This is a genomic window from Escherichia sp. WS1118 (genome assembly GCF_046487695.1).
Lineage (GTDB): Bacteria > Pseudomonadota > Gammaproteobacteria > Enterobacterales > Enterobacteriaceae > Escherichia > Escherichia coli.
The window spans coordinates 172,236-229,906 of record NZ_JBJQIZ010000003.1 but is presented as its reverse complement, the minus strand read 5'-3'; the positions used below and the strand labels follow the sequence as shown (position 1 = coordinate 229,906).

Below are 57,671 nucleotides of genomic sequence, written 5' to 3'. Positions count from 1 at the left end.
ATTGGTCAGGCCACGGAAGGTGGCAGCCAGCAACGCACCGATAACCCCCAGCGGAACGACTAGCATAACGGAGAACGGAATCGACCAGCTCTCGTACAGCGCAGCCAGACACAGGAACACGACAATCAACGAAATCGCGTACAGTGAAGGTGCCTGGTTGCCGGAGAGACGTTCCTGATAGGACATTCCCGTCCAGTCATAGCCAACACCGGTAGGCAGTTTGCTCGCCAGTTGTTCCATCAGCTCCATTGCTTCACCGGTACTTTTACCCGGTGCCGCCTGGCCTAAGATTTCCATAGATGGCAGGCCGTTGTAACGTTCCAGACGCGGCGAACCGTACTCCCAACGAGAAGAGGAGAACGCCGAGAACGGCACCATCTGACCATCAGCAGCACGAACATACCAGTCGCCGATATCATCCGGCAGCATACGGTATTTCGCTTCTGACATGACGTAAACTTTCTTCACACGACCGCGGTCGATAAAGTCGTTCACATAGCTACCGCCCCATGCAGCGCCCAGAGTGGTGTTAATGTCGTTGATAGAAACACCCAGCGCCTGCGCTTTTTCCTGGTCGATATCAATCTTAAACTGCGGGGTATCTTCCAGACCGTTTGGACGTACACTGGTCAACATATCAGGGTGCTTCGCTGCTTCTGCAAGCAACTGGTTACGCGCCTGAGTCAGTTTTTCGTGACCAAGGCCAGCCTGGTCAATCAGCTCAAAGTCAAAGCCGGTTGCGGTACCCAGTTCCACGATTGCGGGCAGGTTAAAGGCGAAAACCATCGCATCTTTGATTTGCGAGAAAGCACGTGTTGCACGCATGGTAATCGCTTCAACTTTGTTTTCTTCGCCCGGACGATCGGCCCAGTCCTTCAAGGAAACGAACGCAATACCGGTATTCTGACCACGTCCCGCAAAGCCGAAGCCGTTAACGGCGAACACCGACTCAACGTTGTTCTTTTCTTTGGTCAGATAGTAATTCGTTACCTCATTGAGCACTTTCTGCGTACGTTCCTGCGTTGCACCTGCTGGCAGCTGAACCATGGTCATAAATACGCCCTGGTCCTCATCTGGCAAGAAGGAGCTTGGCAGACGCACGAACAGATAGGCCATACCGACCACGATGATCAGATACAGCACCAGGTAACGCCCCGTACTGCGCAGAATACCGCCTACGCTGTCGGTGTAGTGGTGCGTGCTCTTCTCGAACATGCGGTTAAACCAGCCGAAGAAGCCTTTTTTACCTTCCCCGTGATCGCCTTTGGCAATCGGTTTCAGCATGGTGGCACAAAGAGCCGGAGTCAGGATCAACGCCACCAGTACCGACAGCGCCATTGCTGAAACAATGGTAATAGAGAACTGACGATAGATAGCACCAGTAGAACCGCCAAAGAAGGCCATCGGTACGAATACCGCCGACAGTACCATCGCGATACCGACCAGAGCGCCCTGAATCTGCCCCATCGACTTACGGGTGGCTTCTTTTGGCGGCAAACCTTCTTCCGCCATCACACGCTCAACGTTTTCTACCACAACGATGGCGTCATCCACCAACAGGCCGATGGCGAGCACCATCCCGAACATTGTTAGCGTGTTTATCGAGAAGCCAAAGGCGGCAAGGACGGCAAAGGTCCCGAGCAATACCACCGGTACGGCAATGGTCGGAATCAACGTCGCGCGGAAGTTCTGCAAGAACAGATACATTACCAGGAACACGAGGATGATCGCTTCGACCAGCGTTTTAACCACTTCGTGAATAGAGATTTTCACGAACGGTGTGGTGTCATACGGGTAAACAATTTTCAGACCCGACGGGAAGAACGGTTCCATCTTCGCCAGTTCAGCACGGATTGCCGCAGCGGTATCCAGCGCGTTCGCACCGGTCGCCAGCTTGATCCCCAGACCGGAAGCCGGTTGGCCGTTAAACTCTGCGATGATGTCGTAGTTCTCACCACCCAGCTCAATTTTCGCCACATCACGCAGCAGCACGCGGGAACCATCCTGATTCACTTTCAGCAGGATTTTGCCGAACTCTTCAGTAGAGGTCAGACGCGTCTGAGCAATAATAGAGGCGTTAAGCTGTTGGCCTTTCACCGGCGGCGTACCACCGAGCTGACCAGCTGCAACCTGGGCGTTCTGTGCTTTGATGGCGGTAATGACATCAACCGGCGTTAGCTGGAATTTGTTCAGTTCATTCGGGTTCATCCAGATACGCATCGCGTACTGTGAACCGAACAACTGAACGTCACCCACGCCCGACGTACGGCTGATGGCATCTTTCATATTCGCCGCCACGTAGTCGGAGATATCCTCCTGCGTCATGGTGCCATCGGTGTTGATAACGCCGACAACCATCAGGAAGCTGCTGGATGATTTCTCAACGCTCACCCCTTGCTGCTGTACTTCTTGTGGCAGCAACGGCATCGCCAACTGCAGTTTGTTCTGTACCTGAACCTGCGCGATATCCGCATCAGTACCAGACTCAAAGGTCAGGGTGATCTGCACGGTACCCGTGGAGTCACTGTTAGAGGACATGTACATCAGGTTATCGATACCGTTCATATTCTGTTCGATAACCTGTGTCACCGTGTCCTGCACTGTTTTCGCATCAGCGCCAGGGTAGGAGGCGGAGATCGTTACTGCCGGCGGTGCAATCGTAGGATATTGCGCCACCGGCAGTTTGAGGATCGCCAGCCCCCCTGCCAACATGATGATAATGGCGATCACCCACGCAAAAATCGGGCGATCGATAAAGAAATTAGGCATGTCTTAACGGCTCCTGTTTAAGTTAAGACTTGGACTGTTCAGGCTGAGCACCGCTTGCGGCTTGCTGGTTATTATCAGCGGTAACTTCTTGTGCTTTTACCTGGACACCAGGACGCACTTTCTGCAGCCCACTTATTACTACGCGATCGCCTGCTTTCAGACCTTCTGTCACCAGCCACTTATCGCCGATAGCCTGGCTTGCAACGATCGGACGGGTTTCCACTTTGTCATCCGCGCCAACCACCAGTACGGTGGCATCGCCACGCGGCGTACGGGTTACGCCCTGTTGCGGGACTAAAATAGCGTTTGGATTAAGCCCTTCTTCCAGACGTGCACGCACGAACATACCCGGCAGCAGAGTGTGATCCGGGTTCGGGAAGATAGCGCGTAGGGTGATAGACCCAGTGGTCTGATCAACGGTAACGTCAGAGAATTCCAGCGTACCGTCCTGCGGGAACTTAATGCCGTCACTGGTGATCAGCGACACTTTGGCTTTGCCGTTCTCTTGTTTCAGCGTGCCATTCGCCAGTTCCTGTTTCAGGCGCAGGAAGTCGTTGCTGGACTGGGTCACATCAACGTAGATCGGATCAAGTTGCTGCACGGTTGCCAGCGCAGTCGCCTGACCGTTCTGTACCAATGCGCCTTCCGTCACGTTTGACTTACCAATGCGACCACTAATCGGAGAGGTAACTTTGGTGTAAGCCAGATTGATTCGCGCAGTTTCAACGGCAGCTTTCGCCGCAGTTACCGCAGCATTCGCCTGTTGCGCATCAGCCAGAGCCTGATCGTACTCTTGCTTACTGATGTACTGAGTACCGAGCAATTTCTGATAACGATTCACCGTCAATTGCGCGATATTGGCTGCAGCCTGGGCTTTCGCCAGATCACCTTTCGCACTGTCGTATGCCGCCTGATAGGTCGCAGGATCAATCTGATAGAGAGAGACACCTGCTTCGATGTCGCTACCTTCTTTGAAATTACGCTTCAGGATAATCCCGCTAACTTGAGGACGAACTTCTGCGATCCGGTAGGCACTGGTGCGACCCGGAAGCTCGGTTGTGATCTGCAGAGGTTCAGTTTTGACTGTTACTACGCCAACGGCGGGCATCTGCTGGCCACCTTGTTGGGCCTGTTTGTCGTCACATCCTGTTAGGGCTAAGCTGCCTGAGAGCATCAGAACGACCGCCAGAGGCGTAAACCCTCTGTTTTTGTTCATATGTAAACCTCGAGTGTCCGATTTCAAATTGGTCAATGGTCAAAAGTTAATAAACCCATTGCTGCGTTTATATTATCGTCGTGCTATGGTACATACATTCACAAATGTATGTAAATCTAACGCCTGTAAATTCACGAACATATGGCACGAAAAACCAAACAAGAAGCGCAAGAAACGCGCCAACACATCCTCGATGTGGCTCTACGTCTTTTCTCACAGCAGGGGGTATCATCCACCTCGCTGGGTGAGATTGCAAAAGCAGCTGGCGTTACGCGCGGTGCAATCTACTGGCATTTTAAAGACAAGTCGGATTTGTTCAGTGAGATCTGGGAACTGTCAGAATCCAATATTGGTGAACTCGAGCTTGAGTATCAGGCAAAATTCCCTGGCGATCCACTCTCAGTATTAAGAGAGATATTAATTCATGTTCTTGAGTCCACGGTGACAGAAGAACGGCGTCGATTGTTGATGGAGATTATATTCCACAAATGCGAATTTGTCGGAGAAATGGCTGTTGTGCAACAGGCACAACGTAATCTCTGTCTGGAAAGTTATGACCGTATAGAACAAACGTTAAAACATTGTATTGAAGCGAAAATGTTGCCTGCGGATTTAATGACGCGTCGCGCAGCAATTATTATGCGCGGCTATATTTCCGGCCTGATGGAAAACTGGCTCTTTGCCCCGCAATCTTTTGATCTTAAAAAAGAAGCCCGCGATTACGTCGCCATCTTACTGGAGATGTATCTCCTGTGCCCCACGCTTCGTAACCCTGCCACTAACGAATAACCCTGAATCTGACTCCAGGAATTTTCCTGGACATTTTCGTCGTTGCTATTCTGGTTCACTGCGTCGTGATATTCTTGCGGTTTGACTTTTTCAGGTCGTTCTTCAGGTTCAGAAACCTTCATTCATCATGACTATGTTCCAGTATTACAAACGATCACGGCATTTTGTTTTTTCAGCATTTATTGCTTTTGTTTTTGTCTTGTTATGCCAGAACACGGCGTTTGCACGGGCGTCATCGAATGGTGATTTACCGACAAAAGCGGACCTGCAGGCACAACTTGACTCACTGAATAAACAAAAAGATCTTTCTGCTCAGGACAAACTGGTGCAGCAGGATCTGACAGATACATTAGCCACCCTCGATAAAATCGATCGCGTAAAAGAAGAGACAGTTCAGCTACGGCAAAAAGTCGCTGAAGCGCCGGAAAAAATGCGCCAGGCGACAGCGGCGTTAACAGCACTTAGTGATGTCGATAACGACGAAGAAACGCGCAAAATTCTGAGCACGCTTTCGTTGCGCCAGCTGGAAACTCGCGTTGCCCAGGCGCTGGACGATTTGCAAAACGCACAAAATGATCTGGCGTCTTATAACAGCCAACTGGTTTCGTTACAGACGCAGCCCGAACGCGTGCAAAATGCGATGTATAACGCTTCGCAGCAGCTGCAACAAATTCGCAGTCGTCTGGATGGGACTGATGTCGGCGAGACGGCCTTACGTCCCAGCCAGAAAGTGTTAATGCAGGCCCAGCAGGCTTTGCTGAATGCCGAGATTGACCAGCAGCGTAAAAGCCTGGAAGGGAACACTGTCTTGCAGGATACCTTGCAAAAGCAGCGTGATTACGTGACGGCGAACAGCGCCCGTCTGGAGCACCAGTTACAACTGTTGCAAGAAGCGGTAAACAGCAAGCGCCTGACTTTAACCGAGAAAACGGCGCAGGAAGCTGTCTCCCCGGATGAAGCCGCGCGTATTCAGGCTAATCCGCTGGTGAAGCAGGAACTGGAAATTAACCAGCAGTTAAGTCAGCGTCTGATTACCGCGACTGAAAACGGTAATCAGTTGATGCAGCAAAACATCAAAGTTAAAAACTGGCTGGAGCGTGCGCTGCAATCGGAACGCAATATTAAAGAGCAGATTGCCGTCCTGAAGGGCAGCCTGCTGTTGTCTCGTATTCTTTACCAGCAACAACAAACGCTGCCCTCGGCGGATGAACTGGAAAACATGACCAACCGCATCGCGGATTTGCGTCTCGAACAGTTTGAAGTCAACCAGCAGCGTGACGCGCTGTTCCAGAGCGATGCGTTCGTCAGCAAACTGGAAGAAGGTCACACCAATGAAGTTAACAGCGAAGTTCACGATGCGTTATTGCAAGTAGTTGATATGCGCCGTGAATTGCTGGATCAGCTTAACAAACAGTTGGGTAATCAGCTGATGATGGCCATTAACCTGCAAATTAACCAGCAGCAGTTAATGAGCGTATCGAAAAACCTGAAATCCATCCTGACGCAGCAAATTTTTTGGGTGAACAGTAACCGTCCGATGGACTGGGACTGGATTAAAGCGTTCCCGCAAACGCTGAAAGATGAATTTAAGTCGATGAAAATCACGGTGAACTGGGAAAAAGCCTGGCCCGCCGTATTCATCGCCTTCCTCGCTGGTTTGCCGCTGCTGTTGATTGCCGGGCTGATCCACTGGCGTCTGGGCTGGCTGAAAGCGTATCAACAAAAACTGGCTTCCGCTGTGGGTTCCCTGCGTAACGACAGCCAGCTCAACACACCAAAAGCGATTCTTATTGACCTAATCCGCGCACTGCCGGTGTGCCTGATTATTCTCGCTGTCGGCCTGATTCTGCTGACTATGCAGCTCAATATCAGCGAGTTATTGTGGTCGTTCAGCAAAAAACTGGCGATTTTCTGGCTGGTATTTGGCCTGTGCTGGAAAGTGCTGGAGAAAAATGGTGTTGCCGTGCGTCACTTTGGTATGCCGGAACAGCAGACCAGCCACTGGCGTCGGCAAATTGTCCGCATCAGCCTCGCGTTGCTGCCGATCCATTTCTGGTCTGTGGTGGCAGAACTCTCCCCGCTGCATCTGATGGATGATGTGCTGGGGCAGGCGATGATTTTCTTCAACCTGCTGCTGATTGCCTTCCTGGTGTGGCCGATGTGCCGCGAAAGCTGGCGTGATAAAGAGTCGCACACCATGCGACTGGTCACCATTACCGTGCTGTCGATTATCCCGATTGCGTTGATGGTGCTGACCGCCACGGGTTACTTCTACACCACGCTGCGCCTCTCCGGGCGTTGGATTGAAACCGTTTATTTGGTGATCATCTGGAACCTGCTGTACCAGACGGTATTGCGCGGCTTAAGCGTAGCGGCGCGGCGTATCGCCTGGCGTCGTGCACTGGCGCGTCGGCAGAATCTGGTGAAAGAGGGCGCAGAAGGTGCCGAACCGCCGGAAGAACCCACCATTGCGCTGGAGCAGGTTAACCAGCAGACGCTGCGTATTACCATGTTGCTGATGTTTGCGCTGTTCGGTGTCATGTTCTGGGCAATTTGGTCTGATTTGATCACCGTGTTCAGCTATCTCGACAGCATTACGCTCTGGCATTACAACGCTACTGAAGCTGGTGCTGCGGTGGTGAAAAACGTCACCATGGGCAGTCTGTTGTTTGCGATTATCGCCTCAATGGTGGCCTGGGCGTTGATTCGCAACCTGCCTGGTTTGCTGGAAGTGCTGGTGCTCTCGCGACTGAATATGCGCCAGGGCGCGTCGTATGCCATTACTACCATCCTTAACTACATCATTATTGCCGTTGGTGCGATGACGGTGTTCGGATCGCTGGGCGTCTCGTGGGATAAACTCCAGTGGCTGGCGGCAGCATTATCCGTAGGTCTTGGTTTTGGTTTACAAGAGATCTTCGGTAACTTCGTTTCCGGTTTGATCATTCTGTTCGAACGTCCGGTGCGCATAGGCGACACGGTAACCATTGGTAGCTTCTCGGGTACGGTCAGCAAGATCCGTATTCGTGCGACAACGATTACCGATTTCGATCGCAAAGAAGTGATTATCCCGAACAAAGCGTTTGTTACCGAGCGTCTGATCAACTGGTCGTTAACTGACACGACTACGCGTCTGGTGATCCGTCTCGGCGTAGCCTATGGCTCCGATCTGGAAAAAGTGCGTAAAGTGTTGCTGAAGGCGGCGACTGAGCACCCAAGGGTGATGCACGAACCAATGCCGGAAGTCTTCTTTACGGCATTTGGTGCCAGCACGTTGGATCATGAGCTGCGTCTGTATGTGCGTGAACTGCGTGACCGTAGCCGTACTGTCGATGAGCTGAACCGTACTATCGATCAGTTGTGCCGTGAAAACGACATCAACATTGCCTTTAACCAACTTGAAGTGCATCTGCACAACGAGAAGGGCGATGAAGTGACGGAAGTGAAACGCGACTACAAAGGCGACGATCCGACGCCAGCGGTAGGGTAATAACCAAAGGGGGCGACATTTAGTTGCCCCGAGATTACTAACAAAGTGCGCGTTGTTCATGCCGGATGCGGCGTGACCGCCTTATCCGGCCTACGAAACCGCAAGAATTCAATATATTGCAGGAGCGGTGTAGGCCTGATAAGCGTAGCGCATCAGGCAGTTTTGCGTTTGCCCACAATCTTAGGGGACATTTAGCGGCCCCATTTATTTCTCACTTTTCCGCCTCATCATCGCGCGTTAATTTCTTTTCATAATCGCGTTTTACAATATCCAGCGCGCGCAGCACGGTGCGGGCTGGGATCTGATTTTCTTCCAGTAGCACAATCAAATCGACGGCCAGTTTGACATCGTCAGGGGCATTTTCCAGTGACATACTCTCTCCATTGCTAGCGGGTTAAACGCGCTAACCTGTTTTCGATTTTTTCCAGCGCATGGCGGCAGCGTGCCAGGCGCGCTTCATAGGCTTCCACTTCACGATGCAGCGTCTGCTGTTCCACGAGATCGGTCGCTCGTGCCAGACGGGCTCTACGTTCGGCAACCATCTCACGTAGCCGCCGCTCAAAATCCTGATGCTGAATACGTTTACGCTGCCAGCGGGCAATTTTCGGTGGCGCACTGTCCCACTCGCGTAGCGACCAGGCTGTGGCTTCACGCGCTATAGCCTCCAGTTGCGCCGCCAGATGTTCCGCCAGCCAGGCGACTTGCGGCAGTTGCTGTTGCTCAACGGCATGACGAAGCGCAGCCAGATTATCGCCCGCCTCATCGAGACAAGCCTGCAGTGTTGTCGCACGGGTCTGAAAAAGGTGCCTGTCAAAACGGGCACTTAGCGTGGCAAATTGCGCTACCGGGGCACAACGCTGACGCAGCGTGGCGAGCTGTCCTTCCAGTTTTTCCAGTAGCAGGGTGGTTTTCACGATAAGACCTCAATGAAAATGATAATTGTTATGCTAAAGTAGCCACTCTGTAAGCTGACAACACTCAATATGCAACGAATCATTTTAATCATCATTGGCTGGCTGGCGGTAGTGCTGGGTACGCTGGGCGTGGTATTACCGGTATTACCGACGACGCCGTTTATCCTGCTGGCGGCCTGGTGCTTTGCCCGTTCTTCCCCGCGCTTTCACGCCTGGTTGCTGTACCGCTCATGGTTTGGCAGTTATCTACGTTTCTGGCAGAAACATCATGCGATGCCGCGCGGCGCAAAACCACGGGCGATTTTGCTTATTTTGATTACGTTTACGATTTCGCTGTGGTTCGTCCAGATGCCGTGGGTGCGCATCATGTTGCTGGTAATTCTCGCCTGTTTGCTTTTTTATATGTGGCGAATTCCGGTGATTGATGAAAAGCAAGAAAAGCACTGAAGCACAACAATCGCAGTTGCAATTATTGCGTACAGCCAGTACATTCTGGCGTTTTCGAGCACAGGCGCAGGCGGTCAAAGGTTAAACAACTGTTACTTTTGATACGTTCAAAACGCGCCGTGAGTACCACCGTAACAAGCAGGCATACACTTATGACCGCGACTGCACAGCAGCTTGAGTATCTCAAAAATAGCATCAAAAGCATTCAGGACTACCCAAAACCCGGCATTCTTTTCCGCGATGTCACCAGCTTACTGGAAGACCCGAAAGCTTACGCTCTCAGCATCGACTTGCTGGTTGAGCGTTACAAAAATGCGGGCATTACCAAAGTGGTCGGCACCGAAGCGCGTGGCTTCTTGTTTGGCGCTCCGGTAGCTCTGGGTCTGGGCGTTGGCTTTGTACCGGTCCGTAAACCGGGCAAACTGCCGCGTGAAACCATCAGTGAAACTTACGACCTGGAATACGGCACCGATCAGCTGGAAATCCACGTTGATGCCATCAAACCGGGCGACAAAGTTCTGGTGGTGGACGATCTGCTGGCAACCGGCGGCACTATCGAAGCGACCGTTAAACTGATCCGTCGTCTGGGTGGTGAAGTAGCTGACGCTGCGTTCATTATCAACCTGTTCGATCTCGGCGGCGAACAGCGTCTCGAAAAACAGGGCATTACCAGCTACAGCCTTGTCCCGTTCCCGGGCCATTAATTATCGTCAGTCTTGCGCTGCTCACGCTACGGGCAGCACAAGATGTGCATTCAGCCTCGCCGTTCTGACGGGGCTGTGTTAGCATTACCCCTTCGTGAATCCACCTTCCAGCGTTTCAGAGCCTGCCAATGAGTTATCAGGTCTTAGCCCGAAAATGGCGCCCACAAACCTTTGCTGACGTCGTCGGCCAGGAACATGTGCTGACCGCACTGGCGAACGGCTTGTCGTTAGGGCGTATTCATCATGCTTATCTTTTTTCCGGCACCCGTGGCGTCGGAAAAACCTCTATCGCCCGACTGTTGGCGAAGGGGCTAAACTGCGAAACCGGCATTACCGCGACGCCGTGCGGCGTGTGCGATAACTGTCGTGAAATCGAGCAGGGGCGCTTTGTCGATCTGATTGAAATCGACGCCGCCTCGCGCACTAAAGTCGAAGATACCCGCGACCTGCTGGATAACGTTCAGTACGCTCCGGCGCGTGGTCGTTTCAAAGTTTATCTCATCGACGAAGTGCATATGCTGTCGCGTCACAGCTTTAACGCACTGTTAAAAACCCTTGAAGAGCCGCCAGAGCACGTTAAGTTTTTGCTGGCGACGACCGATCCGCAGAAATTGCCGGTGACGATTTTGTCACGCTGTCTGCAATTTCATCTCAAGGCGCTGGATGTCGAGCAAATTCGCCATCAGCTTGAGCACATCCTCAACGAAGAACATATCGCTCACGAGCCGCGGGCGCTGCAATTGTTGGCACGCGCCGCTGAAGGCAGCCTGCGAGATGCCTTAAGTCTGACCGACCAGGCGATTGCCAGCGGTGACGGCCAGGTTTCAACCCAGGCGGTCAGTGCGATGCTGGGTACGCTTGACGACGATCAGGCGTTATCGCTGGTTGAAGCGATGGTCGAGGCCAACGGCGAGCGCGTAATGGCGCTAATTAATGAAGCTGCTGCCCGTGGTATCGAGTGGGAAGCGTTGCTGGTGGAAATGCTCGGTCTGTTGCATCGTATTGCGATGGTACAACTTTCGCCTGCTGCTCTTGGCAACGACATGGCCGCCATTGAGCTGCGGATGCGTGAACTGGCGCGCACCATACCGCCGACGGATATTCAGCTTTACTATCAGACGCTGTTGATTGGTCGCAAAGAATTACCGTATGCGCCAGACCGCCGTATGGGTGTTGAGATGACGCTGCTGCGCGCGCTGGCGTTCCATCCGCGTATGCCTCTGCCTGAGCCAGAAGTGCCACGCCAGTCCTTTGCGCCCGTCGCGCCAACGGCAGTAATGACGCCAACCCAGGTGCCGCCGCAACCGCAATCAGCGCCGCAGCAGGCACCGACTGTACCGCTCCCGGAAACCACCAGCCAGGTGCTGGCGGCGCGCCAGCAGTTGCAGCGCGTGCAGGGAGCAACCAAAGCAAAAAAGAGTGAACCGGCAGCCGCTACCCGCGCGCGGCCGGTGAATAACGCTGCGCTGGAAAGACTGGCTTCGGTCACCGATCGCGTTCAGGCGCGTCCGGTGCCATCGGCGCTGGAAAAAGCGCCAGCCAAAAAAGAAGCGTATCGCTGGAAGGCGACCACTCCAGTGATGCAGCAAAAAGAAGTGGTCGCCACGCCGAAGGCGCTGAAAAAAGCGCTGGAACATGAAAAAACGCCGGAACTGGCGGCGAAGCTGGCGGCAGAAGCCATTGAGCGCGACCCGTGGGCGGCTCAGGTGAGTCAACTTTCGCTACCAAAACTGGTCGAACAGGTGGCGTTAAATGCCTGGAAAGAGGAGAGCGACAACGCAGTATGTCTGCATTTGCGCTCCTCTCAGCGGCATTTGAACAACCGCGGCGCACAGCAAAAACTGGCTGAAGCGTTGAGCACGTTAAAAGGTTCAACGGTTGAACTGACTATCGTTGAAGATGATAATCCCGCGGTGCGTACGCCGCTGGAATGGCGTCAGGCGATATACGAAGAAAAACTTGCGCAGGCGCGCGAGTCCATTATTGCGGATAATAATATTCAGACCCTGCGTCGATTCTTCGATGCGGAGCTGGATGAAGAAAGTATCCGCCCCATTTGATCGTAAGCACAGCTTACGTTCGTCATCCTTAACGTGATTGAGAGAGAAACCTATGTTTGGTAAAGGCGGTCTGGGTAACCTGATGAAGCAAGCCCAGCAGATGCAAGAAAAAATGCAGAAAATGCAGGAAGAGATCGCGCAGCTGGAAGTCACCGGCGAATCTGGCGCAGGTCTGGTAAAAGTGACCATCAACGGTGCACACAACTGCCGTCGCGTAGAGATCGACCCGAGCCTGCTGGAAGACGACAAAGAGATGCTGGAAGACCTGGTGGCTGCAGCATTCAACGACGCAGCACGTCGTATTGAAGAAACGCAGAAAGAAAAAATGGCCTCTGTATCCTCCGGAATGCAGCTGCCGCCTGGCTTTAAGATGCCATTCTGATGCAAACCAGCCCGCTGTTAACACAGCTTATGGAAGCACTGCGCTGTCTGCCGGGCGTTGGCCCGAAGTCGGCGCAGCGTATGGCGTTCACGCTGCTTCAGCGCGATCGTAGCGGCGGGATGCGTCTGGCGCAGGCGCTCACCCGGGCGATGTCGGAAATCGGTCACTGCGCCGATTGCCGCACCTTCACCGAACAGGAAGTCTGTAACATCTGTTCGAATCCACGTCGTCAGGAAAACGGTCAAATCTGCGTGGTGGAGAGTCCGGCGGACATTTACGCCATTGAGCAGACGGGGCAGTTTTCAGGTCGTTATTTTGTGTTGATGGGACACCTGTCACCGCTGGACGGCATCGGTCCTGATGATATCGGGCTTGATCGTCTGGAACAGCGTCTGGCAGAGGAAAAAATCACTGAAGTGATCCTCGCCACCAACCCCACGGTTGAAGGTGAAGCTACCGCTAACTACATTGCCGAGCTTTGTGCGCAATATGACGTGGAAGCCAGCCGAATCGCTCATGGCGTACCGGTTGGCGGCGAACTGGAAATGGTCGATGGCACCACGCTGTCACACTCCCTTGCCGGGCGTCATAAGATTCGTTTTTAAGCAAACGAGAGCAGGATCACCTGCTCTCGCTTGAAATTATTCTCCCTTGTCCCCATCTCTCCCTCATCCTGTTTTTAACCTTAAAATGGCATTATTGAGGTAGACCTACATGAAAGGACAAGAAACTCGTGGTTTTCAGTCAGAAGTGAAACAGCTTCTGCACCTGATGATCCATTCTCTCTATTCCAATAAAGAAATCTTCCTGCGTGAGCTTATCTCTAACGCCTCCGATGCGGCGGACAAGCTGCGTTTCCGCGCGCTTTCTAACCCGGACCTGTACGAAGGTGATGGTGAACTACGCGTTCGTGTCTCTTTCGATAAAGACAAGCGCACGCTGACCATCTCCGATAACGGCGTGGGGATGACCCGCGACGAAGTGATTGACCATCTGGGGACTATCGCTAAATCCGGCACCAAATCATTCCTCGAATCCCTGGGTTCTGACCAGGCGAAAGACAGCCAGCTGATCGGTCAGTTTGGTGTTGGTTTCTACTCTGCGTTTATCGTGGCTGACAAAGTGACCGTGCGTACTCGCGCGGCAGGCGAAAAACCAGAAAACGGCGTCTTCTGGGAATCGGCTGGCGAAGGTGAATACACCGTTGCCGACATCACTAAAGAAGATCGTGGTACTGAAATCACCCTGCATCTGCGTGAAGGCGAAGACGAGTTCCTCGATGACTGGCGTGTGCGTTCCATCATCAGCAAATATTCCGACCATATCGCGCTGCCGGTAGAGATCGAAAAACGCGAAGAGAAAGACGGCGAAACCGTTATCTCCTGGGAGAAAATCAACAAAGCGCAGGCGCTGTGGACTCGTAACAAGTCGGAAATCACCGATGAAGAGTACAAAGAGTTCTACAAACACATCGCCCACGACTTTAACGAGCCGCTGACCTGGAGCCACAACCGCGTTGAAGGTAAGCAGGAGTACACCAGCCTGCTGTACATTCCGTCTCAGGCACCGTGGGATATGTGGAACCGCGATCATAAACACGGTCTGAAACTGTATGTTCAGCGTGTGTTCATCATGGACGACGCAGAACAGTTCATGCCGAACTATCTGCGCTTCGTGCGTGGTCTGATTGACTCCAGCGATCTGCCGCTGAACGTTTCCCGTGAAATCCTCCAGGACAGCACGGTAACGCGTAACCTGCGCAATGCGCTGACCAAGCGTGTGCTGCAAATGCTGGAAAAACTGGCGAAAGACGACGCGGAAAAATACCAGACCTTCTGGCAACAGTTTGGCCTGGTACTGAAAGAAGGTCCGGCGGAAGATTTCGCTAACCAGGAAGCGATCGCCAAACTGCTGCGTTTTGCTTCTACCCATACCGATTCTTCTGCGCAGACCGTGTCTCTGGAAGACTACGTTTCCCGCATGAAAGAAGGGCAGGAGAAAATCTACTATATCACCGCAGACAGTTACGCGGCAGCGAAGAGCAGCCCGCACCTGGAACTGCTGCGTAAGAAAGGCATCGAAGTTCTGCTGCTTTCCGACCGCATCGATGAGTGGATGATGAACTATCTGACTGAGTTCGACGGTAAACCGTTCCAGTCTGTGTCTAAAGTTGACGAGTCGCTGGAAAAACTGGCTGACGAAGTTGATGAGAGCGCGAAAGAAGCGGAGAAAGCACTGACTCCGTTCATCGACCGTGTGAAAGCCCTGCTCGGCGAGCGCGTGAAAGATGTCCGTCTGACTCACCGTCTGACCGATACGCCAGCGATCGTTTCGACCGACGCGGACGAAATGAGCACTCAGATGGCGAAACTGTTCGCTGCGGCGGGCCAGAAAGTGCCAGAAGTGAAATACATCTTCGAACTGAACCCGGATCACGTACTGGTGAAACGTGCGGCGGATACTGAAGATGAAGCGAAGTTCAGCGAGTGGGTAGAACTGCTGCTGGATCAGGCGCTGCTGGCAGAACGCGGCACGCTGGAAGATCCGAACCTGTTTATTCGTCGTATGAACCAGCTGCTGGTTTCCTGATGTCATGCCGGATGACCTTCGTGTCATCCGGCATTTTTCTTTTCTTCATCTGCACTTTCCGCAAATTATCTTGCCATTAACCGTTTCAGCCTCAGGTGCCTTTCTTGAGGCAATCGCCTGTTGGTGGTATCGTTTATCGCTTTTTCAAAAAATTCGACACATTTTAAGGGGATTTTCGCAATGCGTATCATTCTGCTTGGCGCTCCGGGCGCGGGGAAAGGGACTCAGGCTCAGTTCATCATGGAGAAATATGGTATTCCGCAAATCTCCACTGGCGATATGCTGCGTGCTGCGGTCAAATCTGGCTCCGAGCTGGGTAAACAAGCAAAAGACATTATGGATGCTGGCAAACTGGTCACCGACGAACTGGTGATCGCGCTGGTTAAAGAGCGCATTGCTCAGGAAGACTGCCGCAACGGTTTCCTGTTGGACGGCTTCCCGCGTACCATTCCGCAGGCAGACGCGATGAAAGAAGCGGGCATCAATGTTGATTACGTTCTGGAATTCGACGTACCGGACGAACTGATTGTTGACCGTATCGTAGGCCGCCGCGTTCACGCGCCGTCTGGTCGTGTTTATCACGTTAAATTCAATCCGCCGAAAGTAGAAGGCAAAGACGACGTTACCGGTGAAGAGCTGACTACCCGTAAAGACGATCAGGAAGAGACCGTACGTAAACGTCTGGTTGAATACCATCAGATGACTGCACCGCTGATCGGCTACTACTCCAAAGAAGCGGAAGCGGGTAACACCAAATACGCGAAAGTTGACGGCACCAAGCCGGTGGCTGAAGTTCGCGCAGCTCTGGAAAAAATTCTCGGCTAATCAAGCCGCCGCAGATCTGCTCTCGGGCAGGTCTGCTCATCCTCCTCAGGCAATACCTCTTACAGCAATTAGTTCTTCTTCTTCACTTTTCCGCTACAATTATCAACAAGTTGAATCGATAAGAGGCGGTAATGCGTCAAACTAAAACCGGTATCCTGCTGGCAAACCTGGGTACGCCTGATGCCCCCACACCTGAAGCGGTAAAACGCTATCTGAAACAATTTTTAAGCGACAGACGCGTGGTTGATACCTCACGGTTGTTATGGTGGCCGTTGCTGCGCGGCGTGATTTTGCCGCTGCGTTCGCCGCGTGTGGCGAAGCTGTATGCCTCTGTCTGGATGGAAGGTGGCTCGCCGCTGATGGTTTACAGCCGCCAGCAACAGCAGGCGCTGGCGCAACGTTTACCGGAGACGCCCGTGGCGCTGGGAATGAGCTACGGCTCGCCATCACTGGAAAGCGCCGTAGATGAACTTCTGGCAGAGCATGTAGATCATATTGTGGTGCTGCCGCTTTATCCGCAATACTCCTGTTCAACGGTCGGTGCGGTATGGGATGAATTGGCACGCATTCTGGCGCGCAAACGTAGCATTCCGGGGATATCGTTTATTCGTGATTACGCCGATAACCACGATTATATTAATGCACTGGCGAACAGCGTACGTGCTTCTTTTGCCAAACATGGCGAACCGGATCTGCTGTTGCTCTCTTATCATGGCATTCCCCAGCGTTATGCAGATGAAGGCGATGATTACCCGCAACGTTGCCGCACAACAACTCGCGAACTCGCTTCCGCACTGGAGATGGCACCGGAAAAAGTGATGATGACCTTTCAGTCGCGCTTTGGCCGGGAACCCTGGCTGATGCCTTATACCGACGAAACGCTGAAAATGCTCGGAGAAAAAGGCGTGGGTCATATTCAGGTGATGTGCCCGGGCTTTGCTGCGGATTGTCTGGAGACGCTGGAAGAGATTGCCGAGCAAAACCGTGAGGTCTTCCTCGGTGCGGGCGGGAAAAAATATGAATATATTCCGGCGCTTAATGCCACGCCGGAACATATCGAAATGATGGCTAATCTTGTTGCCGCGTATCGCTAAAGCTGAGCGGTAAAGAACTGAGCGCCGTCGCGAAGAGCCTCGTCGGCGGTTTTCATCATCCGTGAATAATGCAAAAAGGCGTGCAGCGTGCCTGGGTAGAGTTTGAACTCACAGGGCTGCTGATGCGCCGCTAACGTCTGGTAAAGCAGACGGCTGTCATCCAGCAGTGGATCGAACTCCGCCCCGGCAATAAAACAGGGCGGAACTTCGCGAGTGAGATCATTATTAAACAGGCAGTAATATGGCGACTCGCGGTCCGCGTCGTTGCTTAAATACGCCTCTTCATACATCTGCAAATCCTGTTGCGTTAAGCCATCCCAGACACCACCCAACAGACGACGAGTCACGGAATCCCGTAATCCGTAAAGCCCATACCACAGCAAAACGCCCGCAACTTTACCGCAATCGATCTGTTTATCGCGCAACCACAACGCACTGGCGAGCGCCAGCATGGCACCTGCGGAATCACCGGCAAAACCAATGCGGGACATATTGATTTGATAATCCTCCGCCTGCTGGTGGAAATAACAACAGGCAGCCACAATTTCCTCTATCGCTTGCGGAAAACGCGCTTCAGGTGAAAGGGTGTAATCAATGCCAATCACCGTACATTGGCTGTAGCTTGCCAGCAGGCGCATGATGCGATCGTGGGTATCGAGATTGCCGAGAATAAAACCGCCTCCATGCAAATAAAATAGCGTCGCCGGCCTATCTGGCTGCGGATAAAAGAGACGTGTTTTCACCTGCCCATATTTTGTTGGAACCCTGTAAGCTCTGGTTGCCATTTCTGGAGCGCCCACATTCCAGAATCGGCGCTCAAGCGTGTAATACTGTCGTTGCTCAGCAATCGTTCCCGTTGCAGGCCAGGGCGGTAAATCCGGCTGAAGAGTATTCACAACGGTCTTCATTTCAGCAGAGATAAGGTCCAGAACGGGTAATTTGTTTTCCGGCTTCATGCAAAAACTCCTTTCAAATTACGTCATTGTAAGGAACCACTGCCATGAAAATGCGATCCCGCCTGCTGATATTGAAACTGGCTGTGTCTCGCGCGCTCCCGTCAGATTGTGTTAACATTCGCCGCTCAGTTAACCACCCGTAAAAACAACCATGAAATTTCCCGGTAAACGTAAATCCAAACATTACTTCCCCGTAAACGCACGCGATCCGCTGCTTCAGCAATTCCAGCCAGAAAACGAAACCAGCGCCGCCTGGGTAGTGGGTATCGATCAAACGCTGGTCGATATTGAAGCGAAAGTGGATGATGAATTCATTGAGCGTTATGGATTAAGCGCCGGGCATTCATTGGTGATTGAGGATGACGTTGCCGAAGCGCTTTATCAGGAACTAAAACAGAAAAACCTGATTACCCATCAGTTTGCGGGTGGCACCATTGGTAACACCATGCACAACTACTCGGTGCTCGCGGACGACCGTTCGGTGCTGCTGGGCGTCATGTGCAGCAATATTGAAATTGGCAGCTATGCCTATCGTTACCTGTGTAACACCTCCAGCCGTACCGATCTTAACTATCTACAAGGCGTGGATGGCCCAATTGGTCGTTGCTTTACGCTGATTGGCGAGTCCGGGGAACGTACCTTTGCTATCAGCCCCGGCCACATGAACCAGCTGCGGGCTGAAAGTATTCCGGAAGATGTGATTGCCGGAGCCTCGGCTCTGGTTCTCACCTCTTATCTGGTGCGTTGCAAGCCGGGTGAACCCATGCCGGAAGCAACCATGAAAGCCATTGAGTACGCGAAGAAATATAACGTACCGGTGGTGCTGACGCTGGGCACCAAGTTTGTCATTGCCGAGAATCCACAGTGGTGGCAGCAATTCCTCAAAGACCACGTCTCTATCCTTGCGATGAACGAAGATGAAGCCGAAGCGTTGACCGGAGAAAGCGATCCGTTGTTGGCATCTGACAAGGCGCTGGACTGGGTAGATCTGGTGCTGTGCACCGCCGGGCCAATCGGCTTGTATATGGCAGGCTTTACCGAAGACGAAGCGAAACGTAAAACCCAGCATCCGCTGCTGCCGGGTGCTATAGCGGAATTTAATCAGTATGAGTTTAGCCGCGCCATGCGCCACAAGGATTGCCAGAATCCGCTGCGTGTCTATTCGCACATTGCGCCGTACATGGGCGGGCCGGAAAAAATCATGAACACTAATGGAGCAGGGGATGGCGCACTGGCAGCGTTGCTGCATGACATTACCGCCAACAGCTACCACCGTAGCAACGTACCAAACTCCAGCAAACATAAATTCACCTGGTTAACTTATTCATCGTTAGCGCAGGTGTGTAAATATGCTAACCGTGTGAGCTATCAGGTACTGAACCAGCATTCACCTCGTTTAACGCGCGGCTTGCCGGAGCGTGAAGACAGCCTGGAAGAGTCTTACTGGGATCGTTAAGTTATCGTCGGTTCGTAGGCCAGATAAGGCGTTCACGCCGCATCTGGCATTTTGCTTTCAATGCCTGATGCGACGCTGGCGCGTCTTATCAGGCCTACATATCCGCGCCTATTATCCGGCAACCACCGTTTACCTCGTCACCACCTCACCCGCCGGTGGCGTTTCCAGCAGTTCCAGCATAGTACGGGCAATTTCACGCTCACCCATCACTACCTGATTCGCACCACGTTCGGTGATATACGCCACTTCATCGTCATAATGGGCGCGGGCAATAATCTCAATATCCGGATTTTTCGCGCGGGCAGATGCCACAATCTCGCCCGCTTCATAGCCGTTGGGAATCGTCAGGATCAGCCATTTTGCACATTCCAGATGCGCCAGTTGCATAATTTCTTCGTTCGCCGCATTGCCCAATACTGCGCGGACCCCGCGCTCGCGCAGCTCATCAACACGGGTTCGTGACGTCTCAATCACCACCAGCGGAATATCAGAGGCGAGCAATTTCTCCCCCAGCAGGCTGCCTACACGACCGTAACCCACCAGTAGCGCATGGTTGCAAATATCCACTGGGATCTGCTTCTCTTCTTCGATTGCCTCTTCCAGCGTCTGCTCTTCCAGCGTTTCGGTCTTCGCCAGATATTTTTCCAGTAGTGCGAACAGTACCGGGTTGAGCATAATCGACAGGATCGCCCCTGCCAGTACCAGGTTTTGTCCGGCCTGTGGCAGTAAATTTAATGCCATTCCTAGTCCCGCCAGGATAAACGCGAACTCACCAATCTGCGCCAGGCTGGCGGCGATGGTTAACGCCGTGCGCTGGGAGTGACCAAACAAACGCACAAGGAACAGGGCCGCGACCGATTTACCAAACAGAATAATTGCCAGCGTCGCCAGTACTGCCAGCGGTTGCTGAATCAGAATTAACGGATCAAACAACATCCCGACGGAGACAAAAAACAGCACCGCAAACGCGTCGCGCAATGGCAGTGTATCGTGGGCGGCACGGTGACTCAGTTCAGACTCGTTCAGTACCATCCCGGCAAAGAACGCACCGAGTGCAAAGGAGACATCAAACAGCTCTACCGCACCAAAGGCAATCCCTAACGCCAGCGCTAGCACCGACAGGGTAAACAGCTCGCGGGAACCGGTTGCTGCGCTGCGTGCCATAATCCACGGCACCAGACGGCGACCTACCAACATCATAATGGCGATAAATGCGATCACCTTGCCGATGGTGATCCCCATATCGACTGCAAGAGTGGCAAAGCCCACATCGCCCTGTTCCATCATTCCTGCTACCGCGGGTAGCAATACCAGCGTCAGGACCATCACCAGGTCTTCCACAATCAACCAACCGATGGCGATTTGCCCACGCTGACTGTCAATTAATTGCCGTTCTTCAAGTGCGCGCAGTAACACCACGGTACTGGCGGTGGAAAGACATAAGCCGAACACGATACCGGTCATTAACGACCAGCCCAGCACGGCGGAGAGCGCCATACCCAGCAGCGTCGCCACGGCTATCTGGGCGATCGCGCCGGGAATGGCGATGGACTTTACCGCCATCAAATCCTTGAGCGAAAAATGCAAACCGACGCCGAACATCAGCAAAATAACGCCCAGTTCAGCCAGTTCCGGCGCAAGCTTGGTATCGGCAACAAAGCCCGGAGTGAATGGTCCTGCCAGCACACCCGCTAACAGATATCCCACCAGAGGAGAAATACGTAGTTTATTGGCCAGCATGCCGAGGATAAAGGCGAGCACAAGGCCGCCAACAATGGTGGTGATAAGCGGGGTGGCGTGATGCATTCCGTCTCCTTTTCCTGGTGGTTATTGTCCATTTTTGGCCGGGAAAACCAAAATTACAGGTAATAGTTTATGACAATTTCATTGATGATGTTTATGAATAATTGTTGAATTTTGCAGAAAAATGGAATTAGCTGCAAAAAAAAGCACGGATCGGAAAACAGAAGGCGGTTTAACAGAGGAAAGGCTTATGGCGACTGTAAAACGATGCAGCCAAAGTTTGCCTTTGGCTGCAATGAAATCAGTCTTTATGCCGGTTATCAGGCAGGAATATGGTCAACATCCCCAATAGTGGCAGGAAAGCACAGATTTTATAGACTAACTCTATGCTGGTGTGGTCGGCGATAAGCCCCAGAACTGCCGCCCCCAGACCTCCCATGCCGAAAGCAAAACCGAAAAACAGTCCAGAAACCATACCGATACGTCCCGGAAGCAGCTCCTGGGCATAGACCAGAATGGCAGAGAATGCCGAAGCGAGGATAAATCCAATAATCACCGTTAAAACCCCCGTCCAGTGCAGGCTGGCGTAGGGTAAAATCAGCGTAAACGGCGCAACGCCGAGGATAGAGCCCCAAATCACATATTTCCGTCCAATTTTATCCCCTACAGGCCCGCCAATCACCGTACCTGCCGCAACGGCAAACAGGAAGGCAAACAAATGAAGCTGAGCATTCTGGATAGATAATCCGAATTTTTGCATCAGATAAAAGGTGTAATAGCTGCTGATGCTCGCCATATAGAAATATTTCGAGAAAATGAGGATTAACAGAATGCTGACCGCCAGAACAACTTTATTGCGCGGCAGTGGATTGATAATCGTCGCTTTGGGTTTTCCTTTATTCATTCGGTGCTGTGCCGAGTACCAACGGCTGATTTGCGCCAACACCACGATCGCCAGCAGTGCCGCAAGCACAAACCAGGCAACGTTGCCTTTGCCATAAGGCGCGATAATCACCGCCGCCAGCAAGGGGCCCAGGGAACTGCCAAAGTTGCCGCCGACCTGAAATATAGATTGCGCCAGGCCATGACGCCCGCCGGAAGCCATACGGGCCACGCGAGAAGATTCCGGATGAAAGACCGATGAACCGGTACCGACCAGCGCCGCTGCCAGCAGAACTGCGCCGAAACTGCCCGCCAGCGCCAGCAGCACCAGACCACTTAAGGTAAAGCACATGCCAATCGGCAACGACCACGGCATCGGATATTTATCGGTCCAGTAGCCGACCACCGGTTGCAGTAACGAAGAGGCGAGCTGGAAGGTGAGGGTTATCATGCCAATCTGCATAAATGTCAGAGAAAATTCTGACTGAAGCAGTGGATAAATCGCCAGAATCAGCGATTGGATCATGTCGTTCAGCAGATGTGAGAGGCTGATAGCACCTAAAATACCAAACGATGTTCGGGCCTTAGTCGTTGACGCAGCCGCGCCCGCCACAGGCTGGGTTTGTTCACTCATTGCCATAGGAAAGTCACTTTTTCAGGGTTGCGATGTAAAGAATGATCTTATTTGTGATTATTACCCGACTAACATACCTGTATGCGCTGCCTGAAGGAAGTCTCAACGCGGAATACAGAATTTCTAATCTGGATGCAGATTTATCTTCACCGGACGCAGACTTGTTTATGATGTCGCGTCATACTATTTTTCAACACGTTGAAATCAGGTCAGGGAGAGAAGTATGAAATTATTGCAGCGGGGCGTGGCGTTAGCACTGTTAACCACATTTACACTGGCGAGTGAAACTGCTCTGGCGTACGAGCAGGATAAAACCTACAAAATTACAGTTCTGCACACTAATGATCATCATGGGCATTTTTGGCGCAATGAATATGGCGAATATGGTCTGGCGGCGCAAAAAACGCTGGTGGATGGTATCCGCAAAGAGGTTGCGGCTGAAGGCGGTAGCGTGCTGCTACTTTCCGGTGGCGACATTAACACTGGCGTGCCCGAGTCCGACTTACAGGATGCCGAACCTGATTTTCGCGGTATGAATCTGGTGGGCTATGACGCGATGGCGATCGGTAATCATGAATTTGATAACCCGCTCACCGTATTACGCCAGCAGGAAAAGTGGGCTAAGTTCCCGTTGCTTTCCGCCAATATCTACCAGAAAAGTACCGGCGAGCGCCTGTTTAAACCATGGGCGCTGTTTAAGCGTCAGGATCTGAAAATTGCCGTTATTGGCCTGACGACGGATGACACAGCCAAAATTGGTAATCCGGAATATTTCACTGATATCGAATTTCGTAAGCCCGCTGATGAAGCGAAGCTGGTGATTCAGGAGCTGCAACAGACAGAAAAGCCAGACATTATTATCGCGGCGACCCATATGGGGCATTACGACAATGGTGAGCACGGCTCTAACGCACCGGGCGATGTGGAGATGGCACGCGCGCTGCCTGCCGGATCGCTGGCGATGATCGTCGGTGGTCACTCGCAAGATCCGGTCTGTATGGCGGCAGAAAACAAAAAACAGGTCGATTACGTGCCGGGTACGCCATGCAAACCGGATCAACAAAACGGCATCTGGATTGTGCAGGCGCATGAGTGGGGCAAATACGTGGGACGGGCTGATTTTGAGTTTCGTAATGGCGAAATGAAAATGGTTAACTACCAGCTGATTCCGGTGAACCTGAAGAAGAAAGTGACCTGGGAAGACGGGAAAAGCGAGCGCGTGCTGTACACCCCTGAAATCGCTGAAAACCAGCAAATGATCTCGCTGTTATCACCGTTCCAGAACAAAGGCAAAGCGCAGCTGGAAGTGAAAATAGGCGAAACCAATGGTCGTCTGGAAGGCGATCGTGACAAAGTACGTTTTGTACAGACCAATATGGGGCGGTTGATTCTGGCAGCACAAATGGATCGCACTGGTGCCGACTTTGCGGTGATGAGCGGAGGAGGAATTCGTGATTCTATCGAAGCTGGCGATATCAGCTATAAAAACGTGCTGAAAGTGCAGCCATTCGGCAATGTGGTGGTGTATGCCGACATGACCGGTAAAGAGGTGATTGATTACCTGACAGCCGTCGCACAAATGAAGCCAGATTCAGGTGCCTACCCGCAATTTGCCAACGTTAGCTTTGTGGCGAAAGACGGCAAACTGAACGACCTGAAAATCAAAGGCGAACCGGTCGATCCGGCGAAAACTTACCGTATGGCGACATTAAACTTCAATGCCACCGGCGGTGATGGCTATCCGCGCCTTGATAACAAACCGGGCTATGTGAATACCGGCTTTATTGATGCCGAAGTGCTGAAAGCGTATATACAGAAAAGCTCGCCGCTGGATGTGAGTGTTTATGAACCGAAAGGTGAGGTGAGCTGGCAGTAATGAACCCCGTCGCGGCGTCATGATATGACGCCGCCATTTATGAATATTGAAATCTTGCATCGTAATCGCGATGTGTCAAACCAAATGCCATCAGCATATAATTCTGCGGATCACCAGGCTGTTCTTCATCTGCTTCAAACCAAAGTGTCACGCCTGAGCGATTGACGTGGATTAAGAGTGTATGGGGCGATTGACGGCGGATTTGCAGATCAGCGCCTTCGTTAACAAGCATGTTAAATACACGCGTAACGTTCAACTCAGCGACGTTATTCAATATTCCTTTATCAAATCGGATCGCTTTGCCCAAATGGATTTGGCTCAGATAATCGCACCAAATCATATATAGCTTGTTGTTTTCGAAATGAAACTCAACATTACCAAATAGCCAGATATAAAAACCATTTCCCATATCATTTTTAGAGTCCGGCTCAACAAAGTTTTGTTCCAACCATGCCATTGTTTGCCCCAGTTCGACAAAATCGAATTTTCCGTTAAAGACAAAATTGTGGAAGCTAACATCAACAAGATGGTCAAATTTCATCTTTCGCTCCTTTGTGAATTTTTTACATGCTTCAAAAGCCAGCGTAATTTACATCGGTGCAGGCGACTCTCCAGTGTTGAGCGAAAATTTGCGATGTCGACATTGGACCGATCTACCGCAGCAACCCCCGTGTATTGTGGGATCGGTGAAGGGATTTTTTGTAACTTTCCCAGCGCCAGCAGTTGTTGAATGATCCTGCTACCGTCGTGGTAATCATCGTAAATAGCCACTGGCAGAGGCTGCCAGGCGGGGGTCGATTTGATAAATCCGGAAAAAAAATACGGGTCCAGATCGCCGAAATCAAAGCCGTAGGCGAGGGGAACTTCAATATTTTGCTCTGTTTTTTTATTCTCAAATGTACAATGAAAACCGTGAAAACAATACTGCCACTTTCCCATTTTGCCTTTTCGCTTACGGTTGCATTTGAAGGGGGCAAAGGTAACTAGCGGGTTATTTTCCGCCATCTCAACGTTCAGTTGTTCAGCCAATGCAAATATAAGCTCTGTCGCCAGCTTACGATATTCTTTCGCGCAGTGTTCGAAAAAATCCTGATGGCGGTTAATCTCTTCAAGCGATATTAATCTGGCGATCCTGATAACCGGGTCGGCAGAATGCATGCCAACAACAAATTCATCGAGCTGTGCTTTCAGCACCAGCCCGAATTCCTCACGATACCTCTCTGCTTCGCTGGCAAAATGCAGATGTAATACCTTCTCTCTCGATGTTTGCCGAAGTAAGGCGATATCCGGTATCTCATCTGCACAAGCGATACTTAATGTCTCTGTAATCCTTTCCACATCTCATCTTCCGTGTGCATCACTTAATCGCGACGGGCGATATCAGCAAATTTGGCATCGAGTATCTTTGCCAGGTCGCTTGCCGCCAGTTCGATATCCAGACCGCGCTTGCCGCCGGAAACATAAATAGTGGCAAATTCTTGTGCGGGGGCGTCGATAATCGTTGGCAGACGTTTTTTCTGCCCCAGTGGGCTAATCCCTCCAACCAGATATCCCGTCGAACGCTGCGCGACCATCGGATCGGCCATCTCAACTTTCTTGGCACCCAGCGCTTTTGCTACTTTTTTAAGATCCAGTTGACCTGCGACCGGCGTAACGGCCACGGCAAGGTGTTTCATATCACCGTTCACTGCGACCAGCAGCGTTTTGTAGACCTGATCCGGATTCAAACCTAATTTTTTGACGACTTCATCGCCAAAATTGGTTTCAGCCGGATCGTGCTCGTAGGTATGGATTTGAAACGAAATCTTGTTTTTTTCGAGTAATTTAACTGCGGGTGTCATGGTAATTTTCCTGCCTTAAACAAAAAAACGAAGCAAGCATACGCCTGATGGCGGTCCAAAAAAAAGAGTCATCTTGCCTAAGAGTATTGGCAGGATGGTGAGATTGAGCGACAATCGAGTTACACCGTCGCTTAAAGTGACGGCATAATAATAAAAAAATGAAATTCCTCTTTGACGGGCCAATAGCGATATTGGCCATTTTTTTAGCGCAACATCTGCGGCAAATTCCCTTCTCCATACAGGTGTAGTGCACCGACTGCGACCACATAGCGCCCCGGCGGCATGGCGCGTAATTTATCCCGCCAGGCGAGATTTCGCTGATGCATCAGCACATCGTACAGCGACTGACTGAACGTATTGGGCAGCGTTATTTCATTATTTTGCGGCGGCGCATTCAACCACCAGCTCATCATTTGTTGCAGCAACCGTGCATTGGTGTGCCAGTGGGTCAGCGTGTCGTCCAGCAGCGCCAGTCCTTTGTCAGGGAGCTGGAGCAACATGGCAATCTGGTTTTCAGCCCCTTCCAGTTCAATCACGGGTTTATGTTGTTGCTTCGCCGCCTGCAATAGCTGGTAATCGATACCGTATTCTGCCCGCAGCCCCAGTTTTTGTGCCTGCGTCGCCTGAAGAACCATCGCGATTTGCCACAACGGTTGGGTAGAAAAGAGCGACGGAGAAATGCCCATCTCCTGGCTAATGTGCTGCAGGTTTTGGAGTTGCTCCTCGCTAATGCGCTCTTCCAGTGCCTCGCAGGCAGGCAAATTGGCAAAAGGCGTATCGCTGGTGGAAACATCCGCCTCGACGATCAGCGCATCGGCGTTTTTGAGCTTTTTGAGCAAACGGGTGGGCAGGGGAGCCATATCGTGGCTACCCATATGAATACTGCCAATCAGATGAAAATGGCGATTGCCGGGAAGAGTGATATCGATAGCAGGCCAGGTGTAATGATTACCGCGCAGCGCGGCCCAAAGCGTTTTTACCCGGTACAACAGATCCATACGACCTCCCTTTGTGAAATATCATGCTAGCGCGCGGGGAGGGATGGCGCAAATGGAGTTGATTGTTGCACTTGCGCACAGTGCTTGTGTGCATTACAATGATTGAATAATGGACAAGGAGATGAGAGAGGAATGGCTCAAAAGAAAAATATAAGGAGTTTTCGTGATGCCTGGTTGGCTGATTTTTTTGTCCATTCAACGCCACATCGAAAGATCCCTGCTGAAATCCATACCACGTTATCACGAAAGTTGGACATCATTAATGCTGCCACTTCTCATTGGGATTTACGCTCCCCTCCGGGGAACCGATACGAAGAGTTATCCGGGAAATTACAGGAATACTCCTCCATTAGAGTGAATAAACAGTACCGACTGATTTTTAAATGGGTTAATGGCAAGGCCGAAGAATTGTTTTTAGACCCACACAACTACTAAAACATAGCTGTCGTATTGACGAGAAAGGTAAAACTATGAAACAGGCAACAAGAAAACCGACGACACCCGGAGATATTCTTCTCTATGAATATCTGGAACCGCTCGATTTGAAAATCAATGAGTTAGCAGAGTTGCTGCATGTTCATCGTAATAGCGTCAGTGCACTGATCAATAACAATCGTAAACTCACCACTGAGATGGCATTCCGTCTGGCGAAAGTTTTTGATACCACAGTCGATTTTTGGCTAAACCTCCAGGCGGCAGTTGATCTTTGGGAAGTTGAAAACAACATGCGTACCCAGGAAGAATTGGGACGGATTGAAACAGTGGCTGAATATTTGGCACGCCGTGAAGAGCGTGCAAAAAAGGTCGCGTAGAATAATTTCCCTATAACGGATGCGCCACCCTAAAGCAGCGCATCCGCAATGATGTACTTATTCCTTCGGCTTAAACCGCAGCAAGCGGTTGGCGTTACTTACTACGGTGATCGACGAGAGCGCCATTGCCGCTCCGGCAACCACCGGGTTAAGCAGTGTTCCAGTGAACGGCCACAAAATACCGGCGGCGACCGGAATACCAATGCTGTTGTAGATAAACGCACCGAGCAGGTTCTGCTTCATGTTGCGCAGCGTTGCGCGGGAAATTGCGAGCGCATCCGCAACACCCATCAGGCTATGGCGCATCAGGGTAATCGCCGCGGTTTCAATGGCAACATCACTGCCGCCACCCATCGCAATACCGACATCCGCCTGAGCCAGCGCTGGCGCATCGTTAATGCCGTCGCCCACCATTGCCACCTGACGTCCTTCACTTTGCAGACGTTTGATCGCTTCGGCTTTACCGTCCGGCAGCACGCCGGCTATCACCTCATCAATCCCTGCTTCTTTAGCGATCGCATTGGCGGTGGTCGGGTTATCCCCGGTTAGCATCACCAGGCGATATCCCGCTTTATGCAGGCGTTGCAGCGCCGCCACGCTATCACTACGCAACGGATCGCGTACAGCCAGCAGGGCTACCGCTTTCCCGTCAACCGCCAGCAGCACAGGCGTTGCCCCTTGCGATGCCTGAGCTGAAATATCTGCTTCAATTGCTTTGGTATTGACCTGTTGGTCATTTAACAGCGCCTGATTGCCCAGCAATAACGCATGACCTTCAGCTTCACCGCTCACGCCCAGCCCGCGCAATGTGCGGAAACCGTTGACCTGCGGTAGCTGCATATCACCTGCTTTATCGAGGATCGCCCGTGCCAGAGGGTGGCTGGAACCTTGCTCCAGCGCCGCCGCCAGACGCAATGCTTGCGCTTCATCAATATCAGCAAATGTTTTTACTGCGACAACCTGCGGCTTCCCTTCGGTCAGCGTCCCGGTTTTATCGAACACTACGGTGTCGAGCGTACTGGCGCGTTGCAGCGCGTCGGCGTCCCGTACCAGCACGCCAAACTCAGCCGCCCGCCCGACGCCGGAAATAATCGACATCGGCGTCGCCAGTCCCAGCGCACACGGACAGGCAATAATCAGCACCGTGGTGGCAATCACCAGGGTATAGACAATCTGCGGTGCCGGACCAAAGAAATACCAGATTGCCGCACTGATCAGCGCAATCACCACCACTACCGGCACAAATACGGCTGAGATTTTATCCGCCAGTTGGCCGATTTCAGGCTTGCTGCTCTGGGCCTGGCGCACCATGCGAATGATCCGTGACAGCGTAGTATGGCTGCCGACCGCACTAGCACGAAACAGCACGCTACCGTCCTGCACCACTGTCCCGGCATGGACGCTATCGCCTTCGCCTTTTTGCTGCGGGATAGGTTCGCCCGTCAGCATCGCTTCATCCAGCCACGCTTCGCCTTGAGTAATCTCACCATCTACCGGCACACGGTCGCCGGTCGTCAGGCGCAGTAACATACCTGGCTGAACATCTGCCAGCGGCACGTTTTTTTCACCTTCGTCGGTGACCAGGCGCGCCGTCGGTGGGGTTAAATCGAGTAATTTCTCCAGCGCCTTAGAAGAACGCTGACGCGCGCGCGCTTCCAGCATATGGCCGAGATTGATCAGACCGATAATCATCGCGCTGGCTTCGTAATAAAGATGTCGCGCTTCCATCGGGAACCACTGCGGCCACAGGTTGACGCTCATCGAATAGAGCCACGCCACGCCAGTACCCAGCGCCACCAGCGTATCCATCGTCGCTGCACCGTTCAGCAGGCTTTTCCATGCACTGCGGTAAAAATGGCCGCCGGCGAAAACCATCACTGCCAGGGTTATCAGGCCGATAACCAACCACAGGCTGCGGTTGTCAGCGGTGACCATCATGTTATCGCCGATCATCCCCCAGACCATCACCGGGATACCCACCACCAGCGCGACAATTGCCTGCCAGCGGAAGCGCTTCATCGTAGCGACGGCGGTTTCTTGCTGGCGCTCGCGGCGTTTAGCGTCATCTTCAATCGCTTCCGCGCCGTAGCCCGCTTTTTCCACCGCCTGCACTAAATCTTGTGGGGAGGCACTGCCCATCACCAGCGCAGTACGCTCCGCCAGGTTTACCCGTGCCTGAGTGACGCCCGGTACGCTTTGCAACGCATTTTGTACGCGGGTGACACAGCTGGCGCAGCTCATGCCGCTCAGCAGCAACTGCTGGCTGTCATCGTCATCGGCGGTCGCTGCCGGAAGCGCCTCAGAAACCGCTGTCAGTGCTTCCGACGGGATTGATGACTCCGCCAGCGGTTTAGCCTTTGGGTGGCTTACAGATGCGTCATAACCCGCTTGTTTGATGGTTTCGATCAGCTGTTCTGCACTGGCAGTCCCGGTAACGTGCGCTTCAGTGATAGACACATCCGCCTGTTCAACATCCGGGCGCTGTTCAAGACTTTCTTTCACGCGTTTAACGCAGTGACCGCAGGACAGGCCGTCCAGGGTCAGGTCGATAGTTTGTGACATAAAACACTCCTTTAAGACAGTTTTGACTGGCTGTGATAAAGGTTAAACCTTCCAGCAAGGGGAAGGTCAAGAAATTAATAAACCAGGCGGGTAAAAGTCCGTAAAGATTAAAAAATCGGCTCGATTTGCATCAGGATTAGACATTTATCTCTTTGTTTTCCTGTAGTTAAGTTGCGGGTGCTAAGTTAAATCAGGATGCCTGAAAATCGGCACCGGGGTGAGGAATTACCTCCCGCATCTATAAAAAGGAGTTAACAAAAGATGTTAGATGCAAACAAATTACAGCAGGCAGTGGATCAGGCTTACACCCAATTTCACTCACTTAACGGCGGACAAAATGCCGATTACATTCCCTTTCTGGCGAATGTCCCTGGTCAACTGGCGGCAGTGGCTATCGTGACCAGCGATGGCAACGTCTATAGTGCGGGTGACAGTGATTACCGCTTTGCGCTGGAATCCATCTCGAAAGTCTGTACGTTAGCCCTTGCGTTAGAAGATGTCGGCCCGCAGGCGGTACAGGACAAAGTTGGCGCTGACCCAACCGGATTGCCCTTTAACTCAGTTATCGCCTTAGAGTTGCATGGCGGCAAACCGCTTTCGCCACTGGTAAATGCTGGCGCTATTGCCACCACCAGCCTGATTAACGCTGAAAATACTGAACAACGCTGGCAGCGAATTTTACATATCCAACAACAACTGGCTGGTGAGCAGGTAGCGCTCTCTGATGAAGTCAACCAGTCGGAACAAACAACCAACTTCCATAACCGGGCCATTGCCTGGCTGCTGTACTCCGCCGGATATCTCTATTGTGATGCAATGGAAGCCTGTGACGTGTACACCCGTCAGTGCTCCACGCTCATCAATACTATTGAACTGGCAACGCTTGGCGCGACGCTGGCGGCGGGTGGTGTGAATCCGCTGACGCATAAACGCGTTCTTCAGGCCGACAATGTGCCGTACATTCTGGCCGAAATGATGATGGAAGGGCTGTATGGTCGCTCCGGTGACTGGGCGTATCGCGTTGGTTTGCCGGGCAAAAGCGGTGTAGGTGGCGGTATTCTGGCGGTCGTTCCTGGCGTGATGGGAATTGCCGCGTTTTCACCACCGCTGGACGAAGAAGGCAACAGTGTTCGCGGTCAAAAAATGGTGGCATCGGTCGCTAAGCAACTCGGCTATAACGTGTTTAAGGGCTGATCATGATGAACACGGAAGGTAATAACGGTAACAAACCCCTCGGTCTATGGAACGTCGTTTCCATCGGCATTGGGGCAATGGTGGGGGCGGGGATCTTCGCGCTGCTGGGGCAGGCTGCGTTGCTAATGGAAGCCTCGACCTGGGTCGCCTTTGCTTTTGGCGGTATTGTGGCGATGTTTTCCGGTTATGCCTATGCGCGTCTGGGGGCGAGCTATCCCAGCAATGGCGGTATTATCGACTTCTTTCGTCGCGGATTAGGCAACGGCGTTTTTTCGCTGGCGCTCTCGTTATTGTACCTGTTGACGCTGGCGGTGAGTATCGCCATGGTCGCCCGTGCTTTTGGCGCTTATGCCGTGCAGTTTTTGCATGAAGGCAGCCAGGAGGAGCACCTTATTTTGCTCTACGCATTGGGGATCATTGCGGTGATGACGCTTTTCAACTCCTTAAGCAACCATGCGGTAGGGCGGCTGGAAGTGATCCTCGTCGGCATTAAAATGATGATCCTGTTATTGCTGATTATTGCCGGTGTCTGGTCGCTGCAACCGGCGCATATTTCCGTTTCTGCGCCCCCCAGCTCCGGGGCGTTCTTCTCCTGTATCGGGATAACCTTCCTTGCCTATGCGGGCTTTGGCATGATGGCGAACGCGGCGGATAAAGTGAAAGATCCGGAGGTCATAATGCCACGGGCGTTTCTGGTGGCGATTGGCGTTACCACGTTGCTTTATATCTCGCTGGCGCTGGTTTTGCTTAGCGATGTATCGGCATTAGAGTTAGAAAAATATGCCGATACCGCCGTAGCGCAGGCTGCTTCTCCGCTCCTCGGGCATGTGGGGTATGTGATCGTCGTCATCGGCGCTTTACTGGCGACGGCTTCAGCCATCAACGCAAACCTGTTCGCCGTGTTTAACATCATGGACAACATGGGTAGCGAACGCGAACTGCCGAAGCTAATGAATAAACCTCTGTGGCGGCAGAGTACCTGGGGTAACATCATCGTCGTGGTGTTGATTATGCTGATGACGGCGGCGCTGAATTTAGGCTCACTCGCCAGCGTTGCCAGCGCCACCTTTTTGATCTGCTATCTGGCGGTGTTTGTGGTGGCGATCCGCCTGCGTCATGATATTCACGCCTCGTTGCCGATTCTTATCGTTGGTACGTTGGTTATGTTGTTGGTGATCGTTGGCTTTATCTACAGTCTCTGGTCCCAGGGCAGCCGTGCGCTGATATGGATTATTGGCGCACTCTTACTCAGCCTTATTGTGGCAATGGTCATGAAGCGCAATAAAACCGTATAACATCTCTCTGTGCGCAGTACTTCCTGTATTATTGTGGTGGCGGTCGATATTCGCACTGGCAAAAAAACGTGCTTGAATATTTGTTGAAACCCTTTAACAAAGCACAGGAGGCGTTGCGCGAACGATGAACATTAGCGATGTAGCAAAAATTACCGGCCTGACCAGCAAAGCCATTCGCTTCTATGAAGAGAAGGGGCTGGTGACGCCGCCGATGCGCAGCGAAAACGGTTATCGCACCTACACGCAGCAGCATCTCAACGAACTGACCTTACTGCGCCAGGCACGCCAGGTGGGCTTTAACCTGGAAGAGAGCGGCGAACTGGTGAATCTGTTTAACGATCCGCAGCGTCACAGCGCCGACGTCAAACGTCGTACGCTGGAGAAAGTAGCGGAGATCGAACAGCATATCGAAGAACTGCAATCCATGCGTAACCAGCTGCTGGCGCTGGCGAATGCCTGCCCCGGTGATGACAGCGCCGACTGCCCGATTATCGAAAATCTCTCCGGCTGCTGTCATCATCGGGCGGGGTGATTAAGGCTTGCGAAAATAGTCGTCCATTATTTTCGTCAGCTCCGGACGTTCCCCGTCATCATTGATGGCAAAATCCAGAAAAAAAGCATCTGCTTGCGGCGTTCGGTTTTGCGCCATCAACCGGAAGGTGAGGGGGCGATAAATGGCGTATGCCGGATGGCTGATAACGAATCGGGCAAAGTCAATAAAAAGCGGCGAGTGTGTGGAAAACAGCGCCTGCAAAATAATATCAGCCTTTTCATCCTCCCCCAAACCTTGTTGGATCATGCTCTTAATACGAGTTTCGCTCAAATTCCCGGCCTCAACAATTTGCCAGGCTTGATCCAGCGAGGGGTACCGACTGACGCTCTGCTTTAACTCTTCTGACCAGGTTTCGGATGGGCTGATGTGCTTATCAGGGCCGAAACTCTCCCATGCGCTGGGCGGTAATGTTTTGCACGCGGTGAGTTTTGGTATGTGGTATTGCAGCTCTGTTTTGTGCAGACATTCCCCGCCAGGAAATACCAGGGTTTGTTGCTCATCATTAAAATGGGTTGCCGTGCTGAGCACCAGTGTTTTGAGCGGTCGCCCTTCCAGCGCGGCGGCAGTAGCCTTATGGTGTCCGTCGAGCAGAACGCAGAGATAGGAATCAGGGAGATACCAGGCCAGAGCGCGGGCGTCCGGTTTATCGCGATAAAACGTCGCACGCTCAGGATTAAAATGTGATGGCGGCTGGCCGGGTAGAAGAAAGCAGGGCGCGGTGTCACTGAAAGAGCAATATTCAGGATCCCAGACGGCAACGGTTGCCGGATTACTGGAACTATGGTCCGTTGCCGCCCAAAAGAAATGCCCGTTGCCATCCGTCGGGTAAAGTTCACGATCTTCCAGCAAATAATAACCATCAGCCATGCATGTGAACAGCGGTGTCAGCGCGGCAAAAGCGTCCGTTATGCCAGACCACGGGCGATTCCAGTTTTCGAGAGCAGACAAAAACCGGGCGGCTCCCTGTTCATCCTCCGCAAAACCGCTGTAGACAAATTCCGCACAGGTAGGGCATCCAGCCTCGGACCAGAAACGTATTAACGGGACATCCTGCCAGCAGAGCGAATGGATAAGACCGTGCGAGTGCGGATCGTAAATCACACATTGACGCAGAAATCCTTTCCCGGACTTCACCGAAAAAATGACGCCCGCAGCGGTATTTTTCAGCAGACGTACTTCAGGTTTTCGAAAGGGGGAAAACATGGCTGCTCCTTAGCCGAACATTCAATTAACACTATGTAGGGGGCTATATGCCGGATGCGGCGTAAACGCCTTATCCGGCATGGGGTTTGGTACAGATTTCCAGGTGTGATAAGACGCGTCAGGCGATGACCGCACGGATAATCAGCGTTATTCCTTCTATCGCAATCACCTCAACATGCGTACCAGCGCCGAGATCCTCGCTGGCGCTGACAGGCCATGAACTGTCACCGACGCGCATATGACCACGCCCGTTGACCAGCGGAGATTCCAGAACAAAACGTCGGCCAATCAACTGCTGCCCGCGCTGGTTTAAATGACTGTCGCTGTGCTTTTGTTCGCGCACTCGCCGCGACAACCATTTCCACCACAGCCAGGCGGCGAGCAGCGTCAGGACGGCAAACATTACCCCTTGCCACTCCCAACCCAGCGGCAGCAACCAGACCACCAGACCGGTAATCACCGCTGCCACGCCGCTCCACAACAGATAACCATTGCCGCCCAACATCTCGGCTGCCAGCAGCAAACCGCCGAGACTTAGCCAGAAAATATGTGGATGAACGACCATTAACTCCATCATGGCTGAGTCCGTTTGTTGGCGCTGTCTTTCACCAGCTCAGCAATCCCGGCAATCGACCCCATCAGGCTGCTGGCCTCTAATGGCATCATCACCACTTTGCTGTTACTGGACGAACCGATCTGCTGTAACGCTTCGGTGTATTTCTGTGCGACGAAGTAGTTCACCGCCTGAATATCACCGGAGGCGATGGCTTCAGACACCATTTTGGTGGCGCGGGCTTCTGCTTCAGCGGAACGTTCACGCGCTTCAGCCTGTAAAAACGCCGACTGACGTTCGCCTTCCGCTTTCAGGATTTGTGACTGTTTTTCACCTTCGGCTTTGAGGATTTCCGCCTGACGGATCCCTTCCGCTTCAAGGATGTAAGCGCGTTTGGTACGTTCCGCTTTCATCTGCGCGTTCATTGAAGAGATAAGCTCTGCGGGCGGGCGCACATCACGAATTTCGATACGGGTGACTTTAATCCCCCACGGGTTGGTGGCCTCATCGACAATATGCAGCAGACGCGAGTTAATGCTGTCGCGCTGAGAGAGCATTTCATCAAGTTCCATTGAACCCAGCACGGTACGGATGTTAGTCATGGTCAGGTTGATGATCGCCAGCTCCAGATTGCTGACTTCATAAGCCGCGCGCGGCGCGTCAATCACCTGAATAAAGCACACAGCGTCGATGGTAACGTTGGCGTTATCTTTCGAGATAACTTCCTGGGAAGGGATGTCGAGCACTTGCTCCATCATATTGATCTTGCGACCAATGCGATCCATAAACGGCACCACCAGGCTTAGACCTGGCTGTAACGTTTTGGTATAGCGACCAAAGCGTTCTACCGTCCATTGATAGCCCTGCGGCACGATTTTGACGCCCGCGCCGACAATGACCAGCGCGACAAAAATGAGAATCGGGATAAAGATAAGCATCGGAAAAACCTCCTGTTGTACCGTCCATAATCAGCAAAATTGCTGCTTGATTAAACAAATTATACCTGATTACTGAAAGAGAGTTCCCCCTTATTCCTGCGAAGGATAAACTGTTTTTAGTAAAAATCAGAAAAAGGGAACAGCGATGCAGGAAAATAGTCCTTTGCTTCAGCTACAAAACGTAGGATATCTGGCGGGTGATACGAAGATTCTTAATAACATCAATTTTTCGCTGCGTGCTGGCGAATTTAAGTTAATTACCGGTCCTTCTGGTTGTGGCAAAAGTACACTGCTAAAAATAGTTGCTTCATTGATCAGCCCAACCAGCGGAACGTTACTGTTTGAAGGTGAGGATGTCAGCACACTAAAGCCAGAAATCTACCGCCAGCAAGTCTCTTACTGCGCCCAGACGCCGACGCTGTTTGGCGATACGGTATACGATAACCTGATTTTTCCCTGGCAGATCCGTAACCAGCAGCCTGACCCGGCCATTTTTCTCGATTTTCTTGAACGCTTCGCTTTACCGGACAGCATTTTGACGAAGAATATCGCCGAGCTATCTGGTGGTGAAAAACAACGCATCTCATTGATTCGTAACCTGCAATTTATGCCGAAGGTTTTATTGCTCGACGAAATCACCAGTGCGCTGGATGAAAGTAATAAACATAACGTTAATGAGATGATCCACCGTTATGTGCGCGAGCAAAATATTGCCGTGCTGTGGGTGACACACGATAAAGACGAAATTAATCATGCGGATAAGGTGATTACACTGCAACCGCATGCCGGAGAAATGCAGGAAGCACGCTATGAACTCGCATAATATTACTAACGAATCATTGGCACTGGCATTAATGCTGGTGGTGGTGGCAATCTTAATTAGCCATAAAGAAAAGCTGGCGCTGGAGAAAGACATTCTCTGGAGCGTCGGGCGCGCGATAATTCAGCTGATTATTGTCGGCTATGTGCTGAAGTATATTTTCAGCGTGGATGATGCCAGCCTGACATTATTGATGGTGTTATTTATCTGCTTTAATGCGGCGTGGAATGCGCAAAAACGCAGTAAATATATTGCTAAAGCTTTTATCTCATCGTTTATTGCCATTACGGTCGGGGCGGGAATTACCCTGGCGGTGCTGATTCTCTCAGGGTCGATTGAATTTATCCCGATGCAGGTGATCCCTATCGCCGGGATGATAGCCGGTAACGCCATGGTAGCGGTGGGGTTGTGTTACAACAATTTAGGGCAACGGGTTATTAGCGAACAGCAACAGATTCAGGAGAAACTGAGTCTTGGCGCGACGCCGAAACAGGCTTCAGCTATATTGATTCGCGACAGTATTCGCGCGGCTTTAATTCCGACGGTCGATTCAGCAAAAACGGTTGGCTTAGTGAGTTTACCAGGAATGATGTCCGGGCTGATATTTGCCGGGATTGATCCGGTGAAGGCGATTAAATATCAGATTATGGTGACCTTTATGCTGCTCTCAACTGCCAGCCTGTCTACCATTATTGCCTGCTATTTAACCTATCGTAAATTTTATAATTCGCGCCACCAATTGGTGGTGACGCAATTGAAGAAGAAATGATGCGATGCCGGATGCGCAGCATCGCATCCGGCGTTGTGGTTCATGTGCCGATCAACAAAACATCAATACAACAACGCATACAGCTGGCGGCGATACTTCGACGCCAGTGCATCACCCGTACCCAGCGCAGCAAGGATCTCCTGGAACGTTTTACGTGTCTGACCGTCTGCGGCGGTGAGATCTTTACGCAGATGCCCAAACAGTAACTCCAGCGCCTCTTCATTGCGCCCAACCTGGTGCAGTTGCAGTGCCAGTTGCGTTGCCAGTGCGGCATCTTCTGGATTCTCTGCCACCTGCTGTTGCAACTGTTGAATTTCCGGCGTATCTGCCGCCTGCTTCAGCAGTTCGATTTGCGCCACCAGTCCCTGGTAGCGGGTGTCCTGATCCTGTAAAGGAATGGTTTTCAGCACCGCTTCTGCATCTTCAGAACGGTTCAGCGCAATCAGCGTTTCTGCCAACAGCAGGCCGATCTCCCCGTTCTGATTCGACAACTGCCAGGCGTCTTTCAGCAATGGCAAGGCGTCGGTGTAATTGCCTTCCTGCATCAGCTGCATCGCCTGCTGCGCTTTCAGCTCTTCTTCGCGCGGCAGCACTTTATCCAGCAGGGCACGGATCGCCTCTTCCGGTTGCGGCCCCTGGAAGCCGTCTACCGGTTGCCCGTTCTGGAACAGATACACGGTCGGAATCGCGCGCAGACCAAACTGGGCGGCAATCATCTGCTCCGCGTCGCAGTCCAGCTTCGCCAGAATAAATTGCCCGTTGTACTGCGCCGCGAGGCTTTCCAGAATTGGGGTTAACTGCAAACAGTGCTGGCTACGTTCAGACCAAAAATAGAACAGCACCGGAGTGGTCATCGACTGTTCAAGAACCTGTTGCAGGTTAGATTCGTTAATGTTGACAATATTTTCTACGGACATGGAGTCGCTCTCTGTTGTCGATATTTTCTTTGACATGGGGGCTTAAGCGCGCGCTTCAACTCACCCCTGCAATATTTTGTCCATCACGCGCCCCGGCAGCAGGCGCTTAAGCACCATTACTGCCCAGGTCACCAGCGTTACCGGATAGCGCATCTTCGGCTTCTCGCTAATAAAAGCATGGCGCACTTTGTCGACCACCGCTTCCGGTCCCAACGTAAAGCGGGCGGCGATGCCGGGATTTTCGACAGGTTTATCACTTTGCGTCTGGTTGACGTTGTCGGTGAAGCGAGTACGAATGGGACCGGGTTCGATCAGGCTAACTTTAATTCCGCTGTAACGTAGCTCCATGCGCAGTGCGTCTGACCACGCCTCCAGCGCATATTTACTGGCCGCGTAAGCGCCACGACCCGGCGTGGAGATTAATCCCATCACCGATGAGGTCATCACAATACGTCCTTCACCGTGCGGTAACATCGCGGGTAACAGGCGCATGGTGAGCTGGTGTGCGCCGAAAAAGTTGGCAGAAAACTGCTGTTCCATCTGCGCACGGCTGATGGTGGAAAGGGGGCCATACATGCCGAATCCGGCATTGTTAAAGATCCCATACAGACAATTATCGGTCAGGGCGATCACTTCGTCGGCTGCGCGATCAACACTTTCTGGCAAATCCAGATCGATCAACACGCCGGTAAATCCCATGCTGTTCATGCGCTCAACATCATCCGGTTTCCGGCAACCTGCCAGGACATGAAAACCCTGGCGTTTTAATTCGAGCGCGCTTTCCAGGCCAATACCACTGGAACATCCGGTAATTAAGACCGATTTTTGCATAACTTTACCTGTCAGGATCTCCGTTGCTTTATGAGTCATGATTTACTAAAGGCTGCAACTGCTTCGCCATCCAGTCGGCAATAAACGGCTGGGCGTCGCGGTTGGGATGAATACCGTCATCCTGCATCCATTGTGGCTTGAGGTAGACCTCTTCCATAAAAAAGGGCAGCAGCGGAACATCAAACTCTTTGGCGAGTTTGGGATAAATGGCGCTAAAGGTTTCATTATAACGGCGACCATAGTTTGCAGGCAGACGTATTTGCATTAACAATGGTTCAGCGTTGGCGGCTTTGACATCCTGCAAAATCTGGCGCAGCGTTTGCTCGGTTTGCTGTGGCTGAAAACCACGCAAACCGTCATTGCCGCCCAGTTCAACCAGCACCCAGCGCGGCTGATGCTGTTTCAGCAGAGCCGGAAGGCGCGCCAGCCCTTGTTGCGAGGTGTCGCCGCTGATGCTGGCATTGACTACCGACGTTTTACTCTGCCACTTATCATTCAACAAGGCAGGCCAGGCCGCGCTGGCAGACATTCGATACCCGGCGCTCAGGCTATCACCCAGAATCAATAACGTGTCCGCTGCGGCGGCACGGAAGGTTAACAGGACCAGGAACAGGAAGGGCAAATGCCAGCGGAAAACATTGTTGAAGTTCATCATATTAAGAAGTCCGTCGGTCAGGGGGAGCATGAACTCTCCATCCTCACCGGAGTTGAGCTGGTTGTCAAACGTGGCGAGACCATCGCACTGGTGGGCGAGTCGGGATCGGGTAAGTCAACCTTGCTGGCGATCCTCGCCGGGCTGGATGACGGCAGCAGTGGCGAAGTGAGACTGGTGGGACAACCGCTACATAATATGGACGAAGAAGCGCGGGCAAAGTTGCGCGCGAAGCACGTAGGCTTTGTTTTTCAGTCATTTATGTTAATTCCTACCCTTAACGCGCTGGAAAACGTCGAGCTTCCGGCGCTGCTGCGCGGTGAGAGTAGCGCAGAAAGTCGTAACGGGGCGAAAGCGTTGCTCGAACAGTTAGGGTTGGGTAAACGTCTTGATCATCTTCCGGCACAGCTTTCCGGTGGCGAACAGCAACGGGTGGCGCTGGCGCGTGCCTTTAATGGTCGGCCAGATGTGCTGTTTGCCGACGAACCCACCGGTAACCTTGACCGCCAGACAGGCGATAAAATTGCCGACCTGCTGTTTTCCCTCAACCGTGAGCATGGCACCACGTTGATTATGGTGACTCACGACCTGCAACTGGCGGCACGTTGCGACCGCTGCTTACGACTGGTTAACGGGCAGTTGCAGGAGGAAGCATGATTGCACGTTGGTTCTGGCGCGAATGGCGCTCGCCGTCGCTGTTAATTGTCTGGCTGGCGCTAAGCCTGGCGGTGGCCTGCGTGCTGGCGCTGGGCAATATCAGCGATCGCATGGAGAAAGGTTTAAGCCAGCAAAGCCGTGAGTTTATGGCGGGCGATAGGGCGTTGCGCAGTTCGCGCGAAGTGCCGCAAGCGTGGCTGGAGGAAGCGCAAAAGCGCGGCCTGAAAGTTGGCAAGCAGCTGACTTTCGCCACCATGACCTTTGCAGGCGACACACCGCAGCTGGCGAACGTCAAAGCGGTGGATGATATCTACCCGATGTATGGCGATCTGCAAACTAATCCCCCTGGCCTGAAACCGCAGGCGGGCAGCGTATTGCTGGCCCCACGCCTGATGGCACTGCTTAACCTGAAAACGGGCGACACCATTGACGTGGGCGATGCCACCTTGCGGATTGCCGGAGAAGTGATTCAGGAACCGGATTCCGGTTTTAATCCTTTCCAGATAGCCCCACGCCTGATGATGAATCTGGCGGATGTTGATAAAACCGGAGCCGTGCAGCCGGGGAGTCGGGTCACCTGGCGTTATAAATTCGGCGGCAGCGAGAACCAGCTCGACGGCTATGAGAAATGGTTGTTACCCCAGCTTAAACCTGAACAACGCTGGTACGGTCTGGAACAGGACGAAGGCGCGCTGGGGCGATCGATAGAACGTTCGCAACAGTTCCTGCTGCTTTCGGCGCTTCTGACCTTGCTGCTGGCGGTGGCGGCGGTTGCGGTGGCGATGAATCATTACTGTCGCAGTCGCTACGACTTGGTGGCGATCCTCAAGACGCTGGGGGCAGGGCGAGCGCAACTGCGTAAGTTAATCGTCGGTCAGTGGTTGATGGTGCTGGCGCTTTCAGCCGTTACCGGTGGGGCGATAGGCCTGTTGTTCGAAAACGTGTTGATGGTGCTGCTCAAGCCCGTTCTGCCTGCTGCACTACCGCCAGCCAGCCTCTGGCCGTGGCTGTGGGCGCTCGGCACCATGACGGTTATTTCGCTGCTGGTGGGGCTACGACCGTACCGACTGTTACTGGCCACGCAGCCTTTACGCGTATTACGTAATGATGTGGTAGCGAACGTCTGGCCGCTGAAGTTTTATCTGCCGATTGTCACCGTGGTGGTTGTGCTGCTGCTCGCCGGACTGATGGGTGGCAGTATGCTGCTCTGGGCGGTGCTGGCGGGCGCGGTAGTACTGGCTTTGCTGTGCGGTGTGCTGGGCTGGATGCTGCTGAATGTACTTCGCCGCATGACGCTGAAATCGCTACCTCTGCGCCTGGCGGTTAGCCGCCTGTTACGTCAGCCGTGGTCAACGTTAAGCCAGCTTTCGGCATTTTCGCTCTCCTTTATGCTGCTGGCACTGTTGCTGGTGTTGCGTGGCGATCTGCTCGACCGTTGGCAACAACAACTGCCGCCAGAAAGCCCGAACTACTTTTTAATCAACATCGCTACGGAACAGGTTACGCCGCTGAAAGCGTTTCTCGCGGAACATCAGATAGTCCCGGAATCGTTTTATCCGGTGGTGCGGGCGCGGTTGACGGCGATTAACGACAAGCCGACAGAAGGCAATGGAGATGAGGCGCTCAACCGCGAGCTGAATCTCACCTGGCAAAATACGCGGCCTGATCATAACCCGATCGTCGCCGGTAACTGGCCGCCAAAAGCCGATGAAGTGTCGATGGAAGAGGGGCTGGCGAAACGCTTAAACGTTGCCCTCGGCGATACCGTGACTTTTATGGGCGATACCCAGGAGTTCCGCGCTAAAGTGACCAGCCTGCGCAAAGTGGACTGGGAAAGTCTGCGGCCTAATTTCTATTTTATTTTCCCGGAAGGGGCATTAGACGGGCAACCGCAGAGCTGGCTTACCAGTTTCCGCTGGGAGAATGGCAACGGCATGTTGACGCAACTCAACCGCCAGTTCCCGACCATTAGCCTGTTAGACATTGGCGCGATTTTAAAACAGGTCGGTCAGGTGCTGGAGCAGGTAAGTCGGGCGCTGGAAGTGATGGTGGTGCTGGTCACCGCCTGCGGTATGTTGTTGTTGCTGGCACAGGTGCAGGTGGGAATGCGTCAGCGTCATCAGGAGCTGGTGGTGTGGCGCACACTTGGTGCGGGGAAAAAACTGCTGCGCACGACATTGTGGTGTGAGTTCGCCATGCTCGGGTTTGTATCCGGCCTGGTGGCCGCAATTGGTGCGGAAACGGCACTGGCGGTACTGCAATCGAAAGTGTTTGATTTCCCGTGGGAGCCAGACTGGCGATTGTGGATTGTTCTGCCGTGCAGCGGTGCGCTACTGCTGTCGCTTTGCGGCGGCTGGCTGGGTGCGCGACTGCTTAAGGGTAAGGCGCTGTTCAGGCAGTTTGCGGGGTGATGACAGGTGTTAGATTGCCTGATGCGCTACGCTTATCAGGCCTACGAAGATCGTGCAATATATTGAGTTTTCGAAATTTTGTACGCCGGATAAGGCGTTCACGCCGCATCCGGCAGTTGTGCGCCGATGCCAGATGCGACGCAGGCGCGTCTTATCATGCCTACGAAACAGCACTCACCTGTAGGCTGGATAAGGCGTTCACGCCGCATCCGGCATGAACAGCGTGCACAGAATCCCCCATCACTGCGCCTTAACCCATTCCGCCACTTCCGCCCACTCACCGCGAAAGACAACTTTTTCCGCTTTTTTCTCAAGCTGATAGCGATACATCGGGTCGTAATATTCTTCAAGTAACGGCACAAGCCAGGCCAGATGACCGTCGGTGCTGCCGGTGGTGAGTTGCGTTGTCAGCGCCGCATCCAGCCTTGCAGCCAGTTCGTTATAGCGTTGTAGTCCCAGCCGACGTTTAATCGCCGAAAGCCCGTGATGCAGGTATTCGCAATACTCCTGCCAGCCCTGTTCGTCGCCATAAGCGTGGGTAAAATCATGATGCATACGCAAGAAATACTCTTCGTTCAGGCGTTCAAGACGGATCTCAAACGGATCTTCTACCACCGCAATCGTCGCCTGAGTCATTCGTTCGCGCAGACATTCCGGCAGGTGATTCGAACCGATCATCCGGCTTTCATCTTCCAGCACCCACAGGCGCAAATCCTGATGGGCGTCGGTTTTTAGCATTTCGGCAGCCAGCATGTTTTCAAAACTCGCCTGGCTAAGTTGTGGTTGTAAGGTGCGACCAAACGCCGAACCGCGATGACGCGCCAACCCTTCCAGATCAACACCGTTCGGCTGTTGCTGCACTAACAGCGTTTTACCGCTGCCGGTACAACCGCCAATCAGCACGATCGGTTTTTGTGCCAGTTCAATAGTCGCCTGAATCGCGGTCTGGCGCAGTGCCTTATAACCGCCTTCCACCAGCGGATAATCAATCCCCGCGTCATGCAGCCAGCGTTGCACAATATGCGAGCGCTGACCGCCACGGGCACAGCAGAGAATACCGTGCGGATTTTGCAGGCACGCTGCCCGCCAGGCGTCCATGCGCTGCTGACGAATTTCACCCGCCACCAGTTTATGCCCCAGTGCCAGCGCCGCGTCTGACCCTTGCTGTTTATAGCAGATGCCAACGGCGGCGCGTTCATCGTTATTCATTAACGGCAGGTTGATAGCGGCGGGCATTGCGCCTTGCTCAAACTCGATGGGGGCGCGAACATCAATAATGGGCGTATCAGCAATCAGCAGGGCACGATAGTCCTGTTCCGTGTGTCTCTCTTGCATAGTAAAAAGTGAACCTCAAATCAGCTTGCGCGCTATTTTACGCGCCAACGTGCAAGGAAACTTGATTTTTAACTGCGTGGGTTGCCGAAAATTTCTAAAAATCCGCTGATTTCCGGCCTGCGCTGGGTAAACAAGGTCACAATATCTTCTACCGCTTTGCCGCTGCCAAATTTGCGCCATGCCAGACTCAATGGCGAAGGAGGGCGCATCGTTGGGATTACCCGGCTGACCAGTTGTTGATTATCGAGCATTGACTGGCAAAGTGATTTTGGCAAAAAACCAATGCCCACGCCCGCCAGATGGGCGGCGATTTTCGTTTCCATATCGGGAACAATAATCTCTTTTTGCCCCGGCAATCGCCAGGCGACGCGTTTGGTTAATGTACGGGCGCTGTCTTCAATATTGACCGCCGGAAAGCGCCGCAACTGTGCTTCTGTTAGCGGCTCTTCAATGTTCGCCAGCGGATGATCCGCCGCCATGACAAAGCGCCATTGCACCGATCCTAAGGGATCAAGACTAAAGGTATTTGCCAGCGCCTCGGTTCCCGTGACGCCGATAGCCAGTGAAAAACCTTCGTACAATAGCGAGTCCCAGACGCCCATATAGATTTGTCGGGAGATGTGAAATTGGGTAAACGGGTAACGTTCATTTAGCCACGCCAGCAGCCTGGCAACGGCCTGGGGGTTATAGAGCAGGTTGTTGATGACGATATTCACCTGGCGTTCCACGCCATCATTCACCTGTTGTAACTCGCTGGGCATACTTTCCAGCCAGCTCAGCCAGTCTCTGGCCTGACAAAGTAGATGCTCGCCAGCCGCCGTCAACGTCACGCTGCGAGTCGTGCGGAAAAACAGCGCCACTCCGGTATTCTCTTCCAGAAGTTTAATGCGATAACTGATCGTCGCCGTGGTTTTACATAATCGTTCTGCCGCTTTTGAAAAACTTCCTGTTTCAGCAACCGCAATGAAAGTCCGCAAGGTTTCTGGATCGAACATCTTCAGGTATCCCCTTTTAAATCCGCAAGTTGCGTGATTTTCTTATCCTCTGATTTATCAGTATTTTTACATGATAACCCTGTTCAATTTGTGGACTAAATCTAGTTTTGGAAAAATATTCCAACTTTTGTGTTGATGTTGTTCTCTTAAGGTTTTAGATTGCCTGTTATTGAAACCAAGCTGACCGGTCGGCTCTGGTTGAACGGAATTATGTTACAAGGACAAAAAGATGAAACTTCAGGTATTACCGTTAAGTCAGGAAGCCTTTAGTGCTTATGGCGACGTAATCGAAACGCAGCAACGGGATTTTTTCCATATTAACAATGGCCTGGTGGAGCGTTACCACGATTTGGCGCTGGTTGAGATTCTTGAGCAAGACCGTACGCTTATCAGCATTAACCGCGCGCAACCGGCGAATCTGCCGCTGACCATTCACGAACTCGAACGTCATCCGTTGGGCACTCAGGCCTTTATCCCGATGAAAGGTGAAGTGTTTGTGGTAGTCGTGGCGTTAGGTGACGACAAACCAGACCTGTCAACCCTGCGGGCGTTTATTACCAACGGCGAACAGGGAGTGAATTACCATCGTAACGTCTGGCATCACCCACTTTTCGCCTGGCAGCGCGTCACCGATTTTCTGACCATCGATCGCGGCGGCAGTGACAACTGTGATGTTGAAAGTATTCCTGAACAGGAACTCTGTTTTGCGTGACGCCTGCAACCGACTTGCATAAGATAAACGAATTGTTCATTGTTTATGCTCATTTGTAGGTCGGAGTTAACGTAGGTATGACGGAAGTTAGACGGCGCGGCAGGCCAGGACAGGCGGAGCCTGTGGCACAGAAGGGTGCACAGGCGTTAGAGCGGGGAATTGCGATTCTGCAATATCTGGAAAAAAGTGGGGGAAGTTCGTCGGTTAGCGATATCTCTCTCAATCTGGATTTGCCGCTCTCCACGACCTTTCGCTTGTTGAAGGTTTTACAGGCAGCGGATTTTGTCTATCAGGACAGTCAGTTAGGCTGGTGGCATATAGGATTAGGTGTCTTTAACGTCGGTGCAGCGTACATCCATAACCGCGATGTACTCTCCGTCGCCGGGCCGTTTATGCGCCGCCTGATGTTACTTTCCGGCGAAACGGTCAATGTCGCGATCCGTAACGGCAATGAAGCGGTATTAATTGGTCAGTTAGAGTGTAAATCGATGGTCAGGATGTGTGCGCCGCTGGGCAGTCGTCTGCCGCTGCATGCTTCCGGAGCGGGCAAGGCGCTGCTTTATCCGCTGGCGGAAGAAGAGTTGATGAGCATCATTCTGCAAACCGGTTTGCAGCAGTTTACGCCAACGACACTTGTGGATATGCCCACCTTGCTGAAGGACCTGGAACAAGCGCGTGAACTGGGCTATACCGTAGATAAAGAAGAGCATGTTGTCGGCCTGAATTGCATAGCTTCAGCAATTTACGATGATGTAGGTAGTGTTGTTGCCGCTATCTCCATCTCCGGGCCTTCATCAAGACTGACAGAAGATCGTTTTGTCAGTCAGGGTGAGCTGGTCAGAGACACCGCCCGCGATATCAGCACGGCGTTGGGACTGAAAGCACATCTATAGTGTCTGTCGTATCCCGCTCTGCGGAGCGGGTTTTTTTGACAAAATTTGAAAGTTGGAAAATTTTTCCAATTAATAGAGGTAGGAATAAAATGGCAAAAATGAGAGCCGTTGACGCGGCAATGTATGTGCTGGAGAAAGAAGGTATCACCACCGCCTTCGGCGTTCCGGGAGCTGCAATCAATCCGTTCTACTCAGCGATGCGTAAGCACGGCGGTATTCGTCACATTCTGGCGCGTCATGTGGAAGGTGCTTCGCACATGGCGGAAGGTTATACCCGCGCAACGGCAGGGAATATCGGCGTATGTCTGGGGACTTCCGGTCCTGCGGGCACGGACATGATCACCGCGCTCTATTCCGCTTCTGCTGATTCCATTCCTATTCTGTGTATTACCGGCCAGGCTCCGCGCGCCCGTCTGCATAAAGAAGATTTCCAGGCCGTTGATATTGAAGCAATTGCTAAACCGGTCAGCAAAATGGCGGTTACAGTTCGTGAAGCGGCGCTGGTGCCTCGTGTGCTGCAACAGGCGTTTCACCTGATGCGTTCTGGTCGCCCGGGTCCGGTACTGGTGGATTTACCGTTCGACGTACAGGTTGCGGAAATCGAGTTTGATCCTGATATGTACGAACCGCTGCCGGTCTACAAACCTGCTGCCAGCCGTATGCAGATCGAAAAAGCTGTAGAAATGTTAATCCAGGCCGAACGTCCGGTGATTGTTGCCGGGGGCGGGGTAATCAATGCTGACGCAGCTGCACTGTTACAACAGTTTGCTGAACTGACCAGCGTTCCGGTGATCCCAACGCTGATGGGCTGGGGCTGTATTCCCGACGATCATGAACTGATGGCCGGGATGGTGGGCCTGCAAACCGCGCATCGTTACGGTAATGCAACGTTGCTGGCGTCGGACATGGTGTTTGGTATCGGTAACCGTTTTGCTAACCGTCATACCGGTTCGGTAGAGAAATACACCGAAGGGCGCAAAATCGTTCATATCGATATTGAGCCGACGCAAATTGGCCGCGTACTGTGTCCGGATCTTGGCATTGTCTCTGATGCTAAAGCGGCGCTGACGCTGCTGGTTGAAGTGGCGCAGGAGATGCAAAAAGCCGGTCGTCTGCCGTGTCGTAAAGAATGGGTCACCGACTGCCAGCAGCGCAAACGCACTTTGCTGCGCAAAACCCACTTCGACAACGTGCCGGTGAAACCGCAGCGCGTGTATGAAGAGATGAACAAAGCCTTTGGCCGCGATGTTTGTTATGTCACCACCATTGGCCTGTCACAAATCGCTGCGGCACAAATGCTGCATGTCTTTAAAGACCGCCACTGGATCAACTGTGGGCAGGCAGGCCCGCTGGGCTGGACGATTCCGGCGGCGCTGGGGGTTTGTGCCGCTGATCCAGAGCGCAATGTGGTGGCGATTTCCGGTGACTTCGACTTCCAGTTCCTGATTGAAGAATTAGCCGTTGGCGCACAGTTCAACATTCCGTACATCCATGTACTGGTCAATAACGCCTATCTGGGTCTGATTCGCCAGTCGCAACGTGCCTTTGATATGGATTACTGCGTACAGCTCGCGTTCGAAAATATTAACTCCAGCGAAGTGAACGGTTATGGCGTCGACCACGTAAAAGTAGCGGAAGGTTTAGGTTGTAAAGCAATTCGCGTTTTCAAACCGGAAGATATTGCACCAGCCTTTGAACAGGCAAAAGTCTTAATGGCGCAATATCGGGTACCGGTAGTCGTGGAAGTTATTCTCGAGCGTGTGACCAATATTTCGATGGGCAGTGAACTGGATAACGTCATGGAATTTGAAGATATCACCGATAACGCAGCGGATGCACCGACTGAAACCTGTTTCATGCACTATGAATAAGGGAGATAAATAATGTTACGTTTCTCTGCTAATTTATCGATGTTATTTGGTGAATATGATTTTCTCGCCCGTTTTGAGAAAGCTGCGCAGTGTGGTTTTCGCGGCGTTGAATTTATGTTCCCTTATGACTACGACATTGAAGAATTAAAACAGGTGCTGGCGAGTAATAAACTCGAGCATACGCTGCACAATTTACCAGCGGGTGACTGGGCGGCGGGCGAGCGGGGTATTGCCTGTATTCCTGGCCGTGAAGAAGCGTTTCGGGATGGCGTAGCAGCAGCGATTCGTTATGCTCGTGCTCTGGGTAATAAAAAAATTAACTGTCTGGTCGGTAAAACGCCGACTGGTTTCAGCAGTGAACAGATTCACACAACGCTTGTAGAAAACCTGCGTTATGCTGCGAATATGCTGATGAAAGAAGATATTTTATTACTGATTGAACCTATTAACCATTTTGATATTCCTGGTTTCCATCTCACCGGAACCCGGCAGGCACTGAAACTGATTGACGATGTTGGTTGCTGCAATTTGAAAATTCAGTATGACATTTATCACATGCAGCGGATGGAAGGTGAATTAACTAATACCATGACTCAGTGGGCCGATAAAATTGGTCACCTGCAAATTGCTGATAATCCGCATCGCGGCGAACCGGGAACCGGAGAAATTAATTACGAATATCTCTTTACGGTAATTGAAAATTCTGACTACAACGGTTGGGTTGGCTGTGAATATAAACCCCAAACCACCACGGAAGCCGGTTTACGCTGGATGGATCCGTACCGTTAAAACGTAACGCTATTCAGACAATGCTTTTTTAGGCCGCTAAGTTGGCAGGGGATCGTGTTGTCTGAATTCAGGAAAAGCGAAATTTAAAAGAGGTTAATTATGAAACTGGGATTTATTGGCTTAGGCATTATGGGTACACCGATGGCCATTAATCTGGCGCGTGCCGGTCATCAACTGCATGTCACAACCATTGGTCCGGTTGCTGATGAATTACTGTCACTGGGCGCCGTTAGTGTTGAAACTGCGCGCCAGGTAACAGATGCATCGGACATCATTTTTATTATGGTGCCGGATACGCCACAGGTTGAAGACGTTCTGTTTGGTGAAAATGGTTGTACCAAAGCCTCGCTGAAGGGCAAAACCATTGTTGATATGAGCTCCATTTCCCCGATTGAAACTAAACGTTTCGCTCGTCAGGTGAATGAACTGGGCGGCGATTATCTCGATGCGCCAGTCTCCGGCGGTGAAATCGGCGCGCGTGAAGGGACGTTATCGATTATGGTTGGCGGTGATGAAGCAGTATTTGAACGTGTAAAACCGCTGTTTGAACTGCTCGGTAAAAATATCACCCTCGTGGGCGGTAACGGCGACGGTCAAACCTGCAAAGTGGCAAATCAGATTATCGTGGCGCTCAATATTGAAGCGGTTTCTGAAGCCTTGTTGTTTGCTTCAAAAGCCGGTGCGGACCCGGTACGTGTGCGCCAGGCGCTGATGGGCGGCTTTGCTTCCTCACGGATTCTGGAAGTTCACGGTGAGCGCATGATTAAACGCACCTTTAATCCAGGTTTCAAAATTGCGCTGCACCAGAAAGATCTCAACCTGGCACTGCAAAGTGCGAAAGCACTGGCGCTGAACCTGCCAAACACCGCGACCTGCCAGGAATTGTTTAATACATGTGCGGCAAACGGTGGCAGCCAGTTGGATCACTCTGCGTTAGTGCAGGCGCTGGAATTAATGGCTAACCATAAACTGGCCTGATACCCGCAATAAAAATGGCCGATATCAGAAAATGAATCGGCCAGCAATATTAAAAAAAGAAAGCAGCCAAAGATGTTGCTTCAGTATTAAAAATAATATTTTTATTTTATTTGTTCCTCATAGCTAGATTAAAACAACGTTATTCGATACGTGAAATTAAGAGGGATTTATGGAACATCAGAGAAAATTATTCCAGCAACGCGGCTATAGCGAAGATCTACTGCCGAAAACGCAAAGTCAGCGGACCTGGAAAACATTTAACTATTTTACCTTATGGATGGGTTCGGTTCATAACGTTCCCAATTATGTGATGGTTGGCGGCTTTTTTATTCTCGGCTTGTCTACCTTTAGTATTATGCTGGCAATTATCCTCAGCGCCTTTTTCATTGCCGCGGTAATGGTATTAAACGGTGCTGCGGGCAGTAAATACGGCGTACCGTTTGCCATGATCCTGCGTGCTTCTTACGGCGTACGTGGTGCACTGTTTCCCGGATTATTAAGAGGCGGTATTGCTGCCATTATGTGGTTTGGCCTGCAATGTTACGCGGGGTCACTGGCCTGCTTGATTCTGATTGGCAAAATCTGGCCGGGATTTTTGACTCTCGGTGGCGATTTCACGCTGTTAGGCCTTTCTCTACCGGGATTAATTACTTTTTTACTCTTCTGGCTGGTTAACGTTGGTATTGGTTTTGGCGGCGGAAAAGTTTTAAATAAATTCACTGCCATTCTTAACCCGTGCATCTATATCGTTTTCGGCGGTATGGCGATTTGGGCGATTTCGCTGGTCGGGATCGGTCCAATCTTTGACTACATTCCGGGCGGTATTCAGAAAGCAGAAAACAGTGGCTTCCTGTTTCTGGTGGTGATAAACGCGGTGGTTGCGGTCTGGGCGGCACCGGCGGTGAGCGCATCCGACTTTACGCAAAACGCCCACTCGTTTCGTGAGCAGGCGCTGGGGCAAACGCTGGGTTTAGTTGTGGCCTATATTCTGTTTGCGGTCGCCGGGGTATGTATTATTGCCGGAGCCAGTATTCATTACGGCGCTGACACCTGGAACGTGCTGGATATTGTTCAGCGTTGGGACAGCCTGTTCGCCTCGTTCTTTGCGGTACTGGTTATTCTGATGACGACTATCTCTACTAACGCCACCGGTAATATTATTCCGGCTGGTTATCAGATTGCCGCCATTGCACCGACGAAACTGACCTATAAAAACGGCGTACTGATTGCCAGTATTATCAGCCTGCTGATCTGCCCGTGGAAATTAATGGAAAATCAGGACAGTATTTATCTGTTCCTCGATATTATCGGCGGAATGCTTGGTCCGGTAATTGGTGTGATGATGGCGCATTATTTTGTGGTGATGCGTGGGCAAATTAATCTTGATGAACTGTACACCGCACCTGGCGATTATAAATATTACGATAACGGTTTTAACCTCACCGCGTTTTCAGTAACTCTGGTGGCCGTTATTTTATCTCTTGGCGGTAAGTTTATTCCCTTTATGGAACCGTTATCACGTGTTTCATGGTTTGTCGGCGTCATCGTCGCCTTTGCGGCCTACGCCTTATTAAAGAAACGTACAACAGCAGAAAAAACAGGAGAACAAAAAAACATAGGTTAATTAATCACGATATTGAACATTGAGTTAAAAACCAATCTGTATTTTACAAGGAGTTTGTTATGTCTTTTGATTTAATCATTAAAAACGGCACCGTTATTTTAGAAAACGAAGCTCGCGTTGTAGATATCGCCGTTAAAGACGGAAAAATTGCTGCTATCGGCCAGGATCTGGGCGATGCAAAAGACGTTATGGATGCGTCTGGTCTGGTGGTTTCGCCGGGCATGGTTGATGCGCACACCCATATTTCTGAACCGGGTCGCAGCCACTGGGAAGGTTATGAAACCGGTACTCGCGCAGCAGCAAAAGGTGGTATCACCACCATGATCGAAATGCCGCTCAACCAGCTGCCTGCAACGGTTGACCGCGCCTCAATTGAACTGAAGTTCGATGCCGCTAAAGGAAAGCTGACTATCGATGCGGCACAACTCGGTGGCCTGGTGTCTTACAACATTGACCGTCTGCATGAGTTGGATGAAGTGGGTGTTGTCGGTTTCAAATGCTTCGTTGCGACCTGTGGCGATCGCGGTATCGACAACGACTTCCGTGACGTCAATGACTGGCAATTCTTCAAAGGCGCGCAGAAGCTGGGTGAACTAGGCCAGCCGGTGCTGGTGCACTGCGAAAACGCGCTGATCTGTGACGCACTGGGCGAAGAAGCGAAGCGTGAAGGTCGCGTAACTGCCCATGACTATGTGGCTTCGCGTCCGGTATTTACCGAAGTGGAAGCGATTCGCCGCGTACTGTACCTGGCGAAAGTCGCTGGTTGCCGTCTGCACGTTTGCCACGTCAGCAGCCCGGAAGGTGTTGAGGAAGTGACTCGTGCACGTCAGGAAGGTCAGGATGTTACTTGTGAATCCTGCCCGCATTACTTTGTGCTGGATACCGATCAGTTCGAAGAAATCGGTACTCTGGCGAAGTGTTCACCGCCGATCCGCGATCTGGAAAACCAGAAAGGCATGTGGGAAAAACTGTTTAACGGTGAAATAGACTGCCTGGTTTCCGACCACTCTCCATGCCCGCCGGAAATGAAAGCCGGTAACATCATGAAAGCGTGGGGCGGTATCGCTGGTCTGCAAAGCTGCATGGACGTGATGTTCGATGAAGCGGTACAGAAACGCGGAATGTCTCTGCCAATGTTCGGCAAATTAATGGCGACTAACGCAGCAGATATTTTCGGTCTGCAGCAAAAAGGCCGTATCGCCCCAGGAAAAGATGCCGACTTCGTCTTCATTCAGCCGAATAGCAGCTATGTTCTTACCAATGACGATCTGGAATATCGCCACAAAGTCAGCCCGTATGTTGGCCGTACTATTGGCGCGCGTATCACGAAAACCATCTTACGTGGTGATGTGATTTACGATATCGAACAGGGCTTCCCTGTTGCGCCGAAAGGTCAATTTATCCTTAAACATCAGCAGTAATCTGGCCCTGCAATGCCCGTCCTTGTGGCGGGCATTCTCCGGTTAAGGTGTGTTTATGTTCAATTTTGCAGTGGGCCGCGAAAGCCTGTTATCAGGATTTCAGTGGTTTTTCTTTATTTTTTGCAACACGGTTGTGGTTCCTCCTACGCTACTTTCTGCTTTTCAGTTGCCGCAAAGTAGCCTGCTTACGCTCACGCAATATGCTTTTCTTGCTACCGCACTGGCCTGCTTCGCTCAGGCGTTCTGCGGTCATCGTCGCGCTATTATGGAGGGGCCGGGCGGCCTGTGGTGGGGAACCATCCTGACTATCACCCTTGGCGAAGCATCGCGCGGGACACCGATCAACGATATCGCTACCAGTCTGGCGGTGGGGATTGCGCTCTCCGGCGTGCTGACGATGTTGATTGGTTTTAGCGGATTAGGCCATCGCCTGGCACGGTTATTTACGCCGTCGGTGATGGTCTTGTTTATGTTGATGCTGGGTGCGCAACTGACCACTATCTTTTTCAAAGGTATGCTCGGGCTGCCGTTTGGCATAGCCGACCCGAATTTTAAAATTCAATTACCGCCGTTCGCGCTCTCGGTGGCGGTGATGTGCCTGGTACTGGCGATGATTATTTTCCTGCCACAACGTTTTGCCCGTTACGGCCTGCTGGTCGGTACGATAACCGGCTGGTTGTTGTGGTACTTTTGCTTTCCTTCTTCGCATTCGCTCTCCGGTGAGTTGCACTGGCAGTGGTTCCCGCTCGGCAGTGGCGGTGCTTTGTCGCCGGGGATTATTCTGACGGCGGTGATTACAGGTCTGGTAAATATCAGCAATACCTACGGTGCGATTCGGGGCACGGATGTTTTTTATCCGCAGCAGGGCGCGGGGAATACGCGTTATCGTCGCAGCTTTGTGGCGACCGGATTTATGACACTGATAACCGTGCCGCTGGCGGTAATTCCATTTTCACCGTTTGTTTCATCCATTGGTTTATTAACCCAGACTGGCGATTACACGCGGCGTTCGTTTATTTATGGCAGCGTTATTTGCCTGCTGGTGGCGCTGGTTCCGGCACTCACGCGACTGTTTTGCAGTATCCCTTTACCCGTGAGTAGTGCGGTCATGCTGGTTTCTTATCTGCCTTTACTCTTTTCCGCGCTGGTGTTTAGCCAGCAAATAACGTTTACCGCTCGCAATATTTATCGACTCGCATTGCCGTTATTTGTCGGCATATTTTTAATGGCATTACCGCCTGTGTATCTGCAAGACCTTCCATTAACGCTTCGTCCTCTGCTCAGTAACGGCTTACTGGTCGGAATTTTACTGGCTGTTCTTATGGATAACCTTATTCCGTGGGAACGCATCGAATAATTTGTTGAAAAAGGATTGATAATGAAGATTGTCATTGCGCCAGACTCTTTTAAAGAGAGCTTAAGTGCAGAAAAATGTTGTCAGGCAATTAAAGCCGGGTTTTCGACCCTCTTTCCCGATGCGCACTATATCTGTTTGCCGATAGCGGATGGCGGCGAAGGGACGGTGGAGGCGATGGTCGCCGCGACGGACGGTAACATCGTGAAGCTTGAAGTCTGCGGGCCGATGGGCGAAAAAGTGAAAGCTTTTTATGGCATTACCGGCGACGGGAAAACGGCAGTGATTGAGATGGCGGCAGCAAGTGGCCTGATGTTGGTCGCGCCTGAAAAGCGTAATCCGTTGCTGGCCTCCAGTTTTGGTACGGGGGAGTTAATTCGCCATGCGCTGGATAACGGCATTCGCCATATTATTCTCGGCATTGGCGGCAGTGCGACGGTCGACGGCGGTATGGGCATGGCGCAGGCGCTCGGTGTGCGTTTCCTTGATGCCGACGGTCAGGCGCTGGCGGCTAACGGCGGCAATTTAGCGCGCGTGGCAAGCATTGAGATGAATGAATGCGATCCGCGTCTGGCGAACTGTCATATTGAAGTAGCATGTGACGTTGATAACCCGCTGGTAGGGGCACGCGGCGCGGCGGCGGTGTTTGGCCCGCAAAAAGGGGCAACGCCGGAGATGGTCGAAGAGCTGGAACAGGGGCTGCAAAATTACGCCCGTGTTTTACAACAGCTAACTGAAATCAACGTCTGCCAGATGGCTGGTGGCGGCGCGGCGGGCGGTATGGGCATTGCGGCGGCGGTATTCCTCAATGCGGATATTAAACCGGGTATTGAGATTGTGTTGAATGCGGTCAATCTTGCGCAGGCAGTGCAGGGTGCAGCACTGGTGATCACCGGGGAAGGGCGCATCGACTCGCAAACGGCAGGCGGTAAAGCGCCGCTGGGTGTGGCATCGGTGGCGAAGCAGTTTAATGTCCCGGTGATTGGGATTGCTGGCGTATTGGGTGATGGCGTGGAAGTGGTGCACCAGTACGGCATTGATGCGGTATTCAGCATTTTGCCACGTCTGGCACCTTTAGCCGAAGTGCTCGCCAGCGGTGAAACCAATCTCTTCAACAGTGCGCGAAATATTGCCTGCGCCATTAAAATAGGTCAGGGAATTAAAAACTGACTATTACCTTTAAAGCGGATGCGATTTATATCGCATCTTTTTTTACCTGAAGTGACTACAAAAAAAGCCACGGTATAAACCGTGGCAAAATCCAACATAGCTAAAAATAATCAGGCGAGTGGTATGACTTAAATCTCTACGTCGCGGTTGCAATCTTTCGAGTAAATATAGCTGAACGCTTCACCACGCCCTACGCCATAACCAGCCTGTAAAGAATAAGCGCCCATAAAGATGTAATCGCCTTTTTTCACCGGGATCCAGTTATTGTCGAGGTTATAAACCCCCTGACCGGAAAGAATATAGGCACCGTGTTCCTGAACGTGGGTTTCGATATAACCGTGGCTGGCACCTGGTGCAAAAGAGAGGATATGCATGTTCATATCAAAACCTAACTCTTTGGGCAGAAAATCCAGCAGAATAACATCGTCCATGCCTTCATAATGAATGCGTTCCAGTTCGCTGGCATTGCCAGAAACCAGCCACGGCGCATGACCTTCTACCGGAATATAGCGACGCTTATATAAAAAGATTTGGCTGTCTTCGGCCTGGGCGTTAACAAACGTCATTAAGGAGCCTGGCGGGCAATAAAGATAGCCACCTTCACTTAAGGTAAATGTTTTCCCTTCGGCTTTGGCAGTGATATTTCCAGAGATCACATACAGGAACGTTTCAATGCCTTCGCCACCGAAGCCCTGTT

The 57,671-nt window shown here is 52.0% G+C and carries 51 protein-coding genes, 1 pseudogene and 1 other annotated feature (2 of these 53 cut by a window edge); of the genes and pseudogenes, 31 read left to right on the top strand and 21 right to left on the bottom strand.

Annotated elements, in window-relative coordinates:
• Together acrB and acrA are read right to left on the bottom strand one after the other, a co-directional pair.
• Positions 1-2,769, bottom strand: partial view of an efflux RND transporter permease AcrB gene (acrB, locus tag ACJHYO_RS06900; protein ID WP_001132480.1) — the 5' portion only. The gene continues 381 nt to the left of window position 1, outside the view; 2,769 of the gene's 3,150 nt are visible here — the first part of the coding sequence; its start codon is at positions 2,767-2,769; its stop codon lies beyond the left edge, outside the window.
• Between the two features lie 22 nt (positions 2,770-2,791).
• The gene (gene acrA, locus ACJHYO_RS06895; RefSeq protein WP_001295833.1) at positions 2,792-3,985 is read right to left on the bottom strand and encodes a multidrug efflux RND transporter periplasmic adaptor subunit AcrA; all 1,194 of its coding nucleotides are present in this window, start codon (positions 3,983-3,985) and stop codon (positions 2,792-2,794) included.
• A gap of 141 nt (positions 3,986-4,126) precedes the next feature.
• On the opposite strand from acrA, the gene acrR reads away from it, so the two are divergent.
• Both acrR and mscK read left to right on the top strand, forming a co-directional pair.
• A complete protein-coding gene (gene acrR, locus ACJHYO_RS06890; protein ID WP_000101737.1) occupies positions 4,127-4,774 on the top strand; it encodes a multidrug efflux transporter transcriptional repressor AcrR in 648 nt (215 codons plus the stop codon).
• A gap of 127 nt (positions 4,775-4,901) precedes the next feature.
• The gene (mscK, locus tag ACJHYO_RS06885; RefSeq protein ID WP_000177749.1) at positions 4,902-8,264 is read left to right on the top strand and encodes a mechanosensitive channel MscK; all 3,363 of its coding nucleotides are present in this window, start codon (positions 4,902-4,904) and stop codon (positions 8,262-8,264) included.
• 211 nt (positions 8,265-8,475) lie between these two features.
• On the opposite strand, the gene rsmS is transcribed toward mscK, so the two are convergent.
• Together rsmS and priC are read right to left on the bottom strand one after the other, a co-directional pair.
• Complete coding sequence (gene rsmS, locus ACJHYO_RS06880; protein ID WP_000051146.1) at positions 8,476-8,637, bottom strand: pleiotropic regulatory protein RsmS; 162 nt, start codon at positions 8,635-8,637, stop codon at positions 8,476-8,478.
• A 13-nt stretch (positions 8,638-8,650) separates the two neighbouring features.
• On the bottom strand, positions 8,651-9,178 hold the full coding sequence (gene priC, locus ACJHYO_RS06875) for a primosomal replication protein N'' (RefSeq protein ID WP_024223151.1): 528 nt from the start codon (positions 9,176-9,178) through the stop codon (positions 8,651-8,653).
• Positions 9,179-9,247: 69 nt separating this feature from the next.
• On the opposite strand from priC, the gene ACJHYO_RS06870 reads away from it, so the two are divergent.
• The 8 genes from ACJHYO_RS06870 (at position 9,248) to hemH (ending at position 17,279) form a co-directional block, all read left to right on the top strand.
• Positions 9,248-9,625, top strand: a complete 378-nt coding sequence (locus ACJHYO_RS06870) for a DUF454 family protein (RefSeq protein WP_001188900.1) — start codon at positions 9,248-9,250, stop codon at positions 9,623-9,625.
• A gap of 152 nt (positions 9,626-9,777) precedes the next feature.
• Positions 9,778-10,329, top strand: coding sequence for an adenine phosphoribosyltransferase (gene apt / locus ACJHYO_RS06865; protein WP_000127356.1), 552 nt, complete (start codon positions 9,778-9,780; stop codon positions 10,327-10,329).
• Positions 10,330-10,457: 128 nt separating this feature from the next.
• Positions 10,458-12,389, top strand: a complete 1,932-nt coding sequence (gene dnaX, locus ACJHYO_RS06860) for a DNA polymerase III subunit gamma/tau (protein ID WP_000122015.1) — start codon at positions 10,458-10,460, stop codon at positions 12,387-12,389.
• Positions 11,722-11,786, top strand: a sequence feature (DnaX frameshifting element). It overlaps the preceding gene by 65 nt.
• 52 nt (positions 12,390-12,441) lie before the next feature.
• Positions 12,442-12,771: a YbaB/EbfC family nucleoid-associated protein gene (locus ACJHYO_RS06855; protein WP_000467098.1), complete on the top strand. Its 330-nt coding sequence runs from the start codon at positions 12,442-12,444 to the stop codon at positions 12,769-12,771.
• On the top strand, positions 12,771-13,376 hold the full coding sequence (gene recR, locus ACJHYO_RS06850; protein WP_001195025.1) for a recombination mediator RecR: 606 nt from the start codon (positions 12,771-12,773) through the stop codon (positions 13,374-13,376). The genes ACJHYO_RS06855 and recR overlap by 1 nt, the downstream gene beginning before the upstream one ends.
• Before the next feature lie 109 nt (positions 13,377-13,485).
• On the top strand, positions 13,486-15,360 hold the full coding sequence (gene htpG, locus ACJHYO_RS06845) for a molecular chaperone HtpG (protein WP_000678211.1): 1,875 nt from the start codon (positions 13,486-13,488) through the stop codon (positions 15,358-15,360).
• A gap of 180 nt (positions 15,361-15,540) precedes the next feature.
• Entirely contained in the window at positions 15,541-16,185 is a 645-nt protein-coding gene (gene adk, locus ACJHYO_RS06840; RefSeq protein WP_001313630.1) for an adenylate kinase, read from the top strand.
• A 131-nt stretch (positions 16,186-16,316) separates the two neighbouring features.
• A complete protein-coding gene (hemH, locus tag ACJHYO_RS06835) occupies positions 16,317-17,279 on the top strand; it encodes a ferrochelatase (protein WP_001250114.1) in 963 nt (320 codons plus the stop codon).
• Here hemH and aes read toward each other — a convergent pair.
• Positions 17,276-18,235, bottom strand: a complete 960-nt coding sequence (aes, locus tag ACJHYO_RS06830) for an acetyl esterase (protein WP_085455218.1) — start codon at positions 18,233-18,235, stop codon at positions 17,276-17,278. The two genes, hemH and aes, sit on opposite strands and share 4 nt — an antisense overlap.
• A gap of 151 nt (positions 18,236-18,386) precedes the next feature.
• On the opposite strand from aes, the gene gsk reads away from it, so the two are divergent.
• Positions 18,387-19,691, top strand: a complete 1,305-nt coding sequence (gsk, locus tag ACJHYO_RS06825) for an inosine/guanosine kinase (protein ID WP_000671574.1) — start codon at positions 18,387-18,389, stop codon at positions 19,689-19,691.
• A 129-nt stretch (positions 19,692-19,820) separates the two neighbouring features.
• Here the strand turns inward: gsk and ybaL are convergent, their stop codons facing one another.
• Together ybaL and fsr are read right to left on the bottom strand one after the other, a co-directional pair.
• Positions 19,821-21,497, bottom strand: a complete 1,677-nt coding sequence (gene ybaL / locus ACJHYO_RS06820) for a YbaL family putative K(+) efflux transporter (RefSeq protein ID WP_000546254.1) — start codon at positions 21,495-21,497, stop codon at positions 19,821-19,823.
• 238 nt (positions 21,498-21,735) lie between these two features.
• Positions 21,736-22,956 (bottom strand): fosmidomycin MFS transporter, encoded by a 1,221-nt coding sequence (gene fsr / locus ACJHYO_RS06815; RefSeq protein ID WP_001251634.1) that lies wholly within the window; start codon positions 22,954-22,956, stop codon positions 21,736-21,738.
• A gap of 217 nt (positions 22,957-23,173) precedes the next feature.
• Between fsr and ushA the strand changes: the two genes are divergently transcribed.
• Positions 23,174-24,826, top strand: a complete 1,653-nt coding sequence (gene ushA, locus ACJHYO_RS06810; RefSeq protein WP_000771748.1) for a bifunctional UDP-sugar hydrolase/5'-nucleotidase — start codon at positions 23,174-23,176, stop codon at positions 24,824-24,826.
• Positions 24,827-24,863: 37 nt separating this feature from the next.
• Here ushA and ACJHYO_RS06805 read toward each other — a convergent pair whose 3' ends face one another.
• From ACJHYO_RS06805 to ACJHYO_RS06790, 4 genes are all read right to left on the bottom strand, one after another.
• Complete coding sequence (locus ACJHYO_RS06805) at positions 24,864-25,367, bottom strand: hypothetical protein (protein ID WP_000667000.1); 504 nt, start codon at positions 25,365-25,367, stop codon at positions 24,864-24,866.
• The gene (locus ACJHYO_RS06800) at positions 25,364-26,164 is read right to left on the bottom strand and encodes a DUF6896 domain-containing protein (protein WP_000439798.1); all 801 of its coding nucleotides are present in this window, start codon (positions 26,162-26,164) and stop codon (positions 25,364-25,366) included. Before ACJHYO_RS06800 ends, ACJHYO_RS06805 begins: the two co-directional genes overlap by 4 nt.
• 23 nt (positions 26,165-26,187) lie before the next feature.
• Positions 26,188-26,667, bottom strand: a complete 480-nt coding sequence (gene ybaK / locus ACJHYO_RS06795; RefSeq protein ID WP_000186633.1) for a Cys-tRNA(Pro)/Cys-tRNA(Cys) deacylase YbaK — start codon at positions 26,665-26,667, stop codon at positions 26,188-26,190.
• Positions 26,668-26,870: 203 nt separating this feature from the next.
• On the bottom strand, positions 26,871-27,665 hold the full coding sequence (locus ACJHYO_RS06790) for a TraB/GumN family protein (RefSeq protein ID WP_000365177.1): 795 nt from the start codon (positions 27,663-27,665) through the stop codon (positions 26,871-26,873).
• Positions 27,666-27,797: 132 nt separating this feature from the next.
• On the opposite strand from ACJHYO_RS06790, the gene ACJHYO_RS06785 reads away from it, so the two are divergent.
• Both ACJHYO_RS06785 and ACJHYO_RS06780 read left to right on the top strand, forming a co-directional pair.
• Positions 27,798-28,100 (top strand): type II toxin-antitoxin system RelE/ParE family toxin, encoded by a 303-nt coding sequence (locus tag ACJHYO_RS06785; protein ID WP_000057524.1) that lies wholly within the window; start codon positions 27,798-27,800, stop codon positions 28,098-28,100.
• A gap of 35 nt (positions 28,101-28,135) precedes the next feature.
• Positions 28,136-28,477 (top strand): HigA family addiction module antitoxin, encoded by a 342-nt coding sequence (locus ACJHYO_RS06780; protein WP_000806442.1) that lies wholly within the window; start codon positions 28,136-28,138, stop codon positions 28,475-28,477.
• 57 nt (positions 28,478-28,534) lie between these two features.
• Here the strand turns inward: ACJHYO_RS06780 and copA are convergent, their stop codons facing one another.
• Positions 28,535-31,039, bottom strand: coding sequence for a copper-exporting P-type ATPase CopA (gene copA / locus ACJHYO_RS06775; RefSeq protein WP_021513535.1), 2,505 nt, complete (start codon positions 31,037-31,039; stop codon positions 28,535-28,537).
• 261 nt (positions 31,040-31,300) lie between these two features.
• Between copA and glsA the strand changes: the two genes are divergently transcribed.
• The 4 genes and pseudogenes from glsA (at position 31,301) to cueR (ending at position 34,060) form a co-directional block, all read left to right on the top strand.
• Positions 31,301-32,233 (top strand): glutaminase A, encoded by a 933-nt coding sequence (gene glsA, locus ACJHYO_RS06770; protein WP_000883041.1) that lies wholly within the window; start codon positions 31,301-31,303, stop codon positions 32,231-32,233.
• A 2-nt stretch (positions 32,234-32,235) separates the two neighbouring features.
• Positions 32,236-33,528 carry an APC family permease gene (locus ACJHYO_RS06765; protein WP_000982162.1) on the top strand — a complete coding sequence of 431 codons (1,293 nt, stop codon included), beginning with the start codon at positions 32,236-32,238 and terminating at the stop codon, positions 33,526-33,528.
• A 30-nt stretch (positions 33,529-33,558) separates the two neighbouring features.
• Positions 33,559-33,656 (top strand): annotated as a pseudogene (locus ACJHYO_RS06760) (hypothetical protein); the annotation flags it as partial.
• The gene (gene cueR / locus ACJHYO_RS06755; protein ID WP_001026743.1) at positions 33,653-34,060 is read left to right on the top strand and encodes a Cu(I)-responsive transcriptional regulator; all 408 of its coding nucleotides are present in this window, start codon (positions 33,653-33,655) and stop codon (positions 34,058-34,060) included. The pseudogene ACJHYO_RS06760 and the gene cueR, both read left to right, overlap by 4 nt.
• On the opposite strand, the gene ACJHYO_RS06750 is transcribed toward cueR, so the two are convergent.
• The 3 genes from ACJHYO_RS06750 to ACJHYO_RS06740 form a co-directional block, all read right to left on the bottom strand.
• Positions 34,061-35,284: a hypothetical protein gene (locus ACJHYO_RS06750; protein ID WP_000492613.1), complete on the bottom strand. Its 1,224-nt coding sequence runs from the start codon at positions 35,282-35,284 to the stop codon at positions 34,061-34,063.
• 118 nt (positions 35,285-35,402) lie between these two features.
• Positions 35,403-35,861 carry an NfeD family protein gene (locus ACJHYO_RS06745; RefSeq protein ID WP_000970318.1) on the bottom strand — a complete coding sequence of 153 codons (459 nt, stop codon included), beginning with the start codon at positions 35,859-35,861 and terminating at the stop codon, positions 35,403-35,405.
• Complete coding sequence (locus ACJHYO_RS06740; RefSeq protein ID WP_000904497.1) at positions 35,858-36,775, bottom strand: SPFH domain-containing protein; 918 nt, start codon at positions 36,773-36,775, stop codon at positions 35,858-35,860. Before ACJHYO_RS06740 ends, ACJHYO_RS06745 begins: the two co-directional genes overlap by 4 nt.
• Before the next feature lie 145 nt (positions 36,776-36,920).
• On the opposite strand from ACJHYO_RS06740, the gene fetA reads away from it, so the two are divergent.
• Both fetA and fetB read left to right on the top strand, forming a co-directional pair.
• On the top strand, positions 36,921-37,598 hold the full coding sequence (gene fetA, locus ACJHYO_RS06735) for an iron efflux ABC transporter ATP-binding subunit FetA (RefSeq protein ID WP_001157551.1): 678 nt from the start codon (positions 36,921-36,923) through the stop codon (positions 37,596-37,598).
• Positions 37,585-38,364, top strand: a complete 780-nt coding sequence (gene fetB / locus ACJHYO_RS06730; protein ID WP_001295323.1) for an iron efflux ABC transporter permease subunit FetB — start codon at positions 37,585-37,587, stop codon at positions 38,362-38,364. The genes fetA and fetB overlap by 14 nt, the downstream gene beginning before the upstream one ends.
• 62 nt (positions 38,365-38,426) lie before the next feature.
• Here the strand turns inward: fetB and cnoX are convergent, their stop codons facing one another.
• Genes cnoX through tesA form a run of 3 tightly spaced genes read right to left on the bottom strand, consistent with a single transcriptional unit; the run spans position 38,427 to position 40,764 of the window.
• The gene (cnoX, locus tag ACJHYO_RS06725; protein ID WP_001295322.1) at positions 38,427-39,281 is read right to left on the bottom strand and encodes a chaperedoxin; all 855 of its coding nucleotides are present in this window, start codon (positions 39,279-39,281) and stop codon (positions 38,427-38,429) included.
• 60 nt (positions 39,282-39,341) lie between these two features.
• Positions 39,342-40,151 carry an NADP(+)-dependent aldehyde reductase gene (gene ybbO / locus ACJHYO_RS06720; RefSeq protein ID WP_000148948.1) on the bottom strand — a complete coding sequence of 270 codons (810 nt, stop codon included), beginning with the start codon at positions 40,149-40,151 and terminating at the stop codon, positions 39,342-39,344.
• On the bottom strand, positions 40,141-40,764 hold the full coding sequence (gene tesA / locus ACJHYO_RS06715) for a multifunctional acyl-CoA thioesterase I/protease I/lysophospholipase L1 (RefSeq protein ID WP_001313633.1): 624 nt from the start codon (positions 40,762-40,764) through the stop codon (positions 40,141-40,143). The genes ybbO and tesA overlap by 11 nt, the downstream gene beginning before the upstream one ends.
• Here tesA and ybbA point away from each other — a divergent pair.
• Both ybbA and ybbP read left to right on the top strand, forming a co-directional pair.
• Positions 40,735-41,421 (top strand): putative ABC transporter ATP-binding protein YbbA, encoded by a 687-nt coding sequence (gene ybbA / locus ACJHYO_RS06710; protein ID WP_085455219.1) that lies wholly within the window; start codon positions 40,735-40,737, stop codon positions 41,419-41,421. The genes tesA and ybbA overlap by 30 nt on opposite strands.
• A complete protein-coding gene (gene ybbP / locus ACJHYO_RS06705; RefSeq protein WP_000561824.1) occupies positions 41,418-43,832 on the top strand; it encodes a putative ABC transporter permease subunit YbbP in 2,415 nt (804 codons plus the stop codon). The genes ybbA and ybbP overlap by 4 nt, the downstream gene beginning before the upstream one ends.
• Before the next feature lie 240 nt (positions 43,833-44,072).
• Here the strand turns inward: ybbP and mnmH are convergent, their stop codons facing one another.
• Together mnmH and allS are read right to left on the bottom strand one after the other, a co-directional pair.
• The gene (gene mnmH, locus ACJHYO_RS06700; protein WP_001157949.1) at positions 44,073-45,167 is read right to left on the bottom strand and encodes a tRNA 2-selenouridine(34) synthase MnmH; all 1,095 of its coding nucleotides are present in this window, start codon (positions 45,165-45,167) and stop codon (positions 44,073-44,075) included.
• A gap of 68 nt (positions 45,168-45,235) precedes the next feature.
• Complete coding sequence (allS, locus tag ACJHYO_RS06695; protein ID WP_000460117.1) at positions 45,236-46,162, bottom strand: HTH-type transcriptional activator AllS; 927 nt, start codon at positions 46,160-46,162, stop codon at positions 45,236-45,238.
• Between the two features lie 229 nt (positions 46,163-46,391).
• On the opposite strand from allS, the gene allA reads away from it, so the two are divergent.
• The 9 genes from allA to glxK all read left to right on the top strand — a co-directional run bounded on the left by allA (position 46,392) and on the right by glxK (position 56,974).
• Entirely contained in the window at positions 46,392-46,874 is a 483-nt protein-coding gene (gene allA, locus ACJHYO_RS06690; RefSeq protein WP_000776388.1) for an ureidoglycolate lyase, read from the top strand.
• A gap of 77 nt (positions 46,875-46,951) precedes the next feature.
• The gene (allR, locus tag ACJHYO_RS06685) at positions 46,952-47,767 is read left to right on the top strand and encodes an HTH-type transcriptional repressor AllR (protein ID WP_000141274.1); all 816 of its coding nucleotides are present in this window, start codon (positions 46,952-46,954) and stop codon (positions 47,765-47,767) included.
• Between the two features lie 89 nt (positions 47,768-47,856).
• Entirely contained in the window at positions 47,857-49,638 is a 1,782-nt protein-coding gene (gene gcl, locus ACJHYO_RS06680; RefSeq protein ID WP_077561110.1) for a glyoxylate carboligase, read from the top strand.
• 12 nt (positions 49,639-49,650) lie between these two features.
• Complete coding sequence (gene hyi / locus ACJHYO_RS06675) at positions 49,651-50,427, top strand: hydroxypyruvate isomerase (protein ID WP_085455220.1); 777 nt, start codon at positions 49,651-49,653, stop codon at positions 50,425-50,427.
• A gap of 99 nt (positions 50,428-50,526) precedes the next feature.
• Positions 50,527-51,405 carry a 2-hydroxy-3-oxopropionate reductase gene (glxR, locus tag ACJHYO_RS06670; RefSeq protein ID WP_000765828.1) on the top strand — a complete coding sequence of 293 codons (879 nt, stop codon included), beginning with the start codon at positions 50,527-50,529 and terminating at the stop codon, positions 51,403-51,405.
• 169 nt (positions 51,406-51,574) lie between these two features.
• Entirely contained in the window at positions 51,575-53,029 is a 1,455-nt protein-coding gene (locus tag ACJHYO_RS06665) for an allantoin transporter (RefSeq protein WP_001557772.1), read from the top strand.
• 59 nt (positions 53,030-53,088) lie between these two features.
• Entirely contained in the window at positions 53,089-54,450 is a 1,362-nt protein-coding gene (allB, locus tag ACJHYO_RS06660) for an allantoinase AllB (protein WP_000006873.1), read from the top strand.
• Positions 54,451-54,505: 55 nt separating this feature from the next.
• Complete coding sequence (locus ACJHYO_RS06655) at positions 54,506-55,807, top strand: uracil/xanthine transporter (RefSeq protein ID WP_001298336.1); 1,302 nt, start codon at positions 54,506-54,508, stop codon at positions 55,805-55,807.
• Between the two features lie 21 nt (positions 55,808-55,828).
• Entirely contained in the window at positions 55,829-56,974 is a 1,146-nt protein-coding gene (gene glxK / locus ACJHYO_RS06650) for a glycerate 3-kinase (protein ID WP_001445571.1), read from the top strand.
• Positions 56,975-57,102: 128 nt separating this feature from the next.
• Here the strand turns inward: glxK and allE are convergent, their stop codons facing one another.
• Positions 57,103-57,671 carry the 3' portion of a (S)-ureidoglycine aminohydrolase gene (gene allE / locus ACJHYO_RS06645; RefSeq protein ID WP_000540999.1) on the bottom strand. It continues 217 nt past the right edge of the window, so the window shows 569 of its 786 coding nt (coding positions 218-786); the start codon falls outside the window, past its right edge; it ends in the stop codon at positions 57,103-57,105.

What these genes read in the sequence shown, in the direction of transcription:
- allR (WP_000141274.1), top strand. Translation starts at nt 46,952, where the DNA reads ATGACGGAAGTTAGACGGCGCGGCAGGCCAGGACAGGCGGAGCCTGTG.
- ybbP (WP_000561824.1), top strand. Translation starts at nt 41,418, where the DNA reads ATGATTGCACGTTGGTTCTGGCGCGAATGGCGCTCGCCGTCGCTGTTA.
- fetA (WP_001157551.1), top strand. Translation starts at nt 36,921, where the DNA reads ATGCAGGAAAATAGTCCTTTGCTTCAGCTACAAAACGTAGGATATCTG.
- ybbA (WP_085455219.1), top strand. Translation starts at nt 40,735, where the DNA reads ATGCCAGCGGAAAACATTGTTGAAGTTCATCATATTAAGAAGTCCGTC.
- ybbO (WP_000148948.1), bottom strand. Translation starts at nt 40,151, where the DNA reads ATGACTCATAAAGCAACGGAGATCCTGACAGGTAAAGTTATGCAAAAA.
- ybaK (WP_000186633.1), bottom strand. Translation starts at nt 26,667, where the DNA reads ATGACACCCGCAGTTAAATTACTCGAAAAAAACAAGATTTCGTTTCAA.
- copA (WP_021513535.1), bottom strand. Translation starts at nt 31,039, where the DNA reads ATGTCACAAACTATCGACCTGACCCTGGACGGCCTGTCCTGCGGTCAC.
- fetB (WP_001295323.1), top strand. Translation starts at nt 37,585, where the DNA reads ATGAACTCGCATAATATTACTAACGAATCATTGGCACTGGCATTAATG.
- hyi (WP_085455220.1), top strand. Translation starts at nt 49,651, where the DNA reads ATGTTACGTTTCTCTGCTAATTTATCGATGTTATTTGGTGAATATGAT.
- ACJHYO_RS06855 (WP_000467098.1), top strand. Translation starts at nt 12,442, where the DNA reads ATGTTTGGTAAAGGCGGTCTGGGTAACCTGATGAAGCAAGCCCAGCAG.
- cueR (WP_001026743.1), top strand. Translation starts at nt 33,653, where the DNA reads ATGAACATTAGCGATGTAGCAAAAATTACCGGCCTGACCAGCAAAGCC.
- aes (WP_085455218.1), bottom strand. Translation starts at nt 18,235, where the DNA reads ATGAAGCCGGAAAACAAATTACCCGTTCTGGACCTTATCTCTGCTGAA.
- ACJHYO_RS06745 (WP_000970318.1), bottom strand. Translation starts at nt 35,861, where the DNA reads ATGATGGAGTTAATGGTCGTTCATCCACATATTTTCTGGCTAAGTCTC.
- hemH (WP_001250114.1), top strand. Translation starts at nt 16,317, where the DNA reads ATGCGTCAAACTAAAACCGGTATCCTGCTGGCAAACCTGGGTACGCCT.
- glsA (WP_000883041.1), top strand. Translation starts at nt 31,301, where the DNA reads ATGTTAGATGCAAACAAATTACAGCAGGCAGTGGATCAGGCTTACACC.
- ACJHYO_RS06870 (WP_001188900.1), top strand. Translation starts at nt 9,248, where the DNA reads ATGCAACGAATCATTTTAATCATCATTGGCTGGCTGGCGGTAGTGCTG.
- glxK (WP_001445571.1), top strand. Translation starts at nt 55,829, where the DNA reads ATGAAGATTGTCATTGCGCCAGACTCTTTTAAAGAGAGCTTAAGTGCA.
- allB (WP_000006873.1), top strand. Translation starts at nt 53,089, where the DNA reads ATGTCTTTTGATTTAATCATTAAAAACGGCACCGTTATTTTAGAAAAC.
- cnoX (WP_001295322.1), bottom strand. Translation starts at nt 39,281, where the DNA reads ATGTCCGTAGAAAATATTGTCAACATTAACGAATCTAACCTGCAACAG.
- acrA (WP_001295833.1), bottom strand. Translation starts at nt 3,985, where the DNA reads ATGAACAAAAACAGAGGGTTTACGCCTCTGGCGGTCGTTCTGATGCTC.
- mscK (WP_000177749.1), top strand. Translation starts at nt 4,902, where the DNA reads ATGACTATGTTCCAGTATTACAAACGATCACGGCATTTTGTTTTTTCA.
- ACJHYO_RS06765 (WP_000982162.1), top strand. Translation starts at nt 32,236, where the DNA reads ATGATGAACACGGAAGGTAATAACGGTAACAAACCCCTCGGTCTATGG.
- apt (WP_000127356.1), top strand. Translation starts at nt 9,778, where the DNA reads ATGACCGCGACTGCACAGCAGCTTGAGTATCTCAAAAATAGCATCAAA.
- ybaL (WP_000546254.1), bottom strand. Translation starts at nt 21,497, where the DNA reads ATGCATCACGCCACCCCGCTTATCACCACCATTGTTGGCGGCCTTGTG.
- ACJHYO_RS06805 (WP_000667000.1), bottom strand. Translation starts at nt 25,367, where the DNA reads ATGAAATTTGACCATCTTGTTGATGTTAGCTTCCACAATTTTGTCTTT.
- ushA (WP_000771748.1), top strand. Translation starts at nt 23,174, where the DNA reads ATGAAATTATTGCAGCGGGGCGTGGCGTTAGCACTGTTAACCACATTT.
- ACJHYO_RS06665 (WP_001557772.1), top strand. Translation starts at nt 51,575, where the DNA reads ATGGAACATCAGAGAAAATTATTCCAGCAACGCGGCTATAGCGAAGAT.
- ACJHYO_RS06655 (WP_001298336.1), top strand. Translation starts at nt 54,506, where the DNA reads ATGTTCAATTTTGCAGTGGGCCGCGAAAGCCTGTTATCAGGATTTCAG.
- tesA (WP_001313633.1), bottom strand. Translation starts at nt 40,764, where the DNA reads ATGAACTTCAACAATGTTTTCCGCTGGCATTTGCCCTTCCTGTTCCTG.
- dnaX (WP_000122015.1), top strand. Translation starts at nt 10,458, where the DNA reads ATGAGTTATCAGGTCTTAGCCCGAAAATGGCGCCCACAAACCTTTGCT.
- rsmS (WP_000051146.1), bottom strand. Translation starts at nt 8,637, where the DNA reads ATGTCACTGGAAAATGCCCCTGACGATGTCAAACTGGCCGTCGATTTG.
- ACJHYO_RS06790 (WP_000365177.1), bottom strand. Translation starts at nt 27,665, where the DNA reads ATGGATCTGTTGTACCGGGTAAAAACGCTTTGGGCCGCGCTGCGCGGT.
- adk (WP_001313630.1), top strand. Translation starts at nt 15,541, where the DNA reads ATGCGTATCATTCTGCTTGGCGCTCCGGGCGCGGGGAAAGGGACTCAG.
- ACJHYO_RS06740 (WP_000904497.1), bottom strand. Translation starts at nt 36,775, where the DNA reads ATGCTTATCTTTATCCCGATTCTCATTTTTGTCGCGCTGGTCATTGTC.
- fsr (WP_001251634.1), bottom strand. Translation starts at nt 22,956, where the DNA reads ATGGCAATGAGTGAACAAACCCAGCCTGTGGCGGGCGCGGCTGCGTCA.
- ACJHYO_RS06750 (WP_000492613.1), bottom strand. Translation starts at nt 35,284, where the DNA reads ATGTTTTCCCCCTTTCGAAAACCTGAAGTACGTCTGCTGAAAAATACC.
- htpG (WP_000678211.1), top strand. Translation starts at nt 13,486, where the DNA reads ATGAAAGGACAAGAAACTCGTGGTTTTCAGTCAGAAGTGAAACAGCTT.
- gcl (WP_077561110.1), top strand. Translation starts at nt 47,857, where the DNA reads ATGGCAAAAATGAGAGCCGTTGACGCGGCAATGTATGTGCTGGAGAAA.
- allS (WP_000460117.1), bottom strand. Translation starts at nt 46,162, where the DNA reads ATGTTCGATCCAGAAACCTTGCGGACTTTCATTGCGGTTGCTGAAACA.
- mnmH (WP_001157949.1), bottom strand. Translation starts at nt 45,167, where the DNA reads ATGCAAGAGAGACACACGGAACAGGACTATCGTGCCCTGCTGATTGCT.
- acrR (WP_000101737.1), top strand. Translation starts at nt 4,127, where the DNA reads ATGGCACGAAAAACCAAACAAGAAGCGCAAGAAACGCGCCAACACATC.
- ACJHYO_RS06780 (WP_000806442.1), top strand. Translation starts at nt 28,136, where the DNA reads ATGAAACAGGCAACAAGAAAACCGACGACACCCGGAGATATTCTTCTC.
- glxR (WP_000765828.1), top strand. Translation starts at nt 50,527, where the DNA reads ATGAAACTGGGATTTATTGGCTTAGGCATTATGGGTACACCGATGGCC.
- ACJHYO_RS06785 (WP_000057524.1), top strand. Translation starts at nt 27,798, where the DNA reads ATGGCTCAAAAGAAAAATATAAGGAGTTTTCGTGATGCCTGGTTGGCT.
- gsk (WP_000671574.1), top strand. Translation starts at nt 18,387, where the DNA reads ATGAAATTTCCCGGTAAACGTAAATCCAAACATTACTTCCCCGTAAAC.
- recR (WP_001195025.1), top strand. Translation starts at nt 12,771, where the DNA reads ATGCAAACCAGCCCGCTGTTAACACAGCTTATGGAAGCACTGCGCTGT.
- allA (WP_000776388.1), top strand. Translation starts at nt 46,392, where the DNA reads ATGAAACTTCAGGTATTACCGTTAAGTCAGGAAGCCTTTAGTGCTTAT.